At 54.9% G+C, this 57,671-nt stretch carries 55 protein-coding genes, 1 riboswitch and 2 other annotated features (2 of these 58 running past the window's edge); of the genes, 47 read left to right on the top strand and 8 right to left on the bottom strand.

The features are described 5' to 3' along the window. Positions 1–50 carry the 5' end (the start) of a YtpI family protein gene (locus GHH_RS13950; RefSeq protein WP_013144507.1) on the bottom strand. It extends 259 nt beyond the left edge of the window, so 50 of the gene's 309 nt are visible here — the first part of the coding sequence; it begins with the start codon at positions 48–50; its stop codon lies beyond the left edge, outside the window. A 100-nt stretch (positions 51–150) separates the two neighbouring features. Between GHH_RS13950 and GHH_RS13945 the strand changes: the two genes are divergently transcribed. Next, on the top strand, positions 151–1,098 hold the full coding sequence (locus tag GHH_RS13945; RefSeq protein ID WP_013524308.1) for a bifunctional oligoribonuclease/PAP phosphatase NrnA: 948 nt from the start codon (positions 151–153) through the stop codon (positions 1,096–1,098). Positions 1,099–1,419: 321 nt separating this feature from the next. Here GHH_RS13945 and ytrI read toward each other — a convergent pair whose 3' ends face one another. Together ytrI and GHH_RS13935 are read right to left on the bottom strand one after the other, a co-directional pair. Continuing rightward, complete coding sequence (ytrI, locus tag GHH_RS13940) at positions 1,420–1,923, bottom strand: sporulation membrane protein YtrI (RefSeq protein WP_015375594.1); 504 nt, start codon at positions 1,921–1,923, stop codon at positions 1,420–1,422. Continuing rightward, positions 1,920–2,261, bottom strand: a complete 342-nt coding sequence (locus tag GHH_RS13935; RefSeq protein WP_011232219.1) for a YtrH family sporulation protein — start codon at positions 2,259–2,261, stop codon at positions 1,920–1,922. Before GHH_RS13935 ends, ytrI begins: the two co-directional genes overlap by 4 nt. Positions 2,262–2,376: 115 nt before the next feature. Here GHH_RS13935 and dnaE point away from each other — a divergent pair, with 115 nt between their 5' ends. The 6 genes from dnaE to pyk all read left to right on the top strand — a co-directional run bounded on the left by dnaE (position 2,377) and on the right by pyk (position 11,205). Then, on the top strand, positions 2,377–5,658 hold the full coding sequence (gene dnaE, locus GHH_RS13930) for a DNA polymerase III subunit alpha (protein ID WP_015375593.1): 3,282 nt from the start codon (positions 2,377–2,379) through the stop codon (positions 5,656–5,658). A gap of 59 nt (positions 5,659–5,717) precedes the next feature. Continuing rightward, on the top strand, positions 5,718–6,401 hold the full coding sequence (locus tag GHH_RS13925; RefSeq protein ID WP_015375592.1) for a FadR/GntR family transcriptional regulator: 684 nt from the start codon (positions 5,718–5,720) through the stop codon (positions 6,399–6,401). Positions 6,402–6,440: 39 nt separating this feature from the next. After that, on the top strand, positions 6,441–7,313 hold the full coding sequence (accD, locus tag GHH_RS13920) for an acetyl-CoA carboxylase, carboxyltransferase subunit beta (protein WP_015375591.1): 873 nt from the start codon (positions 6,441–6,443) through the stop codon (positions 7,311–7,313). Further along, on the top strand, positions 7,298–8,275 hold the full coding sequence (gene accA / locus GHH_RS13915; RefSeq protein WP_011232215.1) for an acetyl-CoA carboxylase carboxyl transferase subunit alpha: 978 nt from the start codon (positions 7,298–7,300) through the stop codon (positions 8,273–8,275). Before accD ends, accA begins: the two co-directional genes overlap by 16 nt. A gap of 179 nt (positions 8,276–8,454) precedes the next feature. After that, positions 8,455–9,414 (top strand): 6-phosphofructokinase, encoded by a 960-nt coding sequence (gene pfkA / locus GHH_RS13910; protein WP_015375590.1) that lies wholly within the window; start codon positions 8,455–8,457, stop codon positions 9,412–9,414. A 27-nt stretch (positions 9,415–9,441) separates the two neighbouring features. Beyond that, positions 9,442–11,205, top strand: coding sequence for a pyruvate kinase (gene pyk / locus GHH_RS13905; RefSeq protein WP_015375589.1), 1,764 nt, complete (start codon positions 9,442–9,444; stop codon positions 11,203–11,205). Positions 11,206–11,347: 142 nt separating this feature from the next. On the opposite strand, the gene ytvI is transcribed toward pyk, so the two are convergent. Then, positions 11,348–12,466, bottom strand: a complete 1,119-nt coding sequence (gene ytvI / locus GHH_RS13900) for a sporulation integral membrane protein YtvI (RefSeq protein WP_015375588.1) — start codon at positions 12,464–12,466, stop codon at positions 11,348–11,350. Positions 12,467–12,559: 93 nt separating this feature from the next. Here ytvI and GHH_RS13895 point away from each other — a divergent pair, with 93 nt between their 5' ends. The 24 genes from GHH_RS13895 to GHH_RS13775 all read left to right on the top strand — a co-directional run bounded on the left by GHH_RS13895 (position 12,560) and on the right by GHH_RS13775 (position 37,484). Then, positions 12,560–13,015, top strand: a complete 456-nt coding sequence (locus GHH_RS13895) for a DUF441 domain-containing protein (protein ID WP_015375587.1) — start codon at positions 12,560–12,562, stop codon at positions 13,013–13,015. A 441-nt stretch (positions 13,016–13,456) separates the two neighbouring features. After that, positions 13,457–14,575, top strand: coding sequence for a citrate synthase (citZ, locus tag GHH_RS13890; protein WP_015375586.1), 1,119 nt, complete (start codon positions 13,457–13,459; stop codon positions 14,573–14,575). 72 nt (positions 14,576–14,647) lie between these two features. Next, a complete protein-coding gene (gene icd, locus GHH_RS13885; protein ID WP_011232209.1) occupies positions 14,648–15,919 on the top strand; it encodes an NADP-dependent isocitrate dehydrogenase in 1,272 nt (423 codons plus the stop codon). A gap of 26 nt (positions 15,920–15,945) precedes the next feature. After that, positions 15,946–16,884, top strand: coding sequence for a malate dehydrogenase (mdh, locus tag GHH_RS13880; protein ID WP_011232208.1), 939 nt, complete (start codon positions 15,946–15,948; stop codon positions 16,882–16,884). Between the two features lie 84 nt (positions 16,885–16,968). Further along, positions 16,969–17,436, top strand: coding sequence for a MaoC/PaaZ C-terminal domain-containing protein (locus GHH_RS13875; RefSeq protein ID WP_011232207.1), 468 nt, complete (start codon positions 16,969–16,971; stop codon positions 17,434–17,436). Between the two features lie 208 nt (positions 17,437–17,644). Further along, entirely contained in the window at positions 17,645–18,352 is a 708-nt protein-coding gene (locus tag GHH_RS13865) for a response regulator transcription factor (protein WP_015375585.1), read from the top strand. Continuing rightward, positions 18,345–20,093 carry a two-component system histidine kinase PnpS gene (gene pnpS / locus GHH_RS13860; protein WP_011232205.1) on the top strand — a complete coding sequence of 583 codons (1,749 nt, stop codon included), beginning with the start codon at positions 18,345–18,347 and terminating at the stop codon, positions 20,091–20,093. The genes GHH_RS13865 and pnpS overlap by 8 nt, the downstream gene beginning before the upstream one ends. Positions 20,094–20,246: 153 nt before the next feature. Then, positions 20,247–22,883 (top strand): DNA polymerase I, encoded by a 2,637-nt coding sequence (gene polA, locus GHH_RS13855; protein WP_041469283.1) that lies wholly within the window; start codon positions 20,247–20,249, stop codon positions 22,881–22,883. A gap of 329 nt (positions 22,884–23,212) precedes the next feature. Then, on the top strand, positions 23,213–24,037 hold the full coding sequence (gene mutM / locus GHH_RS13850; RefSeq protein ID WP_015375584.1) for a DNA-formamidopyrimidine glycosylase: 825 nt from the start codon (positions 23,213–23,215) through the stop codon (positions 24,035–24,037). Between the two features lie 27 nt (positions 24,038–24,064). After that, positions 24,065–24,670 (top strand): dephospho-CoA kinase, encoded by a 606-nt coding sequence (gene coaE, locus GHH_RS13845; RefSeq protein WP_014196518.1) that lies wholly within the window; start codon positions 24,065–24,067, stop codon positions 24,668–24,670. A 116-nt stretch (positions 24,671–24,786) separates the two neighbouring features. Then, positions 24,787–25,815: a glyceraldehyde-3-phosphate dehydrogenase gene (locus GHH_RS13840; protein WP_014196517.1), complete on the top strand. Its 1,029-nt coding sequence runs from the start codon at positions 24,787–24,789 to the stop codon at positions 25,813–25,815. Positions 25,816–26,129: 314 nt separating this feature from the next. Beyond that, entirely contained in the window at positions 26,130–26,504 is a 375-nt protein-coding gene (gene speD, locus GHH_RS13835) for an adenosylmethionine decarboxylase (RefSeq protein WP_011232199.1), read from the top strand. Between the two features lie 123 nt (positions 26,505–26,627). Next, positions 26,628–27,026 carry a hypothetical protein gene (locus GHH_RS13830; RefSeq protein ID WP_011232198.1) on the top strand — a complete coding sequence of 133 codons (399 nt, stop codon included), beginning with the start codon at positions 26,628–26,630 and terminating at the stop codon, positions 27,024–27,026. Between the two features lie 67 nt (positions 27,027–27,093). After that, positions 27,094–27,555 (top strand): transcriptional regulator NrdR, encoded by a 462-nt coding sequence (nrdR, locus tag GHH_RS13825; protein WP_013144522.1) that lies wholly within the window; start codon positions 27,094–27,096, stop codon positions 27,553–27,555. A 105-nt stretch (positions 27,556–27,660) separates the two neighbouring features. Next, on the top strand, positions 27,661–29,046 hold the full coding sequence (locus GHH_RS13820; RefSeq protein ID WP_011232196.1) for a replication initiation and membrane attachment family protein: 1,386 nt from the start codon (positions 27,661–27,663) through the stop codon (positions 29,044–29,046). Between the two features lie 11 nt (positions 29,047–29,057). Further along, entirely contained in the window at positions 29,058–29,999 is a 942-nt protein-coding gene (gene dnaI, locus GHH_RS13815) for a primosomal protein DnaI (protein ID WP_013144524.1), read from the top strand. A gap of 333 nt (positions 30,000–30,332) precedes the next feature. Continuing rightward, a complete protein-coding gene (ytxC, locus tag GHH_RS13810) occupies positions 30,333–31,208 on the top strand; it encodes a putative sporulation protein YtxC (RefSeq protein ID WP_011232194.1) in 876 nt (291 codons plus the stop codon). A 335-nt stretch (positions 31,209–31,543) separates the two neighbouring features. Beyond that, positions 31,544–33,502: a threonine--tRNA ligase gene (gene thrS, locus GHH_RS13805; protein WP_015375583.1), complete on the top strand. Its 1,959-nt coding sequence runs from the start codon at positions 31,544–31,546 to the stop codon at positions 33,500–33,502. A gap of 226 nt (positions 33,503–33,728) precedes the next feature. Then, positions 33,729–33,862, top strand: a sequence feature (ribosomal protein L20 leader region). 56 nt (positions 33,863–33,918) lie between these two features. After that, positions 33,919–34,440 (top strand): translation initiation factor IF-3, encoded by a 522-nt coding sequence (gene infC, locus GHH_RS13800; RefSeq protein WP_074044349.1) that lies wholly within the window; start codon positions 33,919–33,921, stop codon positions 34,438–34,440. Between the two features lie 13 nt (positions 34,441–34,453). Further along, complete coding sequence (gene rpmI / locus GHH_RS13795) at positions 34,454–34,654, top strand: 50S ribosomal protein L35 (RefSeq protein WP_011232191.1); 201 nt, start codon at positions 34,454–34,456, stop codon at positions 34,652–34,654. A gap of 25 nt (positions 34,655–34,679) precedes the next feature. Next, positions 34,680–35,039 (top strand): 50S ribosomal protein L20, encoded by a 360-nt coding sequence (rplT, locus tag GHH_RS13790; protein WP_011232190.1) that lies wholly within the window; start codon positions 34,680–34,682, stop codon positions 35,037–35,039. A 108-nt stretch (positions 35,040–35,147) separates the two neighbouring features. Then, a complete protein-coding gene (locus GHH_RS13785) occupies positions 35,148–35,399 on the top strand; it encodes a DUF1294 domain-containing protein (protein WP_041470570.1) in 252 nt (83 codons plus the stop codon). Between the two features lie 418 nt (positions 35,400–35,817). Further along, on the top strand, positions 35,818–36,303 hold the full coding sequence (locus tag GHH_RS13780) for a dUTP diphosphatase (protein WP_025039320.1): 486 nt from the start codon (positions 35,818–35,820) through the stop codon (positions 36,301–36,303). 92 nt (positions 36,304–36,395) lie between these two features. Further along, positions 36,396–37,484 carry a M42 family metallopeptidase gene (locus GHH_RS13775; protein WP_015375580.1) on the top strand — a complete coding sequence of 363 codons (1,089 nt, stop codon included), beginning with the start codon at positions 36,396–36,398 and terminating at the stop codon, positions 37,482–37,484. 28 nt (positions 37,485–37,512) lie between these two features. On the opposite strand, the gene sspI is transcribed toward GHH_RS13775, so the two are convergent. Further along, on the bottom strand, positions 37,513–37,722 hold the full coding sequence (gene sspI / locus GHH_RS13770; protein ID WP_015375579.1) for a small acid-soluble spore protein SspI: 210 nt from the start codon (positions 37,720–37,722) through the stop codon (positions 37,513–37,515). 127 nt (positions 37,723–37,849) lie between these two features. Between sspI and GHH_RS13765 the strand changes: the two genes are divergently transcribed. The 5 genes from GHH_RS13765 (at position 37,850) to pheT (ending at position 43,831) form a co-directional block, all read left to right on the top strand. Further along, a complete protein-coding gene (locus GHH_RS13765; RefSeq protein ID WP_015375578.1) occupies positions 37,850–38,593 on the top strand; it encodes an HI0074 family nucleotidyltransferase substrate-binding subunit in 744 nt (247 codons plus the stop codon). 128 nt (positions 38,594–38,721) lie between these two features. Further along, entirely contained in the window at positions 38,722–39,246 is a 525-nt protein-coding gene (msrA, locus tag GHH_RS13760) for a peptide-methionine (S)-S-oxide reductase MsrA (protein WP_013144533.1), read from the top strand. Further along, positions 39,243–39,995 (top strand): RNA methyltransferase, encoded by a 753-nt coding sequence (locus GHH_RS13755; RefSeq protein WP_015375577.1) that lies wholly within the window; start codon positions 39,243–39,245, stop codon positions 39,993–39,995. Before msrA ends, GHH_RS13755 begins: the two co-directional genes overlap by 4 nt. 87 nt (positions 39,996–40,082) lie before the next feature. Beyond that, positions 40,083–40,318: a binding site (T-box leader), on the top strand. A 42-nt stretch (positions 40,319–40,360) separates the two neighbouring features. Further along, positions 40,361–41,395 (top strand): phenylalanine--tRNA ligase subunit alpha, encoded by a 1,035-nt coding sequence (gene pheS / locus GHH_RS13750; protein WP_015375576.1) that lies wholly within the window; start codon positions 40,361–40,363, stop codon positions 41,393–41,395. A 21-nt stretch (positions 41,396–41,416) separates the two neighbouring features. After that, positions 41,417–43,831: a phenylalanine--tRNA ligase subunit beta gene (gene pheT / locus GHH_RS13745; RefSeq protein WP_015375575.1), complete on the top strand. Its 2,415-nt coding sequence runs from the start codon at positions 41,417–41,419 to the stop codon at positions 43,829–43,831. Positions 43,832–43,943: 112 nt separating this feature from the next. Here the strand turns inward: pheT and GHH_RS13740 are convergent, their stop codons facing one another. Further along, on the bottom strand, positions 43,944–44,867 hold the full coding sequence (locus GHH_RS13740) for a helix-turn-helix transcriptional regulator (protein WP_015375574.1): 924 nt from the start codon (positions 44,865–44,867) through the stop codon (positions 43,944–43,946). 240 nt (positions 44,868–45,107) lie between these two features. Between GHH_RS13740 and modA the strand changes: the two genes are divergently transcribed. From modA to GHH_RS13720, 4 genes are all read left to right on the top strand, one after another. Beyond that, positions 45,108–45,899 carry a molybdate ABC transporter substrate-binding protein gene (gene modA, locus GHH_RS13735; RefSeq protein WP_015375573.1) on the top strand — a complete coding sequence of 264 codons (792 nt, stop codon included), beginning with the start codon at positions 45,108–45,110 and terminating at the stop codon, positions 45,897–45,899. 150 nt (positions 45,900–46,049) lie between these two features. After that, a riboswitch (Fluoride riboswitch) is annotated at positions 46,050–46,112 on the top strand. 46 nt (positions 46,113–46,158) lie between these two features. Then, positions 46,159–46,548 (top strand): CrcB family protein, encoded by a 390-nt coding sequence (locus GHH_RS13730; protein WP_015375572.1) that lies wholly within the window; start codon positions 46,159–46,161, stop codon positions 46,546–46,548. Further along, on the top strand, positions 46,548–46,898 hold the full coding sequence (gene crcB / locus GHH_RS13725; RefSeq protein ID WP_015375571.1) for a fluoride efflux transporter CrcB: 351 nt from the start codon (positions 46,548–46,550) through the stop codon (positions 46,896–46,898). Before GHH_RS13730 ends, crcB begins: the two co-directional genes overlap by 1 nt. A gap of 82 nt (positions 46,899–46,980) precedes the next feature. Next, a complete protein-coding gene (locus GHH_RS13720) occupies positions 46,981–47,289 on the top strand; it encodes a contact-dependent growth inhibition system immunity protein (RefSeq protein WP_015375570.1) in 309 nt (102 codons plus the stop codon). Between the two features lie 133 nt (positions 47,290–47,422). Here GHH_RS13720 and GHH_RS13715 read toward each other — a convergent pair whose 3' ends face one another. Continuing rightward, positions 47,423–48,703, bottom strand: coding sequence for an alkaline phosphatase (locus GHH_RS13715; RefSeq protein ID WP_015375569.1), 1,281 nt, complete (start codon positions 48,701–48,703; stop codon positions 47,423–47,425). 279 nt (positions 48,704–48,982) lie between these two features. Between GHH_RS13715 and GHH_RS13710 the strand changes: the two genes are divergently transcribed. The 3 genes from GHH_RS13710 (at position 48,983) to GHH_RS13700 (ending at position 53,490) form a co-directional block, all read left to right on the top strand. Then, positions 48,983–49,435: a MarR family winged helix-turn-helix transcriptional regulator gene (locus tag GHH_RS13710; protein ID WP_015375568.1), complete on the top strand. Its 453-nt coding sequence runs from the start codon at positions 48,983–48,985 to the stop codon at positions 49,433–49,435. Further along, positions 49,432–52,596, top strand: a complete 3,165-nt coding sequence (locus GHH_RS13705; RefSeq protein WP_015375567.1) for an MMPL family transporter — start codon at positions 49,432–49,434, stop codon at positions 52,594–52,596. Before GHH_RS13710 ends, GHH_RS13705 begins: the two co-directional genes overlap by 4 nt. 228 nt (positions 52,597–52,824) lie before the next feature. Continuing rightward, positions 52,825–53,490, top strand: coding sequence for a type 1 glutamine amidotransferase domain-containing protein (locus tag GHH_RS13700; protein WP_015375566.1), 666 nt, complete (start codon positions 52,825–52,827; stop codon positions 53,488–53,490). 142 nt (positions 53,491–53,632) lie between these two features. On the opposite strand, the gene rnhC is transcribed toward GHH_RS13700, so the two are convergent. Then, positions 53,633–54,565, bottom strand: a complete 933-nt coding sequence (rnhC, locus tag GHH_RS13695; protein ID WP_015375565.1) for a ribonuclease HIII — start codon at positions 54,563–54,565, stop codon at positions 53,633–53,635. Positions 54,566–54,676: 111 nt separating this feature from the next. On the opposite strand from rnhC, the gene zapA reads away from it, so the two are divergent. The 4 genes in view from zapA to GHH_RS13675 are tightly spaced (at most 42 nt apart) and all read left to right on the top strand, a layout consistent with a single transcriptional unit that may run on beyond the window. Next, complete coding sequence (gene zapA / locus GHH_RS13690; protein ID WP_015375564.1) at positions 54,677–54,952, top strand: cell division protein ZapA; 276 nt, start codon at positions 54,677–54,679, stop codon at positions 54,950–54,952. After that, a complete protein-coding gene (locus GHH_RS13685) occupies positions 54,945–55,484 on the top strand; it encodes a CvpA family protein (RefSeq protein ID WP_015375563.1) in 540 nt (179 codons plus the stop codon). The genes zapA and GHH_RS13685 overlap by 8 nt, the downstream gene beginning before the upstream one ends. Before the next feature lie 42 nt (positions 55,485–55,526). Further along, positions 55,527–57,251: a DNA polymerase/3'-5' exonuclease PolX gene (gene polX, locus GHH_RS13680; RefSeq protein WP_015375562.1), complete on the top strand. Its 1,725-nt coding sequence runs from the start codon at positions 55,527–55,529 to the stop codon at positions 57,249–57,251. A gap of 20 nt (positions 57,252–57,271) precedes the next feature. Beyond that, positions 57,272–57,671: the start of an endonuclease MutS2 gene (locus GHH_RS13675; RefSeq protein WP_371198452.1), read on the top strand. Its footprint extends 1,955 nt past the window's final position; the window shows 400 of its 2,355 coding nt (coding positions 1–400); it begins with the start codon at positions 57,272–57,274; its stop codon lies off the right edge, out of view.

Below are 57,671 nucleotides of genomic sequence, written 5' to 3'. Positions count from 1 at the left end.
TAGACGTAAAACGAAAAGGAAAATATAATGAAAATAACCAAGGCTGGCATGGTTGGGTCCCTCCGTTGTTCATTTCTTTTTTCATTGTACATAGAAGCAGGGAAAAATGCCAGCGGTTGAATATGACAGGTGACTAAAGGGGAAGAACGAATGAAACCGGTTCATCAACAAATTCTTGATGCGATTCGTGAATTTGACACGATCATCATCCACCGCCACGTTCGCCCGGACCCGGACGCGTACGGGTCGCAAGGCGGGTTGGCGGCGTTGCTTCGGGCGTCGTTTCCGAAAAAAAGGGTGTACGCGGTCGGAACGGACGATCCGTCGCTGTCGTTTTTGCGGAACATGGATGTCATTGATGATTCTGTGTACGCGCAGGCGCTCGTGATCGTCTGCGATACAGCTAATGAGGAGCGGATTTGCGACAGCCGCTATCGGCTCGGGCGAAAGCTCATTAAAATTGACCATCACCCGAACGACACGCCGTATGGCGACATTATGTGGGTCGATACCGCCGCCAGTTCGACAAGCGAGATGATTTATGAGTTTTATTTGGCGGGGAAAGAGGAAGGGTTGACGATGACCGTTGAGGCGGCGCGTCTCATTTACGCCGGCATTGTCGGCGATACGGGCCGCTTTTTGTTTCCGCGCACAAGTGAAAAAACGTTCCGCTACGCTGGGGAGCTCATTTCGTACGGCTTTTCGCTGACGGAATTGTACGACGGATTGTATCGGACGAGCTTGCCGCTCGCCCGCTTAAGCGGTTATGTGTTGTCGAACTTTATGATCGAGGAAGGGGTGGCGGCTGTGAAAATGCCGCGGGCGCTGCTTGAGGAATACGGCGTCACCCCGCTTGAGGCGTCGCAGCTCGTCAGTTTGCTCGGCAATATTGACGGCATTGTCGCCTGGGTGTTTTTCATTGAGGAAGAACGGGAAATCCGCGTCCGCTTCCGTTCCAAAGGGCCGGTCATCAATGTGGTCGCCAAACGCTACGGCGGCGGCGGCCATCCGCTCGCAGCCGGTGCGTCCATTGCTTCTTGGGAGGAAGCGGATCGCGTGATTGAAGACGTAAAAGCGGTCTGTCGGGCTGAGCGGTGACGGAAACGGGTGGTTTTAACATCTTTCCGAAAGAAGTCTCCCACTTCTAAACGAAGTGAAAGTGGGAGGTGAATTTCAGTAAAACCGTGGGGCACACGGGGATCGCTCGGTCAACTTCCCATCATGAGATGGGATTACCCGAGAAGCCCCCACCTCTAAGCGAAGCGTAGGTGGTGGGAGTATGTCACAAAGTTGTTGTTTCAAATGAAGCGTCATGTTGATAGGAGAAGGCGTCCCGAAGGCTTTCGGGACACCCTCTTTTCCCGCAAGACGCGCTTGTTTGGCACTCCACCGCGGCGGAATGGGGCGGCAAGGCGCGCTCTACGAAAGCGGCGTCAGTTTCACTTCGACGGCCAACAAGGTAAAGATCGTGAGTGTGTGAAGTTCAAGCCGGTATGTCTTCTCGTGGATCGTATACGTTTTGTTTTCAATTGCCCGCTCAATCAGTTCGCGGCTGTTGTACACTGTTTCGATATCTTTCGCAATCAAATGGGACAAATCTTCTTTGACGCTGTCTTCAATGCGAAACGTCGTGTATGAATCAAGTTTATATTGCTCGGCGTTGGCGAGATGGACGGAAACGTCCTGCACGGTCAGCTTTTTTTTCATTTCCTTATTGTAATGAATATAGTCTTCCTGCCAAATGCGAATTTCGTTTTGCAAATCGGCGATCTGTTCGTTGAGCTCATTGACGTGTTGCACTTGTTTTTCCTGCAAGACGCCGAAAATATACAAAAAGACAAACCAACTGATGAGCGCTCCGATCGCCGCACCGGCGAAAAAGCGCTGCCATGACGGGTATTGGTAATACGGAGGAATTCTCATGGCGAAATGTGCTCCTGCGTCAGCCACGTGATGATCGCCACTCCGGTCTGTGCTCCGCCCATGGCGGACAAAATGAGCAAAAATTGCCGCACGATGTCTTTCGTTTCCCCTAAAAACAGCCCTCGCTCAACGACGTAAAACGTGTCAAACGTCCCGCCGATGGCGGCGACGACCGCCCAAATGCGCAAATCGCCGGCAAATCGGTACATGGCCGTCAGCGGCTGGCCGCCGCTCAAAAACGCGCCGAGCGCGCCGATGATGGCGCCGCCAAGCAGCACGCCGACGGCGATAAAATAGCTTTGAATAAACGCCGGCAAGAAGGCCGCTTTTTCGTTCATGCGTTTCCCCGCCCTTTCTTTCTCTCTTATCTATGTATATCAATAGGGTGGACGGAGTATGTAGCCGAAAGAAAAGTTTTCGCCCGTCAAGCGCACGGATGAGGGAGGGATGGTCATGATGTTCGTCCACTTGCATGTGTTGAGCGGATACAGTTTGTTTCAAAGTGCGGCGGCGGTGGAGGCGCTTGCAGCGAGGGCGAAACAGCTCAGCTATCAAGCGCTCGCGCTTACGGACCGGAATGTGTTGTATGGCGCTATTCCGTTTTACCGGGAATGCAAGCAGAACGGCATTCGCCCGATTATCGGCGTGACGGCTGATGTCGCTCTTTCTGGGGAGGAAGCGTTCCCGCTCGTGCTGTTGGCCGCCAATGAAGAGGGGTATCGCCATTTGCTTGAAATCAGCACCATGATACAAATGGGGGAAACAAAGCATATGGAGGAAGCCGCTCTTGTGCGCTTAAGCGGCGGCATCATCGCCATCACTCCCGGAAGCGAGGGACGCGTCGAGTCGCTTGTGGCCGCCGACGAATGGGAGCGGGCGAAAGAGGCGCTTGGCCGCTATCATCAGCTGTTTCCAGGACGGCTGTATGTCGCCGTTCAGCGCGGCGAGCAAACGCGAGCCCCATATGAAGCCGGGTTGTTGCAGCTGGCGGAGGAAACCGGCGTCCCAATCGTGGCGACGAACGACGTCCGTTACGTGGAGCGCAGCGATGCCGTGGCGTGGCGTTGCTTGCAGGCCATCGGCCGCGGCGCGCTGCTCGCTGACATTGAGGACGATAACGGCCGCTATTTGGCGGGGCCAGAGGAGATGGCGCGCCGGTTTGCGGACTTGCCGGAGGCGCTCGAGAACAGCCTGGCGATCGCCGATCAATGCGAGTTGCAGATCGAGTTTGGCGGCTGGCGGCTGCCGGCGTATCCCGTTCCGGACGGAGAGACGGCCGACAGTTATTTGCGCCGCTTATCGGAACAAGGGCTCGCCCGACGCGTGCCGTCGGCCGATGAGCGCTACTGGCGTCGGCTTTCGCATGAGCTGGATGTGATTCAGTCGCTTCATTTCAGCGACTATTTTTTGATCGTCGCCGATGTGCTCGCCTACGCCCGCCGGCGCGGCATCTTAACCGGCCCGGGCCGCGGTTCGGCGGCCGGGTCGCTTGTCGCCTACGCATTGTCGATCACCGATGTCGATCCGATCAAGTATGGGCTTTTGTTTGAACGGTTTTTAAATCCGGAGCGGGCGTCGGTGCCGGATATTGACTTGGATTTTCCTGATGACCGGCGCGAAGAAGTGATTCGCTATGTGGCGGATAAATACGGGCGCGACCGCGTTGCGCAAATCATTACGTTCGGCACGTTCGGCGCCAAAGCGGCGCTGCGCGAGACGGCCAAAGCGCTTGGCGTCCCTGGGCGGGAGGCGGAACAGGTTGCGGCGCTCTTGCCGAGCAAACAAAGTGTGACGCTCCGCCAATGGCATGCCGAGTCCGCCGCTTTTCGGCGCGCGGTGGCAGCGGTTCCGCAAGGGAGAGAGTGGCTGGCTGTTGCGCAAAAACTGGAAGGGCTGCCGCGCCATACGTCGATCCACGCTGCTGGTGTCATCATCAGCCCGGAGCCGCTCGTTCGCTTCGTGCCGCTGCAGCCAAGCCATGGCGAATGGCCGCTGACGCAATACGCGATGGGGGCGCTTGAAGCGCTTGGATTGCTGAAAATTGATTTTCTCGGTTTGCGCACGCTCACGTTGATCGAGCAGATCGTGCGTTTGATCGAGCGGCAGACCGGAAAGCCGTTTGACATCCGCACGTTGCCGCTTGATGATGAAAAAACGTACGCGCTGCTTGGCGCTGGAGATACAAACGGCATTTTTCAGCTCGAATCAAGCGGGATGAAGCGCGTGCTCGCCGAGCTGCGGCCGTCTGAGTTTGAAGATGTCGTCGCCGTCAATGCCTTGTATCGGCCGGGGCCGATGCAAATGATCCCCGTTTACATCCGGCGCAAGCGCGGCGAGGAGCCGATTGAATACATCCATCCTGACCTTGCGCCGATTTTAGCGCCGACATACGGGGTATTGATCTATCAAGAGCAAATTATGCAAATCGCCGCCCGGCTTGCCGGATTTTCGCTCGGACAAGCGGACGTGCTTCGCCGGGCGGTGGCGAAAAAAGAGAAAGCGCTGCTTGCTGAGCAGCGTCAGGCGTTTGTCGCCGGCTGCGTGGCGAACGGCTATCCGAAAGCAGTCGCCGAGGAACTGTACCGACACATCGTCCGCTTTGCCGATTACGGCTTCAACCGAAGCCACGCGGTCAGCTATGCGCTGTTGTCGTATGCGATGGCGTATATGAAAGCTCATTACCCGCTTTGTTTTTATGCGGTCATGCTCACCAATGCTTCCGGCGACCGAGAAAAAGCGGCGGTGTACTATTGGGAGGCGGCGCGAAAAGGGATCAACGTCCTTTTGCCGTCGGTCAACAAAAGCGGTTTTCGCTCTTTTGTGGAGGGGAGCGCCATTCGCCTTGGGCTCGCGATGGTGAAGCAAGTCGGCTCGGCGGCGAAGCTGATTGTCGAGGAGCGGAAAGCGAACGGACCGTTTGCCGACTTCTTTGATTTCGCTGCTCGCTTGCTGCCAAAAGGGCTCGGGCGCCCGGCGCTCGAGGCGCTCATTTCCGTTGGGGCGTTTGACGAGTTCGGTGCAGATCGGGCTTCGCTTCTTGCCAGCATTGACATTGCGATCGAACATGCGCAATGGGTTCAGGCGCTGCAAGCCGGAGGGCTGTCGTTAAAACCGAAATATGCTGCCGCACATTCGTGGCCTTTGTCCGAACGGCGGCGGCGGGAAGCGGAGTTTCTTGGCTTCGCCGTCACCCCGCATCCGGCGGCGGTGTGCCGCCCGTTGCTGCAAGCGGCGGGGGCGGTGTGTGTTGCCGATGTGCAAGGTCCGTCAACTGTAGTCGGGGGAGCGGTCGTCCGCATACGGAAAACGAGAACAAAGCAGGGTGAAGAAATGGCGTTTTTCACCGTCGGCGATGAGAGCGGGGAATTGGAGGCGGTGGCGTTTCCGAACGTTTACCGCCGCGCGGCGGACGTATTGAAAGAAGGACAGTTTGTATTGCTTGCCGGAACGATTGAGGTGCGCGGCGGACGGCGTCAGCTCATCATTCGCCGCGCCGAGCGCCTGCTCGTGTCAGCGCTGTATATTAACGCAGGCCATGCGCTATCGGATGGACCGCGGCTTGCGGCGTTGAAGCAGCTGCTCGAACAACACCACGGAAGCATTCCGGTTTATTTATACGACGAAGCGAAGCGGAAGCTTCTCCGCCTGCCGGAACGGTATGCGGTTGACTTCACCGCGCCGCTTGTCGACGAATTGCTCTCTCTATTCGGTGCTGGGCGCGTCGCTGTCAAATAAGTCACCCTTTACTATTTCGCTATTTTGTTATATCGTATAACCATTAGGTGGTCAGACCAGTGGATGAAGCGAGGGAGAGGGGTCATTGTATCAAAGAGGAGAACGTGTATGCCGAGACGTTGAAACATATCCACCGCATGATGGCGGAAGACAACTTAGCCCCTGGCGACAAGCTGCCGTCGGAGCGCGAGCTGGCCGAACGGCTCGGCGTCGGGCGTTCATCGGTGCGCGAGGCGTTGCGGGCGCTTGAATTTCTCGGCTTGATTGAAACGCGGCGCGGTGAGGGGAGGTATAGGCGTGAGGTTGGCAGCCACCAGCTGATCGACCTGTTGGCGATGTTTTTGTTGGAAAACGAACGGGCGAAGGCCGATTTGGCGGAAACAAAATGGCTCATCGAGCGCCTGTTGCTTGCCCTTGCGTGTCGGCGCCGGAGCGCGGAGGACGTAGACGAGTTGAAAAAAATCGTTCGTCAAAAACCGATTGATTTCGCGCGGTTTTTCGAGACGGTGGTGGAAGCGGCTGGCAATGTTTTGCTCGCCCGCATTTGGCGGGTGCTGTCGGGGTTTGCCGCTTCATTTGCGCCCGAGCCGCCCCTTGCCGACGCCAGCTATGAACAGCTGCTTGCCGCTTTGGAAAGGCAAGATCCGGCGGAGACTGTCGCCGTTTGGGAGGCGCAACGGCCTTCGCCGTTGTCGAAACAGGCCGGACATCGTTTGACAAACAATGATGTCCATTTTCGATAAAGTAGTAGAGAGGCGAAAACGCAAAGGAGGGGCTCCCTCGTGTGGAAAGACTTGTTTGTGAAAAAGAAAAAGTATGCACCGCTGCCTTCAGAACAAGCGAGGCATGAAGTGCCGGAAGGCGTGATGACGAAATGTCCGCAATGCAAGAAAATTATGTATACAAAAGAGTTGATCAAAAACTTGCGCGTTTGCCTAAGCTGCGGCTACCATCATCCGATGCCGGCGCGTGAACGGATTGCAAGCCTTCTTGATGACGGCAGCTTCCGCGAGTATGACGCCGATATGATCTCGGTCAATCCGCTCGGCTTTCCGGGCTACATCGAAAAACTGGAAGAAGACCGGCGCAAGTCAGGGCTGAACGAGGCGGTCGTCACCGGCGAAGGAGCGCTTTATGGCCATCCGCTCGTCATTGCTGTCATGGATTCATCGTTTCGCATGGGCAGCATGGGCTCGGTCGTCGGCGAAAAAATCACCCGCGCCGTCGAACGAGCGCGCGAACAGCAGATGCCGTTTCTCATTTTCACCGCTTCCGGCGGCGCCCGCATGCAGGAAGGGGTGTTGAGCCTCATGCAAATGGCGAAAACAAGCGCGGCGCTCAAACGGTTCAGCAACGACGGCGGCTTGTTCATCTCCGTCATGACCCACCCGACGACCGGCGGTGTATCGGCGAGTTTCGCCTCGCTTGGGGATTATAACTTTGCCGAGCCGGGGGCGCTCATTGGTTTTGCCGGCCGCCGCGTCATCGAGCAGACGGTGCGCGAAGAGCTGCCGAACGATTTCCAGACGGCGGAGTTTTTGCTGAAGCACGGGCAGCTTGATGCCGTCATTCACCGCCACGAGCTGAAAGAAACGCTTGCGGTCGTCTTGGATCTTCATCAAAAAGGAGGGGAAGAGGGATGGTGGCGGAATTAGAATTCGAAAAGCCGCTTGTCGAGCTGCGCCGCAAAATTCAAGAGTTGAAAGAGTTCATGAAAACGGCGGATGTCGATTTATCGGCGGAAATCGAAAAGCTTGAGGCGCGCCTCGCCAAGCTGGAAAACGAGATTTATGCGAATTTGACGCCGTGGGACCGCGTGCAAATCGCCCGCCACCCGCAGCGGCCGACGACGCTCGATTACATCGAGCGGTTGTTTACGAACTTTCTTGAGTGCCACGGCGACCGCTGCTTTGGCGATGACGAGGCGATCGTCGGCGGCATCGCCAAATACGACGGACTCCCCGTGACGGTCATCGGCCACCAGCGCGGCAAAGATACGAAAGAAAACTTGCGCCGCAACTTTGGCATGCCGCATCCGGAAGGATACCGGAAGGCGCTGCGGCTCATGAAGCAGGCAGAAAAGTTTTCGCGGCCGATCATCTGCTTTATCGACACGAAAGGCGCCTACCCGGGCAAAGCGGCCGAAGAGCGCGGGCAAAGCGAGGCGATCGCCCGCAACTTGTTTGAAATGGCTGGGCTCACGGTGCCTGTCGTCTGCATCGTCATCGGAGAGGGCGGAAGCGGCGGGGCGCTTGCCCTTGGCGTCGGCAATCATATCCATATGCTGGAAAATTCGACGTACTCGGTCATCTCGCCGGAAGGGGCGGCGGCGATTTTGTGGAAAGACGCCTCATTGGCGCAGCGGGCGGCGGAAACGATGAAAATCACCGCTCATGACTTAAAGGCGCTCGGCGTCATCGATGAAATCATTCCAGAAGTCAAAGGCGGCGCTCATCGCAACGCCGACGAGCAGGCAAAAGAAATTGACCGCGTGCTGCGCCGTTCGCTCAAACAGCTGTTGGCGCTTGACGGCGAAGAGCTCGTCCGGCAGCGCTATGAAAAATTTAAACAAATGGGCCAAGTGTCGTTTTTGCCGGAAACGATTCGGGCAAGATAAGGAAAAAGCTGTCTCCGTCGCGGGACAGCTTTGTTCTATCGTGAAAAAATCCACTTTTGTAAGCCGTTTCATCGATCGCTTCTGTATTGTGTTCCGCTGTTGTTCATGGTACATTAGGGATGTTCAAGAAGACGTATGAGGTCGGACGTGTGCAATTCAATGCAAACGAGGTGGAAATGATGAAACGGATTGGTGTGTTGACAAGCGGCGGCGACTCGCCGGGCATGAATGCGGCCATTCGCGCTGTCGTCCGCAAAGCGATTTACCATGGGGTGGAAGTGTACGGAATCTACCACGGGTATGCCGGGTTGATCGCCGGCAATATCAAAAAGCTGGAAGTCGGGGACGTCGGGGACATCATCCATCGCGGCGGCACCATCCTTTATACCGCGCGCTGCCCGGAGTTTAAGACGGAAGAAGGACAGAAAAAGGGGATCGAGCAGCTGAAAAAGCACGGCATTGAAGGGCTGGTCGTCATCGGCGGCGACGGGTCGTATCAAGGGGCGAAAAAATTGACGGAGCACGGCTTCCCGTGCGTCGGCGTGCCCGGGACGATCGACAACGACATTCCAGGCACCGATTTTACGATCGGTTTTGACACCGCGCTCAATACGGTCATTGACGCCATTGACAAAATCCGCGACACGGCGACGTCGCATGAGCGGACGTACGTCGTCGAAGTGATGGGCCGCCATGCCGGCGATATTGCGCTATGGTCGGGGCTTGCCGGAGGGGCGGAGACGATTTTGATTCCGGAAGCGGACTACGACATGGACGACATCATCGCTCGCTTGAAGCGCGGCCATGAACGCGGCAAAAAACACAGCATCATCATCGTCGCCGAGGGAGTCGGCAGCGGCGTCGACTTCGGACGGCAAATTCAAGAGGCGACCGGCTTTGAGACGCGCGTGACGGTGCTTGGCCATGTGCAGCGCGGCGGATCGCCGACGGCGTTTGACCGCGTGTTAGCGAGCCGCCTCGGCGCCCATGCGGTCGAGCTGCTCCTTGAAGGCAAAGGCGGCCGCTGCGTTGGCATTCAAAACAACCAAATCGTGGACCATGACATTGCCGAAGCGTTGGCGAAAACACATACGGTCGATCAGCGGATGTATACCTTGTCGAAAGAGCTGTCGATTTAATTCCCGAGGGGAAAGGAAGAAGAAGTGATGAAGCGGAAAACGAAAATCGTCTGTACGATCGGGCCGGCCAGCGAGAGCGTAGACAAGCTCGTGCAATTGATCGAAGCGGGGATGAACGTGGCGCGCCTCAACTTTTCGCACGGAGATCATGAGGAACACGGGCGGCGCATCGCCAACATTCGCGAGGCGGCGAGGCAGACGGGCCAAACGGTCGCCATTTTGCTCGATACGAAAGGTCCGGAAATCCGCACGCACAATATGGAGAACGGCGCCATCGAACTGAAGGAAGGGGCAAAGCTCATCATTTCGATGAGCGAAGTGCTCGGCACGCCGGAAAAAATTTCTGTCACCTATCCGGGGCTGATCGATGATGTGTCCGTTGGTTCGAAAATTTTGCTGGACGACGGGTTGATCGGCCTTGAAGTCAACGCAGTCGACAAGCAAGCTGGAGAAATTGTCACGACCGTCTTAAACAGCGGTGTGCTCAAAAACAAAAAAGGGGTCAATGTCCCCGGCGTGCGTGTCAATTTGCCGGGCATCACCGAGAAGGACCGAGCCGATATTTTATTTGGCATCCGCCAAGGCATCGACTTCATCGCCGCCTCGTTTGTGCGCCGGGCGTCTGATGTGCTCGAAATCCGCGAGCTGCTCGAGGCGAATGACGCCTTACATATCCAAATTATCGCGAAAATTGAAAATGAAGAAGGCGTCGCCAACATCGATGAAATTTTGGAAGCCGCCGATGGCCTCATGGTGGCGCGCGGCGACCTTGGCGTTGAGATTCCGGCTGAGGAAGTGCCTCTCATTCAAAAAATGCTCATTAAAAAGTGCAACATGCTTGGCAAGCCGGTCATCACGGCGACGCAAATGCTCGACTCGATGCAGCGCAATCCGCGGCCGACGCGGGCTGAGGCGAGCGATGTCGCCAACGCCATTTTTGACGGCACCGACGCCGTCATGCTTTCCGGAGAAACCGCAGCCGGCCAGTATCCGGTCGAAGCGGTAAGGACGATGCACCAAATCGCGCTCCGCACCGAGCAGGCGCTGGAGCATCGCGACATTTTGTCCCAGCGCACGAAAGAGAGCCGAACGACGATCACCGATGCCATCGGCCAATCGGTCGCCCACACGGCGCTCAATTTGGATGTCGCGGCGATCGTGACGCCGACGGTGAGCGGAAAAACGCCGCAGATGGTGGCGAAATACCGCCCGAAAGCCCCGATCATCGCGGTGACATCAAACGAAGCGGTCTCGCGGCGGCTGGCGCTCATTTGGGGCGTGTATACGAAAGAAGCACCGCATGTCAATACAACCGATGAAATGCTCGATGTGGCGGTCGACGCGGCAGTGCGCTCCGGCTTGGTGAAGCACGGCGACTTGGTCGTCATCACGGCCGGCGTGCCGGTCGGCGAAACGGGATCGACGAACTTAATGAAAGTGCACGTCATCAGCGACTTGCTTGCCAAAGGGCAAGGCATCGGTCGCAAGTCGGCATTCGGCAAGGCGGTCGTCGCCAAAACGGCGGAAGAGGCGTGCCAAAAAATGGTAGAGGGCGGCATTTTAGTCACCATCAGCACCGATGCCGATATGATGCCGGCTCTCGAAAAAGCAGCGGCGATCATTACTGAGGAAGGCGGGTTGACGAGCCATGCGGCGGTCGTCGGCTTAAGCCTTGGCATTCCGGTCGTCGTCGGGGTGGAAAATGCCACAAGCTTGTTTAAAGATGGGCAAGAGATCACGGTCGATGGCGGCTTTGGCGCCGTCTACCGCGGCCATGCGAGCGTGTTGTAACGGACGTTGCAGCAAAACAGGGTGTCCCAAAAGCAGCGGGACACCCTTTCGCATCGTCCTGTATACCCATTAAACATCTTTGTGAAACGAAAGATTGTATTCCTATTATAGAAAGCCGAGCTTTTGAGACAGCTCCCTTCGATTACGTGGTCGGCTTGCCGATAATAAAGCGCCAAAGATCACGAAAAACATTGGCGCTATGGAGCGTGCGGATGATGACAAGCGCGACGGGGCCGGCAATCAAGCCGAGAAAGCCGAGCAGCTTGAAGCCGACGAACAAGGCGATGAGCGTGGCGAGCGGATCGAGGCCGATCGTTGAAGAAAGCACTTTCGGCTCCATGATTTGCCGTTGGACGAGGACGACGACATACAGCACGCCCAATCCGATGGCAAACGGAATGTCGCCGCTAGCCATGGTGTAAATGATCCAAGGAACAAATACAATCCCCGTTCCCAAATATGGCAAAAGATCGACGAACCCGATGATCAATGCGATCGTAATGGCGTAATCGACGCGCAAAATAAGCAAGCCGATCAACACGATGACCGTCGTAATCGAAATGAGCGTCGCCTGCGCTTTGATAAAGCCAAACAGCGCCCGCTTTAAATCAAGAAACACCGTTTTTCCGCTTGTGCGGGCTTTCGTCGGCAGCCATTGCTGCGCCATGCGCACGAGACGCCGCCAGTCTTTGCTGATAAAAAACGTCGCCAACAGCGAAAAAATAAACACGGTCGCGGCATTCGGCAGCCAGGCGAGAAGCTGCGGAATGTTTTGCAGGATGCTTTGGACAAATTCACCAACCGTCGTCCCCATTTTTTTTCCGACGGCTTGAATGTTTTGCATAATCGTATCCTGTTGGGTGGCGCTTAAACTTTTAAACATCCCGGCCAAATCTTTGTAAATCGGGATGATTTGGTCGGCGACGAACGTCTCCATATACGTGATCAATGCTTGAAATTTTTCCGGCACGACGCGGGCTAAATATTGCGTTCCCGAAACGATTTCGGCAACAAGAAGCGTGACCAAGCCGGCGACCGCGGCAAACAACATGATGAGCGTGACGCTGACCGCTAGCCAGCGCGGCATTTTCGCTTTCCGCTCCAAAGCATCGACGAGCGGGTTGATGATCATCGCGATGAAAAAGGCGATGATGAACGGATACGTCACCGTCGCGATGTAGTACGCAGCGATGGCGCCGAGCGCGACAGCGGCGATGACAAGAAAAAAGCGCAAAAAGCGATCAACATAAACTCGGGACAATGTTTCACCTCCAACGACGTTCCATATTGATATATTACACGTTTTCTTACGGGGAAGCAAAAAGACAAGTTTCATAGGAAAGGACGGACGACCGTGAACGAACCGGTGTTGTTTTTATTGTTGTTGCTTGCGCTCGGCTTTCTTGCGAAAAACAAGTCGCTTATTGTCGCCGTCGTTGTGCTGTTGGCCATCAAACTTGTCAGCTTGGATCAAAAAGTGCTGCCGATCATTCAGTCCAAAGGGATCAACTGGGGAGTGACGGTCATTACGATCGCCGTGCTCGCTCCCATCGCCTCTGGGGAGATCGGCTTTCGGCAGCTTGTCGGCTCTTTGCAGTCGTTGTCGGCCTGGGTGGCGCTCGCATCTGGCATTTTTGTCGCCTTGATCGCCAAAAATGGAGTAACGCTCCTTGCCCATGACCCGCATATGACAGCGGCGCTTGTGCTCGGAACCATCCTCGCGGTTTCACTGTTTCATGGGGTGGCGGTTGGTCCATTGATCGGCGCTGGCATTGCCTATACGGTCATCAAAATGGTAGAATATTTTTGATCACCAGGCGGCGTGTGGGATCCTCCGTTTTAAGATGAATGGATTTCTATTTTATTCCTGATCATCATTTCTTTGGCTCTTCACCAAAAGTTGTACTTGATTTTTTCTGAACTCTATTTACGCTTGTAAGGGAAAATCAACAAATCAGTGATTTTTTCAAATCTTTGTGCAGGAAGCTGTATTGCTTGTCAAGTACATGTTGTGGTGAAGAGCCATTTCTTTTGACGTGTGACAGCTGACAAAAGTCTGATAATTGTTTATAATAATAAACGTGAGTGAGTTTTCGGCCAAGCATTGTACAGCTGTTGCGACGGGGCGGTTGCCGCCGGCGTCATGTAAGCACTTTCGCGCGCGCGTTTGTTTTTGCCTCCATTTCGAGCAAGCGCTCATCGGCCATCGGTCGTTATGGCCGGAACTTATGAAGAGAAGGGGAGATTGAACATGACAGTAACCCGTGGGTTAGAGGGAGTTGTGGCCACAACTTCAAGCATCAGTTCGATCATCGATGACACGTTGACGTATGTCGGTTATGACATTGACGATTTAGCCGAAAACGCTTCCTTCGAAGAAGTCGTTTATTTGCTTTGGCATCGCGAACTGCCGACGAAAGAGCAGCTTGAGGAATTAAAGAAACAGTTGGCGGAAAACGCTGAAATTCCAAATGAAATCATTGAACACTTCAAGCTGTATCCGATTGACAAGGTGCATCCGATGGCGGCTTTGCGCACCGCGGTATCGCTTCTCGGCTTGTATGATGAAGAGGCGGATGTGATGACGAAAGAGGCGAATTATCGGAAAGCCATTCGCCTGCAGGCGAAAATCCCGACGATTGTCACCGCCTTCGCCCGCGTGCGCAAAGGGTTGGAACCGGTTGCGCCGCGCAAAGATTTGAGCTTTGCCGCCAATTTCTTGTACATGCTGACCGGCAAAGAACCAGACGACATCGCCACGGAAGCGTTCAACAAGGCGCTCGTGCTGCATGCCGACCACGAGTTGAACGCGTCGACGTTCACGGCGCGCGTCTGCGTAGCCACGCTGTCCGATATGTATTCCGGCATCACGGCGGCGATCGGAGCCTTGAAAGGGCCGCTTCACGGCGGGGCGAACGAAGCGGTGATGAAAATGTTGACGGAAATCGGCACGGTCGACAACGTCGAGCCATACATCCGCAGAAAGCTCGCCAACAAAGAAAAAATTATGGGCTTTGGCCATCGCGTTTACCGAAAAGGCGACCCGCGCGCCAAACATTTGAAAAAAATGTCGGAAAAACTGACGAAGCTCGTCGGCGAGCCGCATTGGTATGAAATGTCGACGAAGATTGAAGAAATCGTCACATCGGAAAAAGCGCTGCCGCCAAACGTTGACTTTTATTCCGCCTCGGTTTACCATTGTTTAGGAATCGATCATGATTTGTTTACGCCGATTTTTGCCGTCAGCCGCACCTCGGGATGGTTGGCTCACATCTTGGAACAATACGACAACAACCGTCTCATCCGTCCGCGCGCTGAGTACACCGGCCCAGGCAAGCGGGCGTACGTGCCGATCGACGAGCGCGGCTAAAACAAGTGGACAAGGCGGTGAAGGCGCGCCTTCACGCCTTTTTATAAAAAAACTGCATTGGGGGTTTTGCTCGTGACGCAAGGAGAAAAAATTACAGTCCAAAATGGTGTGCTCAACGTTCCGAACAACCCGATCATTCCGTTCATCGAGGGGGATGGAACCGGCCCGGACATTTGGGCGGCCGCTTCGCGCGTGCTCGAAGCAGCGGTGGAAAAAGCGTACAAAGGTGAGAAAAAAATCGTTTGGAAGGAAGTGCTCGCTGGTGAAAAAGCGTACAAGCTGACGGGCAGCTGGCTTCCGGATGAAACGCTTGAGACGATCCGCGAATACATAATCGCCATTAAAGGGCCGTTGACGACGCCGGTCGGCGGCGGCATCCGCTCGCTGAACGTCGCGCTCCGCCAAGAGCTCGACCTGTTTGTCTGCTTGCGCCCGGTTCGCTACTTCCCAGGCGTTCCGTCGCCGGTGAAACGCCCGGAAGACACCGATATGGTCATTTTCCGGGAAAACACGGAAGACATCTACGCTGGCATTGAATATGCCAAAGGCACGCCGGAAGTGAAAAAAGTCATCGACTTTTTGCAAAACGAAATGGGCGTGCGCAAAATCCGCTTCCCGGAAACGTCCGGCATCGGCATTAAACCGATTTCCGAACAAGGGACGAAACGGCTTGTGCGCGCGGCGATCAACTACGCGATCGAACACGGCCGCAAGTCGGTGACGCTCGTTCATAAAGGAAACATTATGAAATTCACCGAAGGCGCGTTTAAAAACTGGGGTTATGAACTGGCGGAGGAAGAATTCGCCGACAAAGTGTTCACGTGGGCGCAATACGACCGAATCGTTGAAACGGAAGGCAAGGAAGCGGCGAACAAAGCGCTTGCTGATGCGGAAGCGTCCGGCAAAATCATTATCAAAGATGTCATCGCCGACATCTTCCTGCAACAAATTTTGACGCGTCCGCGCGAATTTGACGTCATCGCGACGATGAACTTAAACGGCGACTACATTTCCGACGCGCTGGCCGCTCAAGTCGGCGGCATCGGCATCGCGCCGGGGGCAAACATCAACTACGAAACCGGCCACGCGATTTTCGAAGCGACGCACGGCACGGCGCCGAAATACGCAGGGCTTGACAAAGTCAACCCATCGTCCGTCATTCTCTCGGGCGTCATGATGTTTGAGCATCTTGGTTGGAACGAAGCAGCGAAATTGATCATCAAAGCGATGGAGAAAACGATCGCTGCGAAAATCGTCACGTATGACTTCGCCCGCCTGATGGAAGGGGCGACGGAAGTGAAATGCTCCGAATTTGCTGATGCGCTCATCCGCAATATGGACTAACCTTTGAAGGAAAGGGATGGCAAACGATGGCGATGAAACGGAAAAAAATCTCGGTGATCGGCGCCGGATTCACGGGGGCGACGACGGCGTTCCTTTTGGCGCAAAAAGAGCTCGGCGACGTCGTGTTGGTCGATATTCCGCAGCTTGAGAACCCAACGAAAGGGAAGGCGCTCGATATGCTCGAGGCAAGCCCGGTGCTCGGCTTTGACGCGAATATCATCGGCACATCGGATTACGCTGACACAGCCGATTCCGACATCGTCGTCATCACAGCAGGCATCGCCCGCAAGCCGGGCATGAGCCGCGACGATTTGGTGACGACGAACCAAAAAATTATGAAGCAAGTGACGAAGGAAGTCGTCAAATACTCGCCGAACTGCTACATCATCGTCTTGACGAACCCGGTCGATGCCATGACATACACGGTGTTTCAAGAGTCCGGGTTTCCGAAAAACCGCGTCATCGGCCAGTCGGGCGTCTTGGATACGGCGCGCTTCCGCACGTTCGTCGCCGAGGAGCTGAACATTTCGGTAAAAGATGTCACTGGGTTTGTTTTAGGCGGCCATGGCGATGACATGGTGCCGCTCGTCCGCTACTCGTACGCCGGCGGCATTCCGCTCGAAAAACTCATTCCGAAAGATCGTTTGGACGCCATCGTTGAGCGGACGCGCAAAGGCGGCGGTGAAATCGTCAACCTGCTCGGCAACGGCAGCGCCTACTACGCACCGGCCGCCTCGCTTGTCGAAATGGTCGAAGCGATTTTGAAAGACCAGCGCCGCATTTTGCCGGCGATCGCCTACCTTGAAGGCGAATACGGCTATGAAGGCATTTATTTGGGCGTGCCGACGATCCTCGGCGGCAACGGCATCGAGAAAGTGATCGAGCTCGAGCTGACCGAAGAGGAAAAAGCGGCGCTCGCCAAATCCGTCGAATCCGTTAAAAATGTCATGCGCATGCTGGAATAGCGGCGAGGCAAAAATTCGGGCATTGCCCCGGATTTTTGCCCACAGTCAATGAAAGCGCTTTCTAGACAACGAAGGGGTGGGAACATGTTGAAAAAACGAAAGCTCGGGAGACGGATCGGGGAAATTCAAGCGGGGGAAAAGCTCGTGTTCCAAGCCGCCATCGAAGACAAAGACTTGCTTCTTTATCTTGGGCTGACGGATGATGCCAATCCGCTCTATATCCAGCATGATTATGCTTCACAGACGCCGTTTGGAAAACCGGTCGTGCCGCCGGTCATGTTGACGGGGATGATCACGTCCGCGGTCTCCAAATATTTGCCAGGCCCGGGCAGCTACATTACGCGGCAGGATCTTCGCTTTCTCCGCCCCGTTTATCATTATGAAACGCTCGAATTTTTGCTCGAAGTCGCCGATGTCGATGAGGCGGGCCATTGCGTGACGTTGTCCGTCATGGCGACGCGCGGTGCGGAGACGGTGCTTGACGGAACGCTGTCTGTCTGCCCGCCGCATACGTTGCCGCGCCTAGACGGGCGGGTGCTCGAGAACTTTTGACCTCATGTTGAAAGCAGTCCCCCACTTCGAAACAAAGGGGGAGTTTCATGCCGCTTTCCGCCAAAGGAAGCCAGCCAAACGCGAGGGGCAGTTTTCCGCGGGCAACCTGTCCGCAGGAAAACGCCCTTTTTTCTTTTTTTTGTCCGAATCAAGGCGTCAATTGTGGTATCATAAAGGCAGAAACCATTGGACGGGATGGAGGAGCGGCATGGGACGAAAAATTTTAGTTGTCGATGACGAACAGCCGATTGTGACTCTGTTGTCGTACAATTTGGAGAAAGCCGGATTTCACGTCGTGACCGCTCACGATGGCGAAGAGGCGCTCGTGAAAGTAGCGTCCGAGCAGCCGGCGCTCATTATTTTGGACTTGATGCTGCCGAAGCTTGACGGCGTTGATGTGTGCAAGCGGCTTCGCCAGCAGCAAATCATGACGCCGATTTTAATGTTGACGGCTCGCGATGATGAATTTGACAAAGTGCTTGGTCTTGAGCTTGGCGCCGACGACTATATGACAAAGCCGTTCAGCCCGCGCGAAGTCATTGCCCGCGTCAAGGCGATTTTGCGCCGCACGGAGATCGTTCAGCCGGCGGCTGAATCGAGCGAGCGGCTTGTTGTTGGCGAGCTGGAAATTTTTCCGGAACGCTATGAAGCAACGATCGATGGCAAGCCGCTTGAGCTGACGCCGAAAGAGTTTGAGTTGCTCCTTTATTTGGCTCGCCATAAAGGGCGGGTGTTGACGCGCGACCAGCTGCTCAGCGCCGTGTGGAACTACGAGTTTGCCGGCGATACACGCATTGTCGACGTCCATATCAGCCACTTGCGCGAGAAGATCGAAACCGATACGAAAAAACCGATGTACATTAAAACGGTGCGCGGCCTTGGCTACAAGTTGGAGGAACCGAAGCGGCATGAATAGCTTCCGCACCCGCCTTTTGTTTTGGCTCGTGACGCTCATCGCCACGGTGTTGATCGCCCTCGGGCTTTTGCTCGGGCAATTGCTGAAAGATTTTTACGCCGAGACGATGAACAAACGGATGGAAAAAGAGGCCCAAGCGCTTGCGATTTTGCTTGAAAATGAACCGCTCGAGCAAATCCGCGCCGATTTGCAGGAAATGGGGAATGAGCTGTCGTCCCGCATCACCGTGCTCGATAAAGAAGAACGGGTGCGGTTTGATAGCGGTCGCGTCGCAGCGATCAGCGACAAAGACCATGAGCGCATCGTCCGCGCGATTTTGCGCAAAAAGCAGTTTCCCCGTTTTTCCGTGATTGAAAAAACAAACGACGTCTATTACTACATCGTCCCGTACGAGCGCGGTGAGCGGAGCGGGTACGTCGTTTTAAGCACACCGACGAGCTCACTCCAAAAAGTAAACGAGCAAATTTGGGGCGTGCTCACGAGCAGCCTCGGGATGGCGCTCGTTGTCATCATCGCCCTCGTCTGGAAAATCGCCAATCAATATATGAAGCCAATTGAAGAAGCGACGAAAGTGGCGTTTGAGCTGGAAAAAGGCAATTACGCCGCCCGTGTGCCCGATGGTGAATATAACGAGGCCGGGATGCTTGTGCGCTCGATCAACCGGCTGGCCCGCCATTTGCAGGAGATGAGCAGGGCGCGGGAAATTCAGACCGATCGGCTTCACACGCTCATTGAAAACGTCGGCAGCGGCCTGTTGTTTATTGACCACCGCGGACATATTTCTCTCATCAATCGGGCGTTCCAGACTCAGTTTCATCTCGATCCGTCGGATTGTTTGCACCGTCCATACGCCGATGTGCTGCCGCATGGCGACATCGTCCGGTTTATCGATGATATTTTCATCACCGAAACGACGATGCGCCGGCATATGCGGCTGACGATTGGCATCGAGCGGAAACATTTCGATGTATACGGGGCTCCCATCATTGGCACGAACGCCGAATGGAAAGGGATTGTCGTCGTGTTTCACGACATTACGGAGCTGAAGCGTCTTGAGCAAATCCGCAAAGACTTTGTCGCCAACGTTTCGCACGAGTTGAAAACGCCGGTGACGTCCATCAAAGGATTCGCCGAAACGCTATTGGATGGCGCTATGAAGGATGAAGCGGCGCTCGAACATTTTTTGACCATCATCTTAAAAGAAAGCGAACGGCTGCAAACGCTCGTTGAGGAACTGTTGGACTTGTCGAAAATCGAGCAGCACGGATTTCAGCTGCAACTCGAAGACGTGGATATCGCTCAAGTCATCGCCGAAGCGGCTGCTGTGTTTCGCCAAAAAGCGGCGGAAAAACAAATTGATTTGCATATCGAATCGCCATCCGGGCTTGTCATCCGCGGTGACAGAAATCGGATGAAGCAAATTTTGCTGAACTTGCTCGCCAACGCCATCACGTATACGCCGGAGCACGGACGGGTCGCTGTCGAGGCGGAAGAGACGGAGAAAGAAGTGCTGATCCATGTGAAAGACACCGGAATCGGCATTGAGGAAAAGGAAATCCCGCGCATTTTTGAGCGTTTTTACCGCGTCGACAAGGCGCGCAGCCGCGATTCCGGCGGAACGGGGTTGGGCCTTTCGATTGTGAAACATTTGGTTGAGGCTCACCATGGATATATTACCGTAGCGAGCAAAGTGGGGCGCGGCACCGTGTTCACGATCCATTTTCCAAAGCCGGGGCGGTAGCCGGCTTCTTTTGATCATCTCCAACTGAGAAGCCTCCCATTTTTCAGCGTGAGCGTAAGCACGGGATGAATCGGCGCCTCCCATCATGGTGGGAGAGCGTTCAAGGCAAGCCGCAGGCATGGTACAATAGGACAAGGAAGCATCCGAGGAGGGATGAGATTGAAAAAAAAGCTTGTTTTAATCGACGGCAGCAGCGTGGCGTACCGCGCCTTTTTCGCCTTGCCGCTTTTGCATAACGACAAAGGCATCCATACGAACGCCGTCTACGGGTTTACGATGATGTTGAATAAAATTTTGGCGGAAGAAGAGCCAACTCATATGCTTGTCGCGTTTGACGCCGGGAAAACGACGTTCCGGCATGAAGCGTTTCAAGAGTATAAAGGTGGGCGCCAGCAGACGCCACCGGAGCTGTCGGAGCAGTTTCCGCTGTTGCGCGAGCTGCTGAGGGCGTATCGCATCCCCGCCTATGAACTCGAGAACTACGAAGCGGACGATATTATCGGAACGCTTGCCGCCCGCGCTGAGCAGGAAGGGTTTGAGGTGAAAGTCATTTCCGGCGACCGCGATCTGACCCAGCTCGCCTCCCCCCATGTGACGGTGGACATTACGAAAAAAGGGATTACCGATATCGAACCGTACACGCCGGAGACGGTCCGCGAAAAATACGGCTTAACTCCGGAACAAATCGTTGATTTGAAAGGATTGATGGGCGACAAATCGGACAACATCCCCGGAGTGCCGGGCATCGGGGAAAAGACGGCGGTCAAGCTGCTCAGGCAATTCGGCACGGTCGAAAATGTGCTTGCCTCCATTGACGAGATCAAAGGCGAAAAGTTGAAAGAAACGCTGCGCCAACACCGGGAGATGGCGCTGTTAAGCAAAAAGCTCGCCGCCATTCGCCGCGACGCCCCGGTCGAGCTCTCGCTTGATGACATCGCCTATCAAGGGGAAGACCGGGAGAAAGTGGTCGCTTTATTTAAAGAGCTTGGGTTTCAATCGTTTTTAGAGAAAATGGAATCGCCGTCATCAGAAGAGGAAAAACCGCTTGCCAAGATGGCATTTACGCTTGCTGACCGCGTGACGGAGGAGATGCTTGCCGACAAGGCGGCGCTTGTCGTTGAAGTGGTCGAGGAAAATTATCATGATGCGCCGATCGTCGGCATCGCTGTGGTCAACGAACATGGACGGTTTTTCCTGCGCCCGGAGACGGCGCTTGCCGATCCGCAGTTTGTCGCCTGGCTTGGTGATGAAACGAAGAAAAAAAGCATGTTTGACTCAAAGCGCGCGGCAGTCGCCTTGAAATGGAAAGGAATTGAGCTATGCGGCGTTTCCTTTGATTTATTGCTGGCCGCCTATTTGCTTGATCCGGCGCAAGGTGTTGATGATGTAGCTGCCGCAGCCAAAATGAAGCAATACGAAGCGGTGCGCCCGGATGAAGCGGTGTATGGCAAAGGGGCGAAGCGGGCCGTGCCGGATGAGCCAGTGCTCGCCGAGCATCTCGTCCGCAAGGCGGCGGCGATTTGGGCGCTCGAACGGCCGTTTTTGGATGAGCTGCGCCGCAACGAACAAGATCGGTTGCTCGTCGAGCTCGAGCAGCCGTTGTCTTCGATTTTGGCGGAAATGGAATTTGCCGGAGTGAAAGTGGATACGAAGCGGCTCGAACAGATGGGCGAAGAGCTCGCCGAGCAGCTAGGCACGGTCGAGCAGCGCATTTATGAGCTCGCCGGCCAAGAATTCAACATCAATTCACCGAAACAGCTCGGCGTCATTTTATTTGAAAAACTGCAGCTGCCCGTCTTGAAAAAAACGAAAACCGGCTACTCCACTTCGGCGGATGTGCTTGAAAAACTTGCGCCTTATCACGAGATCGTGGAAAACATTTTGCATTACCGCCAGCTTGGCAAGTTGCAGTCGACGTATATTGAAGGATTGCTGAAAGTCGTGCGACCCGATACAAAGAAGGTGCATACGATTTTCAATCAGGCGTTGACGCAAACCGGACGGCTCAGCTCGACGGAGCCGAACTTGCAAAACATTCCGATTCGGCTTGAGGAAGGACGGAAAATCCGCCAAGCGTTCGTGCCGTCGGAGTCTGATTGGCTCATTTTCGCCGCCGACTACTCACAAATTGAGTTGCGCGTCCTCGCCCATATTGCGGAAGATGACAATTTAATGGAAGCGTTCCGCCGCGATTTGGATATCCATACGAAAACAGCGATGGACATTTTCCAAGTGAGCGAGGACGAAGTGACGCCCAACATGCGCCGTCAGGCGAAGGCGGTCAACTTTGGGATCGTTTACGGGATCAGTGATTACGGCTTGGCGCAAAACTTAAATATTTCGCGCAAAGAGGCGGCTGAATTCATCGAGCGCTACTTCGAAAGCTTCCCTGGCGTGAAGCGGTATATGGAAAACATTGTGCAAGAAGCAAAACAGAAAGGGTATGTGACGACGCTGCTGCATCGGCGCCGCTATTTGCCGGATATCACGAGCCGCAACTTCAACGTCCGCAGCTTTGCTGAACGGATGGCGATGAACACGCCGATTCAAGGGAGCGCCGCTGACATTATTAAAAAGGCGATGATCGATCTGAACGCCAGACTGAAGGAAGAGCGGCTGCAAGCGCGCCTTTTGCTGCAGGTGCATGACGAGCTCATTTTGGAGGCGCCGAAAGAAGAGATGGAGCGGCTGTGCCGGCTCGTTCCGGAAGTGATGGAGCAAGCGGTCACACTTCGCGTGCCGCTCAAAGTCGATTACCATTATGGCTCGACGTGGTATGATGCGAAATAAAGAGAAGTCTTGGTGTGGAGCGCCGGCATCCCTAAGAAGGCCTGTGATGGAATGAAAAAGCAGTTTCACAACGACTCTTCTCCAGTTGGGAAGCCTTGAACATCGAGCCGTCCTTCTCAACCAACATGACCGATTTTGTGAAAATCAGCGTTTCTCACCGGCCTTTTAGGCAGAATCTTTCGGTGCGACGATTCTCGGCTGCAACTCGATGAATTGGAGCGAAACAGCTGCCGCCCCATGGAGAATCTTTCTCTCGGCGGATGAACCGGCGTCAATGCGAAAGCGTCGGCGGGAACGATGCAGGAAAACGGAGGAAAGGGGGGATCGCCATGCCGGAATTGCCGGAGGTGGAAACGATCCGTCGTACGCTTTTGCCGCTTATTGTCGGAAAAACGATTGAGGATGTGCGCATCTTTTGGCCGAACATCATCCGCCATCCGCGAGACCCCGAGGAGTTTGCGGCAAGAATGATCGGACAGACGGTGCGTGGTTTGGAACGGAGAGGGAAGTTTTTGAAATTCCTGCTCGACCGCGATGCACTCATTTCCCATTTGCGCATGGAAGGGCGCTACGCCGTTGCTTCTGCCCTCGAGCCGCTCGAACCGCATACGCACGTCGTGTTTTGCTTCACGGACGGCAGCGAACTCCGTTACCGCGACGTGCGCAAGTTCGGAACGATGCACGTTTATGCCAAAGAAGAAGCTGACCGTCGGCCGCCGCTTGCTGAGCTTGGGCCGGAGCCGCTTTCCCCGGCGTTTTCCCCAGCTGTATTGGCGGAGCGGGCGGTGAAAACGAAACGGTCGGTCAAAGCGTTGCTCCTTGATCAGACGGTCGTGGCTGGGTTTGGCAATATTTATGTCGACGAATCGCTGTTTCGCGCCGGCATTCTTCCCGGCCGGCCGGCCGCCTCTCTCTCCAGCAAAGAGATCGAGCGCCTGCATGAGGAAATGGTGGCGACGATCGGCGAGGCGGTCATGAAAGGGGGAAGCACGGTGCGCACGTATGTGAACACGCAAGGCGAGGCCGGCACGTTTCAACATCATTTGTACGTGTATGGCCGCCAAGGCAATCCGTGCAAACGATGCGGCACGCCGATTGAAAAAACGGTCGTCGCCGGCCGCGGCACGCATTATTGCCCGCGCTGCCAGCGCTAGGCGGCGTGTAAAAAGGAGAGAGGTTCCATGACGTTGACGATCGGATTGACCGGCGGGATCGCCAGCGGCAAAAGCACGGTGAGCGCGATGATGCGCGAGCTCGGCCTTCCGGTCATTGATGCTGACGAAGCGGCGCGCGCCGTCGTCCGACCGGGGGAAGACGCCTACCGTCAGATTGTCGCCGCCTTCGGTCCGGGCATTTTGCAGACAAATGGAGAGATCGATCGGGCGAAACTCGGGGCGATCGTGTTCAACGACGAAGAAGAACGGAAAAAGCTAAACGCCATCGTTCACCCGGCGGTGCGTCAGAAAATGCTCGCGGAGAAAGAAGCGCTCGTCCGTTCCGGGGCGAAAACGGTCGTATTGGACATTCCGCTTTTATTTGAAAGCGGATTGACATCCTGGGTCGATAAAGTACTTGTCGTGTATGTTGACGATGACATCCAGCTTCGCCGGCTGATGGAGCGGAACGGGTTCACTGAGGAAGAAGCGCGCGCCCGCATTCGCGCTCAATGGCCGCTGGCGGAAAAAATGAAGCGGGCCGACGCGGTCATCAACAATAACGGAACGAGGGAAGAGACACGCCGTCAGCTGTTGGCTATTTTGAAACAATGGGACGCCTTGGAAAAATAGGCGTCTTTTTTGTTCGCTTTCAGTCATTTTGTTCTCCACATTTCCTAAAAATATGATATACTATTTATACGAATATAAGAAAATAGTATAACATATATGAGAGGAGAACAAAGTGAATGAAGGCGAAAGTGGCGATTAACGGTTTCGGACGAATCGGACGGATGGTGTTCCGGCGCGCCATCAATTCCTCTGACCTCGACATTGTGGCGGTGAACGCCAGCTATCCGCCGGAAACGTTAGCCCATTTAGTGAAATATGACTCAAACCACGGTAAATTTGACGGTGAGGTCATCGCCTTGGAAGACGGCCTGCTCGTCAACGGCAAAAAAGTGAGGCTGTTAAACTCGCGCGACCCGAAACAGCTGCCGTGGAAAGAGCTTGATATCGATATTGTGATTGAAGCGACCGGAAAATTCAACGACCGCGAAAAGGCGAGCCTTCACCTTGAGGCAGGGGCGAAGCGCGTCATTTTAACCGCCCCGGGCAAAAATGAAGATGTGACGATCGTTGTTGGCGTCAACGAGCATATGCTTGACATCGACCGCCATTTCATCATTTCGAACGCCTCGTGTACGACAAACTGTTTGGCTCCGGTCGTCAAAGTGCTCGATGAAGCGTTTGGGATTGAAAACGGCCTGATGACGACGGTTCACGCGTATACGAACGACCAAAAAAACATCGATAACCCGCATAAAGATTTGCGCCGCGCCCGCTCATGCGCGCAGTCGATCATCCCGACGACAACGGGAGCGGCGAAAGCGCTTGGCCTAGTGCTGCCGCATTTAAAAGGGAAGCTTCATGGCATGGCGCTCCGCGTCCCGACGCCGAACGTCTCGCTCGTCGACTTGGTCGTCGACTTGAAGCGCGATGTGACGGTTGATGAGGTGAACGAGGCGCTGATCCGCGCTGCCGACGGCCCATTGAAAGGCATCTTGGATTTCACGATGGAGCCGCTTGTCTCGATCGATTTCAATACGAATCCGCATTCTGCGATTATCGACGGCCTGTCGACGATGGTGATGGAAGGGCGAAAAGTGAAAGTGCTCGCTTGGTATGACAATGAATGGGGCTATTCGTGCCGCGTCGTTGATTTAGCCCATCTTGTCGCGGCCAAAATGAATGAGCGTCTCAGCGTCAATGCGTAACAGCGGTTCGATGTGAAGCGCGCCGCCTGCGCTATGGCTTTTGCGATCCGCACAAACGGATCGGGCCACGGTGCGGGCGTGGGCGCTTTTTCTCTTTTTTATGCAAAAAAATTAAAAAAGCCTGTTGCAAAAACCCCCTAAACAAAGTATACTATGTCTCGTGAACTTCTTAACGGCAAGGGTAATGTGACTACTTAAAGGGTTAGGACCTCTTAGGACTAACTTTCCCCCGTGGTAGTTATACATGCCATTTTGCAACTCACCTTCTGTTTTTTTATTTGTTTGAGAAAATTGGTTAAAGGGGGATTCTTTTCATGGACACGATGGGTCGTCACGTTATCTCGGAACTTTGGGGATGCGACTTTGACAAACTGAATGATATTGATTTTATTGAAAAAACGTTCGTTGACGCCGCGTTAAAGTCGGGAGCGGAGATTCGCGAAGTGGCGTTCCATAAATTCGCTCCGCAAGGCGTAAGCGGGGTCGTCATTATTTCGGAATCGCATTTGACGATTCACACGTTTCCCGAACACGGCTATGCGAGCATTGATGTGTATACATGCGGCCATTTAGACCCGACGATTGCCGCCGATTACATTGCCGAAATGCTGGGCGCGCAAACGCGGGAAACGATTGAACTTCCGCGCGGCATGCGCCCAATCGAAGTGAAAAAGGCGCAGGCGCTGTAATTGGATCATGATAAACCGAAAGGAGCGTAAGCGAAACGCTCCTTTTTTTGCGCCCTCGGCGGTACAACAGCGGCGAAAATCATGGTATGATGGAAGAAAAAGAATGACTAGGGAGACGTGGCAATGAGCATGTGGAAAACACTCAAATACGCCTTCACAAACCATTGTGAAACGCGGGAAAATCATGAAGATGAAGAGCTAAGAAGCCATTATTACAAAGCGACGAACCGCGCTGTGATCGATGCGGTCAAGGAGCTGCTCTCGTCGCTGCCTGGCGCCGAGCTCGTTTCTGTTTCCGAAGAGCGCGGCGAAATTTGTGCACAAACAAGGCGCGGCAAAAAGTTGTTTATCGTCGCTACCGTCATTTCCGTGCGGCCGTTTGAAACGGCGGTCGACTTTTCCGCGACGACGGAGACGAAGCTATTGCCGTTTGATTTTGGGCATAGCCGGGCGGTCATTCTCGATTTGTATCGGAAGCTCGACGCCCGCCTGCCCTATATCGGTTCCGGACTGAACAGCTAACTATATCTTGTCTGCTTTCGTCCATTCCGGTATGATAGAAAATAAGAAGATCAACGGAGTGGATGTTATGCGATGTCCTTCATGCCATCATCAAGGCACGCGCGTGCTTGACTCGCGCCCGGTTGAAGAGGGTCGTTCGATCCGCCGCCGGCGGGAGTGCGAACAGTGCCATTATCGGTTTACGACGTTTGAGCGGATCGAGGAGCCGCCGCTGATTGTTGTGAAAAAAGAGGGGACGCGCGAAGAATTTAGCCGGGAGAAAATTTTGCGCGGCTTGATCAAAGCGTGCGAGAAGCGGCCGGTGGCGCTCGAGGAGCTTGAAAAAGTGACGCAGGAAATTGAGCGCGAACTGCGCAATCAAGGCGTCTCGGAAGTGAAAAGCGAAACGATCGGCGAAATGGTGATGGAGCGCCTGTCACACATCGATGAGGTCGCCTATGTCCGCTTCGCTTCCGTCTATCGGCAGTTTAAAGATATTAATGTGTTCATTGAAGAACTGAAAGAGCTGATCAAAAAAGGGCAACGGTAAAAAGGGCTTTGGCGTTAGGCGGCAAGCCCTTTTTTTCAACGTCTTTTCGGCAGGAAAGGGGAGAGCCGGTTTGAAACGAATACGGCGAAATGGAAGGTCGGAGCGATGCAACACCATTGGAAAGAGCTGATTGCTGTCGACCGTTATACCGTGCAAAGCCGTGGGGTGTTGCAAGAGGTGGACCGTAAAGTGCTGACGCTGCTTTACCAGCCGCTCATCGGCTGCCGGGCGTTGGCGCTTTATATGACGCTTTGGGGGGAGCTTGAGCTGCTTGACGGCCAGGAAGCGACCCATCATCGGCTTATGGCGCTCATGCAGTGCGGACTGCCGGACATTTACAGCGAACGGTTGAAACTCGAAGGAATCGGGCTGCTCGACACATACGTCCACGCTAAAGAGGCGGATGAACCGAAGCTGTTTCTTTATGAGCTGCGCCCGCCGTTGGCGCCAGACCAGTTTTTCCGCGACGAGATGTTGAGCGTTTTTTTGCACCGGCAAGTCGGCCGCCACTTGTTTATCCAGCTGAGCAACTTTTTTGCCCGTCCGTCCATTGATGAAACGAAATTCACCCAGGTGACGCGGTCGTTTTCCGACGTGTTTTCGGCCGTGCCCGCTGAACAAATCGTCGCCGGCCTCAGCGAAGAAGCCGGGCCCGAGCTGCTTGAAGGGAAGGATCACATCAGGCGGGATGAGGCGTCGTATGTGCTTGATGATGATGTATTCGACTTTGAGCTGTTTTTTGCCGGCCTGTCCAAGCAGCTTGTGCCGCGCCGAGCGGTGACAGCGAAAGTGAAGGAAGCGATTAAAAAGCTGGCGTTTTTATACGGCATTCCGCCGCTTGAGATGCAAAAACTGGTCCTTGGCGTCATCGATCCGGCCTATCATATCGATATTGACGCGTTGCGCCGGGCGGCGCGCGAATGGTATGAGCTCGAACATGGCGGTGTCGAGCCGCGCCTCGTCGAACGAGTGCAGCCGCTCGCCTACCGGACGATGGAAAACATCGAACCGCGCACAAAAGAGGAGCAACTAATGAAACAGCTGGAAACAATTTCCCCGCGCCAGCTGCTGAAAGAGATTTCAGGCGGCGCTGAGCCGTCGCTGGCTGATTTGCAGCTGATCGAAGATGTGATGTTTAAGCAACAGCTGCTCCCCGGAGTTGTCAACGTGCTCATTTATTATGTCATGCTCCGGACGAATATGAAGCTGTCGAAAAAATATGTAGAAAAAATCGCCAGCCATTGGGCGCGCAAAAAGGTGAAAACCGTGAAGGAAGCCATGGAGCTGGCGAAAGAAGAGGCGAAAACATACCAAAACTGGGCGAACGAAAAGGAAAAAGGGACGCGGACGGTGCGCAAAGTCGTGCGCACGGAAATCGTCCCGGACTGGCTGAACATGGATTACAGCCAGCCGGATGATGATGATTTTGACGTCGAACAGGCGCGCAAAGAGCTTGAGGAACGGCTGAAAAAATACCGTGATGAATCATAGAGGGAAAAGCCATGGAACGAGTAAACCACCTGTTGCAGCGGTTGCTTGGCAATCAACGGTTTAAACAACGCTACGAACAAATGAAACGCTACATTTTGGAGCATCCGGACGTGCAGCCGTTTTTGCGGGCGCACGAACGGCAATTGTCGGCCGATGCGGTTGACCGCAGCTTGATGAAGCTGTATGAGTTCATCGAGCAGCACGGGAATTGCCGCCAATGTCCGGGCCTTGAGCGATGCAACAACATGCTGCCGGGGTACCATCCAAATTTGGTGGTCAACGGTGGAAGGATCGACGTTGAGTACGACCGCTGCCCAAAAAAAGTGCAGCATGACGAGCGAAAACGGCAAGAGTCGCTCATTCAAAGCATGTTCATGCCGCGCGAAATCTTGCGTGCTTCGCTCTCTGACGTCGATCTCAATGACGATGGGCGGATCAAAGCGATCCGATTTGCCGAGCGGTTTGTGGCGGAATACGAGCCAGGGAAAAAAATGAAAGGCTTGTATTTGCACGGATCGTTTGGGGTGGGCAAAACGTATTTGCTCGCCGCGATCGCCAACGAGCTGGCGAAGCGAAACGTTTCGTCGCTGATCGTCTACGTGCCCGAGCTGTTTCGTGAGATGAAACATTCGCTTCAAGACCAGACGATGAACGAAAAGCTTGATTATATCAAAAAAGTGCCGGTGCTGATGCTCGATGATCTTGGGGCGGAGGCGATGTCAAGCTGGGTGCGCGATGATGTGTTTGGCCCGATCTTGCAATACCGGATGTTTGAAAACTTGCCGACGTTTTTCACGTCGAACTTTGATATGCAGCAGCTCGCCCATCATTTGACGTATTCGCAGCGCGGCGAAGAAGAGAAGGTGAAGGCGGCGCGCATTATGGAGCGAATCCGCTATTTGGCCTATCCGATTGAAATCACTGGACCGAACCGCCGCGAGCAAAATATATAAAGGCGATTTGAAACGTTGCCGTTTGCACAGGCATGTTGATTAACCCATAAAAACTAGTTGAGCAGGTTCTGTTTCTAGCTTTTCTGCCGTAGTCGGCAAGCGGTTCGTTTGCCGACTGGGGCTGACCCAAAAGGGTAATTTCCCTTAAACAAAACACAACATATTTGTTTTATGCCTGTATACGGTAATAAGAAAGGGTGTCCCGATCCTTTTGGGGCACCCTCTCCTCGAACAATGAACGCCGCTAAGCTTTGTGGTTTTTTAGTCTAAACAGCCCGTTGTCCCCATATATATAAACCAAGCATGCCTTTCGGGCTAAAGGGGGGACAGCGGGTGATCGAAATCCATTTTGACGAGGCAAGCGAGGCGGAAAAATTGGTTGGGCTGCTAGATCACCGGCAACCGGATGACGGTCCGCTGTTTCATGCCGCTTATGACGGGAACAAAACCGTGGCGGTTTACATACAGGGCGAGGAGAAGCGTGTGCTTGAGGAGCATATCATCCCAGCGATGACGGCGTTTATGCAGGAGGTGATGGAAGACCGGCTGCTGCTATCCATCATTGCCAATGTTTTTTATTTCCGCGACGTCGAAGAACAGCAGCAAATTTTGGCCCTCGCTCATTCATTTTTGGACGGCGAGCGGCGCGATTACCGGAAAAGCGCGGCGTTTGCCGCCTCGCGCACCGTGATGTTGCGCGACGCTTTTGCCTCCTTTTTGCGCGACGGCTTGTCATTTTCGTTTTCTTCGTTCGTTACGTTCCGGTTAAAGCCGTATATGGAGCGCCTCCAACATTATGTCGAGCTGGCGATTGATGAATACAAGCTGGAGCAGGAGTATCAAAATTTTGTGCAAATGCTGCGCGACTGCCTGGCTGGCCGGACGCCGCAATGGCCGCGCCTGTATTTGGTGCACGATCCGCCGCACTTCGTATTTTACGACAGCGAGCGGCGGGAGCTGTCGGCGGCGGAAGTGAGACAGTTGATCGACCGCCATCTCGTCTTCAGCCAGCCGATGTATATTGATGCATCGGTGCTCGCTCCGCTTGTCTCGCTCGCTCCGGCGGAAATTGAGCTGTACACCGATCATCCGGATGACGGCATGGTGCAGACACTGCAAAACGTGTTTCAAGAACGGCTGATCGTCTGCCGCCGCGCCGATTTTTCCCGCTTGTTTGCCGCCAACGCTGGAAATGGGGGAGAAGCTTGATTTTTCCTGCTGTTTTCGCTATAATGACGTCATGAATATGGATGAATACAAGCGATGACGAGGACATGGGCGCATTTTTACGGTTTCCAGAGAGGGAAGGCAGCGGCTGGAACCTTCCTAACACGAAAAATGCGCTTACCCCCTCAGAGCTGCGGCAGCGAACGCAACGCCCAGTAGTTGCCGCCGGTGGACGACCGTTATTCTTGTTGAGCCATGGCATGGCGAGGCGTTGCCATGGGAAGAAGGGTGGAACCACGATGAAAACTCGTCCCTTTAGGAGGGAGGAGTTTTTTTATTTTTCCATTTTCATCATCATGACAAAGGAGTGATTGCCAATGCCAGACGTCATTCGCATCACGTTCCCAGATGGGGCGGAAAAGGAGTTTCCGAAGGGGACGACGACGGAAGACATCGCTGCCTCGATCAGCCCGGGGCTGAAGAAAAAAGCGATCGCCGGCAAACTGAACGGCCGGTTCGTTGATTTGCGCACGCCGCTTCACGAAGATGGCGAGCTTGTCATCATTACCCAAGACATGCCGGAGGCGCTTGACATTTTGCGCCATAGCACCGCCCACTTAATGGCGCAGGCGATCAAGCGGCTGTATGGCAACGTCAAGCTCGGCGTCGGTCCGGTCATTGAAAACGGCTTTTACTATGATATCGACATGGAGCATAAGCTGACGCCAGACGACCTCCCGAAAATCGAAGCGGAAATGCGCAAGATTGTCAAAGAAAATTTGGACATCGTCCGCAAAGAAGTGAGCCGCGAAGAAGCCATCCGGCTGTATGAAGAAATCGGCGATGAGTTGAAGCTCGAGTTGATCGCCGATATTCCGGAAGGCGAGCCGATTTCGATTTATGAGCAAGGCGAGTTTTTCGACCTTTGCCGCGGCGTGCACGTGCCGTCGACTGGAAAAATCAAAGAGTTCAAGCTGCTCAGCATCTCGGGGGCCTACTGGCGCGGCGACAGCAACAACAAAATGCTGCAGCGCATCTACGGCACGGCCTTTTTCAAAAAGGAAGACTTGGATCGTTATTTGCGCCTGCTTGAAGAAGCGAAAGAGCGCGATCACCGCAAATTAGGCAAAGAGCTTGAGCTGTTTACGACATCGCAACAAGTCGGACAAGGCTTGCCGCTATGGCTGCCGAAAGGAGCGACGATCCGCCGCATTATCGAACGGTACATCGTCGACAAAGAAGTGGCGCTCGGATACGATCATGTCTACACACCGGTGCTCGGCAGCGTCGAGCTGTACAAGACATCGGGCCATTGGGACCATTACAAAGAAAACATGTTCCCGCCGATGGAGATGGACAACGAAGAACTTGTGCTTCGTCCGATGAACTGCCCGCACCATATGATGATTTACAAAAGCAAGCTGCACAGCTACCGCGAGCTGCCGATCCGCATCGCCGAGCTCGGCACGATGCACCGCTATGAAATGTCTGGAGCGCTTACCGGCCTGCAGCGCGTCCGCGGCATGACGCTCAACGACGCCCACATTTTCGTGCGCCCGGACCAAATCAAAGACGAGTTCAAGCGCGTCGTCAACTTGATTTTGGAAGTCTATAAGGATTTCGGCATTGAGGAATACTCGTTCCGCTTGTCTTACCGCGATCCGCATGACAAAGAAAAATATTACGATGACGATGAAATGTGGGAAAAAGCCCAACGCATGCTGCGGGAAGCCATGGACGAGCTCGACCTCGATTACTACGAAGCGGAAGGGGAAGCGGCGTTTTACGGGCCGAAGCTCGATGTGCAAGTGCGCACGGCGCTTGGCAAAGACGAGACGCTCTCGACGGTGCAGCTTGACTTCCTGTTGCCCGAGCGCTTTGATTTGACATACATTGGCGAGGATGGGAAGCCGCATCGTCCGGTCGTCATCCATCGCGGCGTCGTCTCGACGATGGAGCGGTTTGTCGCGTTCCTCATCGAGGAGTATAAAGGCGCGTTTCCGACATGGCTCGCCCCGGTTCAAGTCAAAGTGATCCCCGTGTCGCCGGAGGCGCATCTCGATTACGCGTATGACGTGCAACGGACGCTGAAAGAACGCGGCTTCCGCGTCGAAGTCGACGAGCGCGACGAAAAAATCGGCTATAAAATCCGCGAAGCGCAAATGCAAAAAATCCCGTACATGCTCGTTGTCGGCGATAAAGAAGTGTCTGAGCGAGCGGTCAACGTCCGCCGCTATGGCGAAAAAGAAAGCCGGACGATGGGGCTTGACGAGTTTATGGCCTTGCTCGCTGACGATGTGCGGGAAAAAAGGACAAGATTAGGGAAAGCGCAATAAACCGTTGACAGGCGACATAAACGTTCAAGCGCCACAAGGAAGCAACGGTGGCGATGGCCCATGTCATGGGCGGTTTTTCAAAGAAATGGCGGCGTGAACAAGATTTTCTCTTGCCAATTGAATGTTGATCCGCTATAATAAAGGGCGTTGTGTTTATCAAGATCCGCTCCTTGACATGCCATCGCCAAGGTGGTATAGTGTATAAAGTGGAATGATGGCTTGTTTGTAACAAAAGCAGAAGCACCCCGCTTCTCACCTGACCGACGCCAAGACGGCTGTTGGCAGGTTGTTACGGTTCGTCAATGCGAGTGTAAGGACGTACTGCGCGGGTGCTTTGTGCATCTGCGCTTTTTTTTGGCTGGAAGTGGGGCTCTGCTGGCAAACAAGCCAGTCGGAAAAAACCTTGGAGGTGGCTCATTATTAGCAAAGATTTTATTATCAACGAACAAATTCGTGCCCGTGAAGTGCGCTTGATCGACCAAAACGGCGAACAGCTTGGCATCAAGTCGAAGCAGGAGGCGCTTGAGATTGCGGCAAGACGCAACTTGGATCTTGTGCTTGTCGCGCCGAACGCCAAACCGCCCGTTTGCCGCATCATGGACTACGGCAAATTCCGCTTCGAGCAGCAGAAGAAAGAGAAAGAAGCGCGCAAAAAACAAAAAGTGATCAACGTCAAAGAGGTGCGCCTCAGCCCGACGATCGAGGAGCATGACTTCAACACGAAGCTGCGCAATGCGCGCAAGTTTTTGGAAAAAGGCGATAAAGTGAAGGCGACGATCCGCTTTAAAGGTCGGGCGATCACCCATAAAGAAATTGGGCAGCGCGTCCTTGACCGCTTCTCGGAAGCGTGCGCCGACATTGCCGTTGTCGAAACGGCGCCGAAAATGGACGGGCGCAACATGTTTTTAGTGCTCGCACCGAAAAACGACAACAAGTAAGGAGGAACCTGCGATGCCAAAAATGAAAACTCACCGCGGCTCGGCGAAACGGTTCAAAAAAACGGCCAGCGGCAAATTAAAACGCGGCCACGCGTACACGAGCCACTTGTTTGCCAATAAAACGAAAAAACAAAAGCGTCATCTCCGCAAAGCGACGCTTGTCTCGCCTGGCGATTTCAAACGCATCCGCCAAATGCTTGACAACTTGAAATAACGACCGACTATAGGAGGGAACGATTATGCCACGCGTAAAAGGTGGACCAGTGACGCGCAGACGTCGCAAAAAAGTGTTAAAACTCGCAAAAGGCTATTTCGGCGCGAAACACGCATTATATAGAGTCGCGAACCAACAAGTGATGAAATCGCTCATGTATGCGTATCGCGACCGCCGTCAACGGAAGCGCGACTTCCGCAAACTGTGGATTGTCCGCATCAACGCAGCGGCTCGCCAAAATGGCTTGTCCTACAGCCGTTTGATGCACGGCTTGAAGCTGGCCGGCGTGGAAGTGAACCGGAAAATGCTCGCCGACTTGGCGGTGAACGACCAAGCGGCATTTGCTCAACTCGCCGATTTGGCGAAAGCGAACTTGAATAAGTAACCATGACGGCCATCCTAACAAAGGGTGGCCGTTTTTTTTTCGGCAACGAAATGGGGGGCTTGAAAGCCGATCAGCGCTGCTGTTTTTCTGTCAAGGAAAGGGATGGATATGGTACAATACGGAATAGCGATCAATCTTCTTGCCTTTTTTATGATGGGGCTCGACAAACAAAAAGCGAAACGCCGCCGCTTTCGCATCGCCGAGCGGACGCTTTGGCTGCTGGCGTTTGCGGGCGGGGCCATCGGTGCGGCAGCTGGAATGTACACGTTTCGCCATAAAACGCGCCATCGGGCTTTTGGCTATGGCTTGCCGCTGTTGGCAGCGGTGGAGCTGTTTCTCTATTGGCGATGGATGAGGTAGAAAGGGGAGGAGAGAGTCAACTACTCCCACTTAGCTAACGCTTGAAGTGGGGGCTTGCAACTCCCCAGAAGTGCAAACGGACTTCGTCCTCCTTCCTTGACTTGGGGTTGCATCAGGGGGCAGGTTGACGACTACCCAACGACGCAGGTCATGCCTGCATCGTTACCGATTCTCTCGGTGTGTCTGTTGGCAGTACTTGGCTTCCACACACAACAGACGGACCTACGCTCGATGTTTTACGGTTACAACGTTTCCTGTAACCAACTCCATACATCGAGTAGCAGTTATTGGAGTGCCTTTATTGAACGGTTTTCTCCACGCCTTTATTATATCATACACAAAAGAAAGGGGGAACGCGCATTCCTCTCCCACTTACTCCCTTTGGTCGTTGAAGTGGGAGTCTCCTGCGCGAAATAGGATGAATTGGCCTTTGCTTTACGATATGCAGCGCATGTTGGATGAGCGGATTGAAACAGAGCACGGCCTTATGCATGAGGACTTGTTCAATCGGAAAATGCTTGCGTTTCTCGTCGAACTTGGGGAGCTGGCCAATGAGACGCGCTGTTTTAAATTTTGGAGCGTGAAACCGTCGGCGCCGGCGGAACGGGTGCTGGAGGAATATGTCGACGGTTTGCATTTTTTGCTGTCGCTCGGGCTGGATTGCGGGCTGTTTTATGAAAGCCGGGAGCTTCCGGCTGTCGAGCGGCCGCTTGTTGAGCAGTTTTTGGCCATCTTTCGCGCCGCCGAGCGGTTCGGGGAGACGAGAGCGCGAGGGGAATATGATGCGCTGTTTGCGGAGTATTGGCGGCTTGGCGTGGCGCTCGGTTTTTCTTCCGACGACATCGAGGCGGCGTATCGGCGGAAAAATGAAGTGAACCACAAGCGGCAAAACGAGCGCTACTGATCTTTTTTCGGGTGGCGAATGATTCATTTTGCCAATCGTCAGCCTTTTCAAGTATAATAAAAAAGTGGACAAAACCGGAAAGGGGTGCCAAGATGGCGAAGTTGGACGAAACGTTGACGATGCTGAAAGCGCTGACCGATGCGAAAGGCGTCCCGGGCAATGAGCGGGAAGCGCGCGATGTGATGAAGACATACATAGCTCCGTATGCGGATGAAGTGACAACGGATGGCCTCGGCAGCTTGATCGCCAAAAAAGAAGGGAAATCGGGCGGGCCGAAAGTGATGATCGCCGGCCATTTGGATGAAGTCGGCTTTATGGTGACGCAAATCGACGACAAAGGATTCATCCGCTTCCAAACGCTTGGCGGATGGTGGAGCCAAGTAATGCTCGCCCAGCGCGTGACGATCGTGACGAAAAAAGGCGACATCACCGGCGTCATCGGTTCGAAGCCGCCGCACATTCTGCCGCCGGAGGCGCGCAAAAAACCGGTGGAAATCAAAGATATGTTCATCGACATCGGCGCGACAAGCCGCGAGGAAGCGATGGAGTGGGGCGTCCGCCCGGGCGATATGATCGTGCCGTATTTTGAATTTACGGTATTGAACAATGAAAAAATGCTGCTCGCGAAAGCATGGGACAACCGGATCGGCTGTGCGGTCGCCATCGATGTGCTCAAGCAGCTGAAAGGCGTCGACCATCCAAACACGGTATACGGCGTCGGCACGGTGCAGGAAGAAGTCGGCTTGCGCGGCGCGCGCACGGCCGCCCAATTCATTCAGCCGGATATCGCCTTTGCGGTGGATGTCGGCATTGCCGGCGATACACCGGGCGTGTCGGAAAAAGAAGCGATGGGCAAACTCGGCGCCGGCCCGCACATCGTCCTGTACGACGCGACGATGGTGTCGCACCGCGGCTTGCGCGAATTCGTCATCGAAGTGGCGGAAGAGCTGAACATTCCGTACCATTTTGATGCCATGCCGGGCGGCGGTACGGATGCGGGAGCGATTCATTTAACGGGCAGCGGCGTTCCGTCGCTCACGATCGCCATCCCGACGCGCTACATCCACTCGCACGCCGCCATTTTGCATCGCGACGACTACGAGAACACGGTCAAGCTGCTTGTCGAAGTGATCAAACGGCTTGACGCCGACAAAGTGAAACAACTGACGTTTGACGAATAAAAACACCGGCCAATTCGGCCGGTGTTCGTCATTGTTTAACCGCCTGCTCGAGCGTGGTGAGCATCATGTCTTTTTGCTGTTCATTGGCGTGCGTCCAAATGGCTTCAAAGAGGACGCCGAGGCCGGGCAAATATTTTTCCTCGCCACGCTGGATCGCGTCCTCGATTGTATTCTCGAGCTGTTCTTTCGAGTTGTTGGCGACGTTGTGCATAATGGCTTTCCGCAAGTTCAAATCCATTTGTCTCACCTCATTGGCCGTATTGTACACCGTTATCGTTTGCCAATGGCGGCGGATTTATACATGGAGCGGCTCTCGTATATGGTATAATAGAGGAAAAACTAGACCGAAATGAGTGATGGCGACGATGGACGAGAAACCGCTCTATGGATTGGAACGAACGGTATTTCGCCAACTGCTCCATCTATTTTCCCGTTATGCTGATGTCATTGAAAAAGTCATTTTGTTCGGCTCAAGAGCACGAGGCGATTACAAGGAAGGATCGGATATCGATTTGGCGATCCAATTTCGAAAACCGGGAGGCCCGCTGTACCTCCTGCAATCGGACTTGGATGAACTTCCGATCATTTATCCGATCGATGTTGTTGATTACAATCAAATTCACAACGAACAGCTAAAAATGAATATTGACCAAGAAGGAAAGACGATTTTTCAAACGAACGAGCACGGGAAGGTGATGGTCACCATGAGCCGGCTGATGGATCGATTTTACGATTTCGAACGGGCGCTCTCCAAACTCCGGCAAAGTGCCGCAAGAGACGCTCAAACGGATGACCTTGTTGTTGATGCGACCATTCAACGCTTTGAATTCACGTACGAACTAGCATGGAAATGGATGAAACTTTATTTGGAGCATCAGGGATACGCTGAAGTGACGAGTCCGAGGAAAACGATTCGCGAGGCGTTTCGGGAAGGGTTGATTCAAGACGGAGAGACATGGCTTCGCATGCTCGAAGACCGCAACCGGACGTCCCATACGTATGACGAAGAAACGGCGATGGACATTTACGAACGCATCCGTACACACTATATCCCGCTGTTTGACCGTTTGCTTGACGAAATGAAACGACAGCTTGACTCAGTGACATGAGCGGCCGGCGTGCGGAACGGAACGAGCCTGGCTTTGTGAAGGAACTTGGCTTTGGTCGTGAAAGATGACAACGGCACACATTTTGTTATAATCAAATGAAGAAACTTGACGAATGAGGTGACGACACAATGGAAAAAGCGACATTCGCCGGCGGCTGCTTTTGGTGCATGGTGACGCCGTTTGAGGAGCTTGACGGCATTTACGGCATCGTCTCCGGCTATACGGGCGGGCATGTCGAAAACCCAACATACGAGCAAGTGAAAACCGGCACGACCGGCCATTACGAAGCGGTGCAAATCACGTTTGACCCGGACGTCTTTCCGTATGAGCGGCTGTTGGAGCTGTATTGGTGTCAAATCGACCCGACCGATGACGGCGGCCAGTTTCACGACCGCGGGCCGCAATACCGGACGGCGATTTTTTACCATAACGAAAAACAGCGCCAGCTCGCCGAGCAGTCAAAGCGGGCGCTCGAGGAAAGCGGGCGCTTCTCGAAGCCGATTGTAACGAAAATTTTGCCGGCGACGACGTTTTACCCGGCGGAAGAGTATCATCAAAACTACCATAAGAAAAATCCGGAGCATTACAAACAAGACCGCGCCGCGTCCGGGCGCGACGAGTTTATCGCCAAACATTGGGGGACGAAACGGTGAAGCGGATCGAATCGCCGAAAAATGCGCGCGTCAAACAATGGAAAAAGCTGCTGACCAAAAAAGGGCGCGATGAGACCGGATTGTTTTTGCTTGAAGGGTTTCATCTTGTCGAAGAGGCTGTAAAAAGCAACGCGCCGCTTGTTGAGCTGATGGTGGACGAGCGGACAGCCATCCCGCCCGGCTGGGACGTCAGCGTCCCGGTTGTGATCGTGACCGAAGCGGTGATGAAGGCGATCAGCAGCACGGAGACGCCGCAAGGCATCGCCGCGGTGTGCCGAAAGTTGCCAGCCGAGCTTGAAGGTGTGAAGACCGCCTTGCTCATTGACGCCGTGCAAGACCCGGGCAATCTCGGGACGATGATTCGCACCGCCGATGCCGCCGGGATCGATGCTGTCATCCTTGGCGAAGGGTGCGCCGATGTGTACAATCCGAAAGTCGTGCGGGCGACGCAAGGGTCGCTGTTTCATCTTCCGGTTGTCAAAGGCGATTTGGTGCAATGGATCGCGCGTTTCAAGGAGCAGGGCATTCCGGTGTACGGAACGGCCTTGGAGAATGCCGTCGATTACCGCACCGTTCCGCCTTCGTCTTCCTTCGCCTTGCTCGTCGGCAATGAAGGAAGCGGCGTCCGGCGCGAATGGCTCGAGATGACGACGGAAACCATCTACATCCCGATTTACGGCCAAGCCGAGTCGCTGAATGTCGCCGTCGCGGCCGGAATTTTGCTTTATTCCTTGCAGGCGGTGCGGTAAACGATGAGCTGCGCAAAGAAATTTCGGCCTGACCTTGCCTTTGCCCACTCATTTGCGTATAATGAATAGCGACAATTTCCCATACGGACAACAACGATGACGGAGAAAAGTAGCTTGCTGCTCGCCATCCAGGGAGAAAACGCCGGAGACTGGGAGCGTTTTTATGGCTGACGCAAGTGAAGTTCACCTCCCGAGTTGACACCGGGACCATCCCAAAAGGGGATGTAAAGGTGTTCCGGCTTTCGGCCGTTATCGCAATGAAGCGAACAGCACATTTGTGCTGTTAACAAGGGTGGTACCGCGAGCAACAACTCGTCCCTTACCGGGGGGGCGGGTTTTTTATTTTGGATAGAGGAGGGACTCAAGTGAAAGAACGGCTGTACGAGCTGAAGCAAGAAGCGCTTCGCCGAATCGATGAGGCGAAAGACGTCAAAGCACTGAATGACGTGCGCGTCGCTTACTTGGGCAAAAAAGGGCCGATCACCGAAGTGCTGCGCGGCATGGGGGCATTGCCGCCGGAAGAGCGCCCGAAACTCGGCGCGCTGGCCAATGAAGTGAGAGCGGCGATTCAGCAGGCGCTCGAGGCGAAACAAGCGAAACTGGAACAGGAGGAAGTCGAGCGGAAGCTGGCCGCCGAAGCGATCGATGTGACGCTGCCGGGACGACCTGTGAGTCTTGGCAATCCCCATCCGCTGACGCGCGTCATTGAAGAAATTGAAGATTTGTTTATCGGCATGGGCTATACGGTCGCCGAAGGGCCGGAAGTCGAGACCGACTATTACAACTTTGAGGCGCTCAATTTGCCGAAAGGCCACCCGGCCCGCGATATGCAAGATTCGTTTTACATCACGGAGGAGATTTTGCTTCGCACCCACACATCGCCGATGCAGGCGCGGACGATGGAAAAACACCGCGGGCGCGGCCCGGTGAAAATCATTTGTCCGGGCAAAGTGTACCGCCGCGATACGGACGATGCGACGCATTCGCACCAGTTTACGCAAATTGAAGGATTGGTTGTGGATCGGAACATCCGGATGAGCGATTTGAAAGGGACGCTGCGCGAATTTGCCCGCAAGCTGTTCGGGGAAGGGCGCGACATCCGCTTCCGGCCGAGCTTTTTCCCGTTCACCGAGCCGTCGGTCGAAGTCGATGTGTCCTGCTTCCGATGCGAAGGGCGGGGCTGCGGCGTCTGCAAAGGCACCGGCTGGATCGAAATTTTAGGAGCCGGCATGGTGCATCCGAACGTGCTTGAGATGGCCGGCTTTGATTCGAAAACGTACACCGGCTTTGCGTTCGGCATGGGGCCGGAGCGGATCGCGATGCTGAAGTACGGCATTGACGACATCCGTCATTTCTATCAAAACGATCTACGTTTCTTGCGGCAATTTTTGCGTGTGTAACAGAAAAAGGAGGGGTTTTCCATGCTCGTGTCTTACCGTTGGCTGAGCGAGTACGTCGATTTGACGGGGGTCACCGCCGCGGAACTCGCTGATCGCATCACGAAAAGCGGCATTGAAGTCGAGCGGGTTGAGGCGCTCGACCGCGGGATGAACGGCGTCGTCATCGGCCATGTGCTCGAGTGCGAGCCGCACCCGAACGCGGATAAACTGCGGAAATGCCTCGTTGACCTTGGCGAAGGCGAGCCGGTGCAAATCATTTGCGGCGCCCCGAACGTCGCCAAAGGGCAAAAGGTCGCCGTCGCCAAAGTCGGGGCGGTGCTGCCGGGCAATTTCAAAATCAAACGGGCGAAGCTGCGCGGGGAAGAATCGAACGGAATGATTTGTTCGCTCCAAGAGCTCGGCGTCGAAACGAAAGTCGTGCCGAAAGAGTATGCAGACGGCATTTTCGTCTTTCCGAGCGATGCGCCGGTCGGCGCCGATGCACTGGAATGGCTCGGCTTGCACGATGAAGTGCTCGAACTGTCTTTGACGCCCAATCGCGCCGACTGTTTAAGCATGATCGGCGTCGCCTATGAAGTCGCGGCCATTCTCGGACGTGAAGTAAAGCTGCCGAAAGCGGCGGTCAAAGAAACGAACGAAAACGTTCACGACTACATTTCCGTCCGCGTCGAGGCGCCGGAAGACAACCCGCTGTACGCCGGGCGGATCGTGAAAAACGTCCGGATCGGCCCGTCGCCGCTTTGGATGCAAGCGCGCTTGATGGCAGCCGGCATTCGCCCGCACAACAACGTCGTCGACATTACGAACTACATTTTGCTTGAGTATGGCCAACCGCTTCATGCGTTTGACTACGACCGCCTCGGTTCGCAGGAAATTGTCGTCCGCCGCGCAAAGGCAGGCGAAACGATTGTCACGCTCGATGATGTCGAACGGAAGCTGACCGAAGACCACCTTGTCATCACGAACGGCCGCGAGCCGGTCGCCTTAGCCGGGGTGATGGGCGGGGCGAATTCGGAAGTGCGCGATGACACGAAAACCGTGTTTATTGAAGCGGCGTACTTTACAAGCCCGGTCATCCGCCAGGCGGTAAAAGACCACGGGCTGCGCAGCGAAGCGAGCACTCGGTTTGAAAAAGGCATCGATCCGGCGCGGACGAAAGAAGCGCTCGAGCGCGCCGCCGCCCTGATGGCCGAATACGCCGGCGGCGAGGTCGTCGGCGGCGTCGTGGAAGCGAGCGTGTGGCGTGAGGAGCCGGTGGCGGTGACGGTCACGCTCGAACGCATCAACGGTGTCCTCGGCACGGCGATGTCGAAAGAGGAAGTGGCCGTGATTCTTTCGAATTTGCAATTTCCGTTCACAGAAGACAACGGAACGTTTACGATCGATGTCCCGTCGCGTCGGCGCGACATTGCGATTGAAGAAGACATCATCGAGGAAGTGGCGCGCCTGTATGGCTACGACCGTCTGCCGGCGACGCTGCCGGTGGCGGAGGCGAAGCCGGGCGGACTCACGCCGCATCAGGCGAAGCGCCGCCGCGTCCGCCGCTATTTGGAAGGGGCGGGCTTGTTCCAAGCCATCACGTATTCGTTGACGAGCCCGGACAAAGCGGCGCGCTTTGCGCTTGAGACGGCCGAATTGGTCCGCTTGGCGCTGCCGATGAGCGAAGAGCGGAGCGTTTTGCGGCAAAGCTTAATTCCGCATCTGCTTGAAGCGGCGAGCTACAACCGCGCCCGCCAAGTCGAGAACGTCGCCTTGTACGAAATCGGCTCTGTCTACTTGTCCAAAGGAGAAGGCGTCCAACCAGCGGAAAAAGAGCGCCTCGCCGGCGTTCTCACCGGCTTATGGCACGCCCATTTGTGGCAAGGCGAGAAAAAGGCCGTTGATTTTTACGTTGCCAAAGGGATTTTGGATGGCCTGTTTGACTTGCTTGGACTTGCCGCCCGCATCGAATACAAACCGGCCAAGCGCGCCGATTTGCATCCGGGACGGACGGCGGACATTGTGCTTGACGGCCGGGTCATCGGCTTTGTCGGCCAGCTCCATCCGGCCGTGCAAAAAGAGTACGATTTGAAAGAAACGTACGTGTTCGAGCTCGCCTTGGCCGAGCTGTTGAACGCCGAAAGTGAAGCGATCCGCTACGAGCCGATTCCGCGCTTCCCGTCGGTCGTGCGCGACATCGCCTTGGTCGTTGACGAAATGGTCGAAGCCGGCGCCTTGAAGCAGGCGATCGCCGAAGCCGGGAAACCGCTTGTCAAAGACGTCTCCCTCTTTGACGTCTACCAAGGCGAGCGCCTGCCGGACGGGAAAAAATCGCTCGCCTTCTCGCTCCGCTTCTATGATCCGGAGCGGACGCTCACGGATGAAGAAGTCGCCGCCGTCCACGAGCGGGTGCTCGCCGCAGTCGAGAAACAATTTGGCGCGGTGCTGCGCGGGTAAAACGAAAAGCTGTTCCAAAAAGCGACTCGCTTTTGGAACAGCTTTTTTTGATGAGAGCTCGTTTTCAAACAGATTCAGAAAACGAAGGATGCCAACAAAGGCGGATGCCCTGTCAGCCGCGTTCAGCCATAATGCGCCCGGTTTGCGACACATCGTACCCGCCGAGCGCTTCGAGTTCGGCGCGGAACGAATCGGAGCGGAGCACGTCGAGCACGGAAGCGATGAGCGATTCATTCTCCGGCGTCCGCAGCATGACGACATCATACTGTTCGTTCATTAGCGGAATGAACTCGACGCCGGCCATTCGCGCCACCTTTTCCGTGCCGATGCCGACATCGGCGAGACCTGACGCCACCGCGGAGGCGACGCTCAAATGGCTTGTTTCCTCGCGTTCATAGCCGCGAATGGCGGACGGCGACAATCCATGCAGGCGCAGCTGTTCATCTAACAGGACGCGCGCCCCGGCCCCTTTCTCCCGATTGACGATCACGACGTCGCTCCTTCCTAAGTCGTGCCACGTTTGAATGCTGCGAGGATTGCCTTTTGACACATAAAATCCAATCGGCCGGCGCATGACGTTCACCATGATGTACGCATGGCCTGTCAACAGCTTTTCCACATACGGACGGTTGTACTCGCCTGTCTGCCCGTCAAACAAATGCACGCTGACGATGTCGCATTGCCCTTTATACAGGGCGATCAGCCCATTGAGGCTGCTCGTGTAGGTGCGGAGCGATTGATAAGGGCCGTTTTTTTCCAGATGGACGCCAAGCAAATCGAGCGCCGCATCTTGGCCGCTGATGATGATGGGGCGAACGGCGGCTTCGACCGGCCGTGAAACGGCGGAAGAAACGGGACTTGTCTCCCCTTTTTGCCCGTCGATGTACCGGCGAAGATCATCCGCGGTAATCCGCATTTGCCGCCCGACGCGAAAGGCGGGCAGCTTCCCTTTTTTCACTAAATCGTACACCGTTAGTTTGGACACTTTTAATAAGGAAGCGATTTCTTCAATCGTGTATGACTGCGGCTCCGTCATCATGCCATCCTCCTTTCTTTCATTGTAGCGCAAAGAACGCATGGGGAAAAATTTTTCTTTCCTAACTATATAAGTTGAAACTTTGTTTTACATCCAGTAGAGCGCCCGCCGCATTCTACCAAACTGACTTGTATGAAGGAAAACAGAATCGAGCAATCGGAAAATCTTTATTACAACTTATATACTTATTATTATTTATAATTAGATATCATTACATATAAAAAGATAAGGGGGAGACAGATGCGAAAAATCGCATGGCTTGCCGCATTGCTCTTGCTGTTCGGCTTGTATGGCTGCGACAGCGGCTCAAAAGAGGGGAAGGGGCAAACGAAACCGGCGGATAAAGTGGAGCTCACCGTCTCCGCCGCCGCCAGTCTGCAAGAAGCGCTGGAAGAAGCGAAAACGGCGTTTGAACGAAAGCATCCGAACATCCGCATCCAATACAATTTCGGTGCGTCGGGCGCGTTGCAAAAGCAAATTTCCGAAGGGGCGCCGGTCGATCTTTTCTTTTCGGCGGCCGCTGAGCCGTTTGAAAAATTGAAAGCAGAAGGGTTGATCGATTCCAAACACGAAAAAACAGTGCTGGCGAACGAACTCGTCCTCATTGCGCCAAAACAAGGGGAAGGAGCGGTTCAGTCGCTCGATGACATCATCCGCGCCAAACGGATCGCCATCGGCATCCCCGAATCGGTGCCGGCCGGTATGTACGCGAAACAAACATTGGAGAAGGCGGGGCTGTGGGAGAAGGTGGCACCGAAGCTCGTGTACGCGAAAGACGTTCGCCAAGTGTTGACGTATGTGGAAACCGGCAACGTCGACGCCGGATTTGTGTACCGGACGGACGCGCTCGCCTCGGAGAACGTCAATATCGTCGCCGCCGTGCCAAGCGGCATGCACGACCCGATCGTCTATCCGCTTGGTGTTGTCAAGACGAGCAAACATCTCAAGGAGGCGCAACAGTTTTACTCGTATTTGACAAGCGGTCCAGCGTTGCAAATGTTCGAAGAGCACGGATTTCGCCGCGCCCGCTAGAAGACTGGTGGGCGAGTAAAAATACCGCTGAATCCTGTCTTTTCTCAACTAGAGAAGCCTAGCACAATCAGCCTTCTTTTTTGGCAAAATGCCGCCTGTTTGCTGTCCTTCACATGGGAAGGGGACATATGGTAAAATAACAAACAAGAAAACGTTATAGGCGATGGAGTTCGCCATAACCGCCGGCTTCCGGCTGATGACTCCTGCTGCAAATGAAAAGCGGCAGGAGTCTGTTTATTTTACGAAGGAGGGATGGTTATTGGTCTATCTCGCCGTCGGCGCAGCCGGCATGATCGGCGCGCTTGTCCGCTATGTCGTTGGTCTTGTCGTGCCCGCTGCCTGGTTGGGAGGGGTTCCGCTCGGAACGCTTTTGGTGAACTGGACCGGCTCGTTTTTGCTCAGCTGGCTTACGGTGGTGTTCACCCGCCGCCCGTCTTGGCCGCCGTGGCTGAAAACAGCGGCGACGACCGGGTTCATCGGCTCGTATACGACGTTTTCGACGCTCAGTGTTGAATGTGTGGAATTGATGGAACAAGGGCGCTTTGGCATGGCGGCCGTGTATATCGCCGCCAGCCTGTTTGGCGGGTTGCTCGCCTCATGGGCTGGATATGCCGCCGCTCAACCGGAACGGAAGGAAGGGATTGGATAATGTACGCACCGCTGTTTGTGGCGATCGGCGGTTTTTTCGGCGCCATGGCCCGCTATCTCATCAGCCGCTGGGCGGCTCGGCGTTCGCCGCGTTTTCCCATAGGGACGCTCATTGTCAACTTGCTTGGGTCCTTTTTGCTCGGCTGGCTCGCCGGAAGCGGCGCCGCCGATACTGAAAAACTGCTTGTCGGCACCGGCTTTATGGGGGCGTTCACCACGTTTTCGACCTTCAACTGGGAAAGCGTGCAAATGATGCAGCAACGCCAGTGGGCGAAGGTTGTCGTTTATTTGGCGGCTACGTATTTGTGTGGCGTGTGGCTCGCGTGGTTTGGCTATCGCGTGGGGCGGTGATGAGCGGCAACGAAAAATGGGCTTGATTTCTGATCGGGGAGAAAAGAGATTGCGATTCGTTGAGCCAGGGGAGGCGACGAAAATGGCAAGAGTGGAAGAGAGATTCAAGACATTGCGATATTTTGTCGATGGCTACTATAACCAATCGATCGATGATGATGAGTTTGATGATCGGGTTCGTGATTTTCGCGATTATGAACCGGAATGTTTGGTCAACGCATTGCGGAGAGAGTTGGCTGATTTGCGAACAGTCATCGCCCAAGCCGACAGGGAAACCTTTAAAAAAGTTGAAGTCTTTTTGCATGATAATCGTTTACGGTATATTGAATTCGAGGATGGCGAAGCGTTCATTGAACGTGTCTTGTGCATTCTTGATGAAACGTCTTCTTGATGATGAAAAACCATTTTTCACTTGTCTTTGGGCAGTCCGCGCGGGTCAATGGATCAAAACCGTTTCCCCGCAACCGATTCGTTCGCGGGGAAACGGAGGTCGGTGAAGGACAACGACCGAAGCACGGATGGCGTTATCTTTTGCTTTTTCCAAACAATAATTCTTCAAGAATATCATGAATGCGTGTATTTTCGTACACGCCGGCGAATCGCTCCGCTCCCGGGCCCATGGCCGTCAGCGGCACATCGGCGGCGGTGTGGCCCGTTGTCGTCCAGTCGAGGGCGAACGTTTGCGTAGAGCGGGCGATTGGAAACGGGCCGTCTTCGCCGGAGATCGTTTTGCCGTCTCCCGACTCATCCGTGCCGCCCGGCGTTTCGATCGTCAAGCCGCCGCATTCATGGTCGGCGAGCACGAGGACGAGCGTATCCCGATGGCGCTTGGCGTACTGTTTCGCTGCGGCGACCGCTTCGTCAAGCTGCTGGCCCGCTTTGATCATAAGCGATCCGTTGTTTTCATGGCTCATTTCATCAATGGCTTCTTCTTCGACAACGAGGAAAAAGCCTTTTTTATTTTGCGACAGCACGTCAAGCGCTTTTTTTGTCATATCGGGCAGCGACACGACGGGATTGTACACATCCCCTTCCCCTTCCGGTCGCTGCTGGAACATTTCTTCGTTGGCAAACAGTCCAAGCAGCTTGCGGCCGGACGCTTGTTTCAGCTCATCGGCGGTGCGGACGTACGTGTAGCCGAGCTGCTTGGCGCGTTCAACCAAGTTTCCTTGCGTGCCTTTGCTTGCTTCTTCCGGATCTTCGGCTGGATGGTCGGGGTAATAGCCAGGATTTCCATTAGGATACCAGTAATCTTCCCCGCCGCCCAAAATGACGTCCACTTTCGTTTGTTCAATGTATTGCTTGGCGATGTCGCTTTGCGCCGAACGACTGGCGGTGTGGGCGGCAAACGCGGCCGGTGTGGCGTCCGTCACTTGGGCGGTCGTGACAAGCCCTGTTGCCTTGCCGGCTTTTTTCGCTTGTTCCAAAATCGTTTCCACTGGTTTCCCTTGTCGATCAACGGAAATGGCGCCGTTGTATGTTTTCACGCCTGAGGCGATGGCAGTCGCCGCCGCGGCGGAGTCGGTAATGAATGATTTCGCGTCGGCAGAGTTCGTATGGACGAGGCCGCTGTACGGCATGCTGTCCATTTCCAATTCCCCGCTCAATCCTTTTGTAGCGAGGCGAATGGCGTTGCGATGCGCGGTGCCCATGCCATCGCCGACAAAAAGGATGACATTTTTCACTTCAGGCGGCTTCGATTGTTTCGTTGGGGCGGCCCATGCAGCTTGACTAGCATGATAAAGCGTCAGTCCGGCGCTCAGCCCGGCAATGAGCAAAGCGGTGCGGCGTTTCGATCGGAACATCGTTCTCCTCTCCTTTTTCAGATGATTTGGTCACTTTTATCGTACAAGCTGGATGTTAAGCGTTCGTGAAGGCCGTGTAATCATTTTGAAAACATTTCCTTTGTTTCGGAATGGGAGGACAGACTCGATGTTCTTTTGCTCACATTTCTCGTTGACTTTTTCTTTTTTCCTTGGTATCGTTACTAACAGTTCAATCATTGAACTAAATAAAAAAAGCCGCCGTCCCGAGGGAGATGTTTGGACAAATTGTTCAATTGTTGAACAAATGGAGGTGAAGGAATGCCGGAACGAAACATCGACGAATGGATCGACCGCTATTTGTCCGTGTCGTTTCTCGTGATGAAACGCGGCGCGGCGCTTGTCAAAGACAGCCTTTGCGAAGAGATGACGCACGATCAATATTATTTGCTTCGCTACATCCGCCGGCGGGGGGCGTGCACGTCAACGGAGCTCGCGGCGATGTTTGGCGTGAACAAAAGCGCGGTGACGGCGATGACGAATCGCCTCGTCGACAAAGGCTGGCTGCGCCGCGACCGTGACAAGAACGACCGGCGCGTCATCGTCTTATCGCTGACAGAGCACGGGGAAGCATGGGTGAAGGAGATGGACCGGAGCGTCTATCGGCTCGTCGAAGAAGTGATCGCCCGCTTTCCAGAGGAGGAGATCGAAACATTCATCCGCACGTATGAACGGTTGGCCCGCGTGCTGCAGGAGGTGGAAGAAGCGACATGAGAGCGATCATCAAAGGAAAATGGCTCGTACTTGCGGCATGGATCGCCATCGCGGCCGTGCTCATGGCGACGGCGCCGAACATGGGCGAGCTTGTCAGGGAAAAAGGGCAGCTGAGCGTGCCGGACGGCTACTCGTCGTCATTAGCGGCAAAATTGATCAAAGAGGCGAACAGCCAGGAAAACAAACAAAACGAACGCTCCGCGGTGCTTGTCTTTTACCAAAAAGGCGGATTGACGGCGGATGACAAAAAAGAGATTGAACGGGCGGTAAACGCGCTCGAAAAGAAAAAAGAGGAACTTCATGTCACGGACATCGTCTCGCCGTTTGCCAACCGGGAGCTGGAAAAAGAACTCATCTCCAAAGATGGAACGACGATGCTCATTTCCGTCAGCATCGACCCGGCTGGGCGGACGGCGAAGCAATTGACCGACGCCCTGTATAAAGCAGTCGATGGCGTCAAGGTCGAGCATTATTTCACCGGCGGCTGGATGATCGATGAAGATGTCGTAGCGAGCTCGCAGGAAGGCGTGAAGAAAACGGAAGGGATCACGGTCGTCTTTATTTTAATTGTGTTGCTCGCCGTGTTCCGCTCGCCGGTGGCGCCACTCATTCCGCTGCTCGCGGTCGGGGCGACGTATGTCGTCTCGCAGTCGGTTGTTGCGTTTTTAGTAGATAAAGTGAATTTCCCCCTGTCGACGTTCACGCAAACGTTTTTAGTGGCGGTGTTGTTTGGCATTGGGACCGACTATTGCATTTTGCTGCTGAGCCGGTTTAAAGAAGAACTGGCGAAACGCGGCGATCGGGTGGAAGCGATTATCGCCACGTACCGGACGGCTGGGAAAACGGTGGCGGCAAGCGGCATTGCCGTCATGATCGGCTTTGCGGCGATCGGGTTGTCGACGTTTAAGCTGTACCAATCGGCGGCGGCCGTCGCCGTTGGGGTCGCGGTCTTGCTTGCCGCCTTGATGACGCTCGTGCCGTTTTTCATGGCAGTGCTTGGCGAGAAGCTGTTTTGGCCGGTGCGCGGGAAGCTTGAGCACGGGCAAAGCCGGCTTTGGCTCGCCGCCGGTCGCTTTGCCTTCGCCCGTCCGCTTCTGGCGCTGGCGATTGTTGGGATTGTGACGGTGCCGGTGCTCGCGACATACAACGGCAAGCTGTCGTTTGACTCCATGGAAGAGATTGGCGATCATTACCGTTCGGTCAAAGCATTTCGCATCATCGCCGATCATTTCAATCCGGGAGATGCCATGCCGACGCAGGTGGTGGTAAAAAGCAAAGAGCCACTTGATTCGGAAGAAGGGCTGGCGTTGATAGAGAAAATGAGCCGCGAGATCGAAAAAGTTGATGGCGTGGCAAGCGTCCGCTCGGCGACGCGTCCGACCGGAGAGCCGATTCAGGAGCTGTATGTCACCGAACAAGCGAAACAGCTCAAAGACGGCCTCGGCGCCGGCAAAGAGGGGATTGAGAAAATCGGCGCCGGACTTGAGACGGCAAGCGAAAAATTGTCCTCGTCCGCGCCGCAGCTCAAGCAGGCGTCATCCGGCATCGGCCAGCTCGTCTCTGGAACGGAGCGGCTTGAAGACGGTCTGCGCCAGCTGCAAAACGGCCTTAGTCAAATCGAACAAGGCGTGCGTCGTGGAGCGGTGGGCGCCGGCGAGCTGCAAAACGGCTTAGTGACGCTTCGCGACAATGCGAAAAAGTTGCAGGAAGGCGCCGCGCAGCTGCTTGACGGCTACAAGCAGACGGAACAAGGGCTGTCGGCATTAAGCGGCCAGTACCGGCAAATCGAAGCGGGATTAAAGGCCGTCGCCAATCAGCTCGCCGCCGTGCAGGCGATGCTTGCGCAAGTCGAACAGGCGCACCCGGAGCTCGCGCAAGACGCCCAATATCAACGAGCGAAAATGACGGTCGCCGCCTTGTCCGAAAAGACGAACGAAATGGCGGACGGCCTCGTACAGTTGAACGGGGCGCTTGAGCAGGCGCGCGCCGGCTTGGCGAAAGCGAACGACTCGTTCGCCCAGCTTGCGGCCGGCCAAGCGGCGGTCAACGGCGGCTTGGACCGGATCATCGCCGGGCTTTCGGAGCTCGAAGCCGGGTTGACGAAAGCGGCCGACGGCCAGAAACAGGCGGTCGACCAATTGCCGCAATTCTCCCGAGGGCTTGAGCAAGTGAACGGCGGCCAGCGCCAATTGCTTGAGCATTTCTCCGCCCTTGGCGGCCAGCTCGACCAGCTTGTAAACGGCTTGGACCAAAGCGCGTCCGGTCTGCATAAAGTGGCGGACGGCCTCGGAACGGCGGAAACGTATTTAGCCGATTTGTCATCGGCGCCGGAGAAAGACATGGCTGGCTGGCACATGCCGAAGGAAGCGCGCGAAAGCAAAGACTTTGCGCAGGCGAAAGACGCGTATATGTCGAAAGACCGGCGCATCGTGACGTTTGATGTCATTTTAAAAGAAAATCCGTATTCGACATCGGCGCTCAGCCGTGTGGATGACATTCACGCCGCCGCTGAGCGGGCGGTGAAAGGGACGAAGTGGGAAGACGCGACGATCGCTGTCGGCGGCGTCACAAGCACGTACGCCGATTTGCAGGCGATCTCAAACGCCGACTATAAACGGACGGCCGTGCTGATGTTGATCGGCATCGCCATCGTGCTCGCAGCGCTCCTTCGTTCGCTTATCATGCCGCTCTATTTGATCTTGTCGCTCGTCCTGACGTATTACACATCGATGGCCGTCACCGAACTCATTTTCGTCAACGGCCTCGGCTATGCCGGCTTGAACTGGGCGGTGTCGTTCTTCGCCTTTGTGTTGCTGTTGGCGCTTGGCATCGACTACAGCATCTTCCTCATGGATCGGTTCAACGAATACCGCGGCCGGCCGGTGAAGGAAGCGATGCTGTCGGCGATGGGCCATATGGGGACGGTCATCATCTCGGCCGCCGTCATTTTAGGCGGAACGTTCGCCGCGATGTATCCGTCCGGCGTCTTGTCGCTCTTGCAAATCGCGACGATTGTGCTGACGGGGCTTCTCCTTTACGCCCTCGTCGTTCTGCCGCTGTTTGTGCCGGTCATGGTCCGCACGTTCGGCCGCGCGAACTGGTGGCCGTTTCGGCAGCCAGTGAGCGAAGTGGATGGTCTGGAACAACAAAAAATCAGTTAGGAAGGCGAGTCAACGCCGCTCCCCGCATGCTGGGGGCGGCGTTCTTTTTCAGGAGAGCTGGCACGATGCCGCCTCTCCTCATCAACGAAATATAGGTGCTCGTTGCTTGATCGTCCGCCAGCGATTCATTCCTTTTCCATTTCACAAAGCATATTTTTTCCTCTTTTGCCCAACATAAAGTATGATGAGTAGTAGAGAACATTCCAAAACCTAAAGGAGGGCTGCCGCATGACGAAACGAGTGCTCATGGTGGTGACGAACCATACGACGATCACCGACGACCATAAAACCGGGCTTTGGCTTGAGGAGTTTGCCGTACCGTATTTGGTATTTAAAGAAAAAGGGTATGACGTGAAAGTGGCGAGCATTCAAGGCGGCGAGGTGCCGCTTGACCCGCGCAGCATCAATGAAAAAGACCCGTCTTGGGCGGAGGCGGAAGCAGTGCTGAAGAACACAACACGTTTAAGCAAGGACGATGCACACGGGTTTGACGCCATTTTCCTTCCCGGTGGACACGGGACGATGTTCGATTTTCCCGACAATGAAACGCTGCAATACGTCTTGCAGCAGTTTGCCGAAGACGGGCGCATCATCGCCGCTGTCTGCCACGGTCCGTCAGGGCTGGTGAACGCCACATACAAAGACGGCACGCCGATTGTGAAAGGAAAAACGGTCACGTCATTTACGGATGAAGAAGAGCGTGAAGTCGGGCTTGATGTGCATATGCCGTTTTTGCTCGAGTCGACGCTGCGCCTGCGCGGGGCGAATTTCGTCCACGGCGAGAAGTGGACCGATTTCTCCGTGCGCGACGGCAACTTGATCACTGGGCAAAACCCGCAATCGAGCCGAAGCACGGCGGAGAAAGTCGTCGCCGCGCTGGAAGAGCGGGCGTGAGCGATAAAGGCTGAATGTGCGGCAAGGGGGTGTCCCAAGAGAACGGGGCACCCTTTCTTCATGACGGGATGCAGGGACACACATATTACCCGTGGTGCTAGATAAACTCAAACAAACATCATTGTTCATCAATTCCACTCCTTCACTTCCGGCGCTTGGCGATGGCAAGCGCCTTTTTCGTATTGGCGAAATGAAGCTTGGCGCACGCCGCGAGCGCTTCTTCCCCCCGCGCGCGGATGATCCGGGCGGCGGCTTCGTCAACGATGGCGCCGGCACCTTTTGGAAGCGGGAGGCCGACGGCGCGGGATAATTGCTCCATCTCCTCTAAAAACACATAGCGGGCGATGATCGAGGCGGCGGCGACTGATACGTGGACACTTTCCGCCTTGGGAAGGCAGTGCACCCGCTCGCGGATAATGCGATCTTCATCGGAAAGGTAACGGAAATACGAATCCCGTTTTAAAAATTCGTCGATGATGATTGCTTCTGGTTCGGCGGGCGCGATGGCGTCAACGAGTTTCACGAGCGTCCGGTTGTGAAGGAGCGCTTTCATTTTCGTCTGCGGCATGCCGCTTCGCTGCCAGCGGTTGTATTCGGCATTGTCCAACACGGTGACCGCATGCGGCACGGTTTCCATGATGGCGGGGGCGATCCGTTTGATTGCCTCATCGTTCAATTGTTTCGAATCTTTCACGCCAAGCGCCGCGATTTTGGCGATATGCGGCCGATCCACGTAGGCGGCGGCGACGACGATCGGGCCGAAATAATCGCCGGTGCCGACTTCATCGGAACCGATGGCGGAAAGAGACCCGAGTTGATGAGCTGCCAAAGCGGACGGCTGGTGGTCAGCTGTTTCGTTTGAGGCGCTCGCCCCTGATATCCATTTCGCTGCTTCTTGCTCCGCCGCTTTCCCTTGAAACAGCACTTTGCCTGAGCGGTAGGCGGTGATGACGACATCCGGGCGCTTGACGGCAAACAACGCTCCAGCCGGAAGCCGGTCGGATAAGGCGTCTTGGTAGTGGGCGCGCAAGGCGTCAAGCAGCTGTTGGTCGGCTTGAATCACATAGTTTGACAACGTTCGATCGCTCCTTTATCTTCTCTATCGTTGCTGTGTGTCGCTTCTTTCCATTATACCAGCGTTCATGATATGATAAACAGTAGGATTTGGCGAAATGGGGGAGAAAGCTTGACAGAACAGCCAAAAACGCGGGTGAGCGTCCGCATCTATGGACAAGACTACACGATCGTCGGCGCGGAAAGCCCGGCCCACATCCGGCTCGTGGCGGCGTTCGTTGACGATAAAATGCATGAATTCAGTGAGAAAAATCCGCTCCTTGATGTGCCGAAGCTGGCCGTGTTGACGGCCGTCAACATCGCCAGTGAATATCTCAAACTAAAAGAAGAATATCAACGGCTGGCGGAACAGCTGAAACAGGAAAAGGACGGGAAACAGGATGATTGATGTCGTGCTGTTGTTTGTCCTGTTGCTGGGGGCGATGATCGGGCTGAAGCGCGGCTTTATTCTCCAATTCATTCATATGGCCGGGTTTTTCATTGCCTTTTACGTCGCCTATCGCTATTATGAACGGTTGGTGCCGACATTGCGCCTTTGGATTCCGTATCCGACGTTCGGTGATCCGGAGACGATGAAGCTGCTGTTTCAGAGCACCCATTTAGACGATGCCTATTATCGGGCGATTTCCTTTGCACTTTTATTTTTTGTGGTGAAAATCGTGCTTCAAATCGTTGGCTCGATGCTCGATTTCGTCGCCCAGTTGCCGCTGTTGCGCAGCGTCAACCGCTTGGCCGGGGCGGCGCTCGGATTTGCGGAAGTGTATTTGCTTGTCTTTTTGCTTTTGTATATCGGTGCGCTCGTGCCGATTGACAGCGTCCAAGAACAGCTGCAGCATTCGCTCATGGCGACCGTGATTGTGAAACATACGCCGGTGTTGTCGGAGATGCTTGGCAACTGGTGGATTCATGGCCGCGTCTGACCGAGCGCGGCCGTGGTTTTGCGGGAAAGGGAGGGAACGGGGATGAGCGTCCATAAAAAAGAGGTCATCCGCCTGCTTGAAACGATCGCACTGTATATGGAGATCAAAGGAGAAAATCCGTTTAAGGTCAACGCCTTCCGCAAAGCGGCGAACGCCTTGGAAACGGATGAGCGGAGCCTCGCGGAAATTGGCGATTTCACCGCCATTCCCGGCATCGGCAAAAGCACAGCGGCGATCATCACCGAGTTTGTCGAAACCGGTTCATCATCGGTGCTCGAGGAATTAAAGCGCGATATTCCGGAAACGCTTCTTTCCTTGCTTAAGATCCCGGGGCTTGGCGGCAAAAAAATCGCCAAGCTGCATCAGGAGCTTGGCATTGTCGATATGGACGGATTGAAAGAAGCGTGCTTGGCTGGAAAAGTGCGCGCGCTTGCCGGTTTTGGCGCGAAAACGGAAGAAAAGCTGCTTGCGGCCATTGAAAAGGCAGGCAAACGCCCCGAGCGGCTGCCGCTCGCTCGGGTGCTCGCGATCGCGGCGGACATGGAACGCCAGCTCGCTTGTTTGGATGGCGTGATTCGCTTCTCGCGGGCCGGCAGCTTGCGGCGCTTGAATGAAACGGTGAAAGATTTGGATTATGTCATCGCTACCGACCGTCCGGCTGCGGTGCGCGACGGGCTGCTCGGCTTTGAGCGCGTCCGCGGGGTGCTCGCCGCTGGGGAGACGAAAGTGTCGCTTCTTTTCCAGTATGAGGATGAAGTGGCCGTTGACTTTCGGCTGGTCAGCGAGGCGCAATTCGCGACCGCGCTTCATCATTTCACCGGATCGAAGGAGCATAACGTGCGCATGCGCCAACTCGCCAAAGAGCGCGGCGAGAAAATCAGCGAATACGGCGTGGAAGACGAAGCGACAGGCGAAGTGAAAACGTTCCCGAATGAAGCGGCGTTTTACGCCCATTTCGGGCTGCCGCACATTCCACCGGAGCTGCGTGAAGATGGCACGGAAATCGAGCGGTTTTCCGCTGATCGGCCGCTTGTGCGCCTTGAAGACATTCAAGGCGATTTGCATATGCATTCGGCGTGGAGCGACGGGTCGTGTTCGCTTGCGGAGCTCGCTGAGGCGTGCCGCCGCCGCGGCTACCGGTATATCGCCATCACCGACCATTCGCACTATTTGAAAGTGGCCAACGGCTTGACCCCGGATCGATTGCGGCGCCAGCGCGAGGAAATCGAACGGCTGAACGCGCGCTATTCGGATTTTACGATTTTGGCCGGCATTGAGATGGATATTTTGCCGGACGGGACGCTCGATTACGACGATGACGTGCTCAAGGAGCTTGATTTTGTCATCGCCGCCATTCACTCTGCGTTCAAACAGCCGCGCGAGACGATCATGAAACGGTTGGAGGCGGCGCTTCGCCACCCGTACGTCGATGTCATTGCCCACCCGACCGGGCGGCTGATCGGCCAGCGCGACGGCTATGACGTCGATATCGAGCGGCTCGTGGAGCTCGCGGCGGAGACGAACACGGTGCTTGAGTTAAACGCCAACCCAAACCGGCTCGACTTGTCGGCGGCCTACGTGAAAAAAGCCGAGGAAGCGGGGGCGTATATTGCCATTAACACGGACGCCCACCATTTGGACATGCTCGAGGATATGGCGATCGGCGTAGCGACGGCAAGAAAAGGTTGGATCCATAAGGAAACGGTCATCAACACATGGCCGCTTGAAAAGCTGCAACAGTTTTTGCGCGACAAACGAAAGAAATGAATCAGCTGGGGGTCAGATACGTGCAACGAAAAGTGCTTCACACCTTGGAGTTCGATAAAGTGAAAGAGCAGTTGGCAGAGCATGCGTCCTCGCCGCTCGGTTTGGAAAAAATCGACGCTCTCATACCGTCTTCTGACTTGGAGGAGGTGGCCGCCTGGCTTGACGAAACGGATGAAGCCGCCGCTGTTTTGCGGCTTGCTGGCTATGCGCCGCTTGACGGAGTAGTCGACATCCGTCCGCATCTCAAGCGGGCGGCGATCGGCGGCACGCTCAGCCCGCAAGAGCTGCTTGAAGTGGCGGCCACCTCGGCCGCAAGCCGGCAAATGAAGCGGCTGATTATGGATCTGCATGAAGAGCACGGGGGATTGGACCGTCTGTCCACTTATGCCGATGAGCTCGTGGAGGTGCCGGCGCTTGAAC

The sequence above is a fragment of the Geobacillus sp. GHH01 genome, assembly GCF_000336445.1.
In the GTDB taxonomy this organism is placed as follows: domain Bacteria; phylum Bacillota; class Bacilli; order Bacillales; family Anoxybacillaceae; genus Geobacillus; species Geobacillus zalihae.
Note: the sequence above shows the minus strand (reverse complement) of the source record. Positions and strands in the feature narration are given on the sequence as shown.

Excerpts from the sequence above, each read along its gene's own strand:
- GHH_RS13945 (WP_013524308.1), top strand. The coding sequence starts at position 151 with ATGAAACCGGTTCATCAACAAATTCTTGATGCGATTCGTGAATTTGAC.
- ytrI (WP_015375594.1), bottom strand. The coding sequence starts at position 1,923 with ATGAGAATTCCTCCGTATTACCAATACCCGTCATGGCAGCGCTTTTTC.
- GHH_RS13935 (WP_011232219.1), bottom strand. The coding sequence starts at position 2,261 with ATGAACGAAAAAGCGGCCTTCTTGCCGGCGTTTATTCAAAGCTATTTT.
- dnaE (WP_015375593.1), top strand. The coding sequence starts at position 2,377 with ATGATGTTCGTCCACTTGCATGTGTTGAGCGGATACAGTTTGTTTCAA.
- accA (WP_011232215.1), top strand. The coding sequence starts at position 7,298 with ATGGTGGCGGAATTAGAATTCGAAAAGCCGCTTGTCGAGCTGCGCCGC.
- pfkA (WP_015375590.1), top strand. The coding sequence starts at position 8,455 with ATGAAACGGATTGGTGTGTTGACAAGCGGCGGCGACTCGCCGGGCATG.
- pyk (WP_015375589.1), top strand. The coding sequence starts at position 9,442 with ATGAAGCGGAAAACGAAAATCGTCTGTACGATCGGGCCGGCCAGCGAG.
- citZ (WP_015375586.1), top strand. The coding sequence starts at position 13,457 with ATGACAGTAACCCGTGGGTTAGAGGGAGTTGTGGCCACAACTTCAAGC.
- mdh (WP_011232208.1), top strand. The coding sequence starts at position 15,946 with ATGGCGATGAAACGGAAAAAAATCTCGGTGATCGGCGCCGGATTCACG.
- GHH_RS13875 (WP_011232207.1), top strand. The coding sequence starts at position 16,969 with ATGTTGAAAAAACGAAAGCTCGGGAGACGGATCGGGGAAATTCAAGCG.
- GHH_RS13865 (WP_015375585.1), top strand. The coding sequence starts at position 17,645 with ATGGGACGAAAAATTTTAGTTGTCGATGACGAACAGCCGATTGTGACT.
- pnpS (WP_011232205.1), top strand. The coding sequence starts at position 18,345 with ATGAATAGCTTCCGCACCCGCCTTTTGTTTTGGCTCGTGACGCTCATC.
- polA (WP_041469283.1), top strand. The coding sequence starts at position 20,247 with ATGAGATTGAAAAAAAAGCTTGTTTTAATCGACGGCAGCAGCGTGGCG.
- mutM (WP_015375584.1), top strand. The coding sequence starts at position 23,213 with ATGCCGGAATTGCCGGAGGTGGAAACGATCCGTCGTACGCTTTTGCCG.
- coaE (WP_014196518.1), top strand. The coding sequence starts at position 24,065 with ATGACGTTGACGATCGGATTGACCGGCGGGATCGCCAGCGGCAAAAGC.
- GHH_RS13840 (WP_014196517.1), top strand. The coding sequence starts at position 24,787 with ATGAAGGCGAAAGTGGCGATTAACGGTTTCGGACGAATCGGACGGATG.
- speD (WP_011232199.1), top strand. The coding sequence starts at position 26,130 with ATGGACACGATGGGTCGTCACGTTATCTCGGAACTTTGGGGATGCGAC.
- GHH_RS13830 (WP_011232198.1), top strand. The coding sequence starts at position 26,628 with ATGAGCATGTGGAAAACACTCAAATACGCCTTCACAAACCATTGTGAA.
- nrdR (WP_013144522.1), top strand. The coding sequence starts at position 27,094 with ATGCGATGTCCTTCATGCCATCATCAAGGCACGCGCGTGCTTGACTCG.
- GHH_RS13820 (WP_011232196.1), top strand. The coding sequence starts at position 27,661 with ATGCAACACCATTGGAAAGAGCTGATTGCTGTCGACCGTTATACCGTG.
- dnaI (WP_013144524.1), top strand. The coding sequence starts at position 29,058 with ATGGAACGAGTAAACCACCTGTTGCAGCGGTTGCTTGGCAATCAACGG.
- thrS (WP_015375583.1), top strand. The coding sequence starts at position 31,544 with ATGCCAGACGTCATTCGCATCACGTTCCCAGATGGGGCGGAAAAGGAG.
- rpmI (WP_011232191.1), top strand. The coding sequence starts at position 34,454 with ATGCCAAAAATGAAAACTCACCGCGGCTCGGCGAAACGGTTCAAAAAA.
- rplT (WP_011232190.1), top strand. The coding sequence starts at position 34,680 with ATGCCACGCGTAAAAGGTGGACCAGTGACGCGCAGACGTCGCAAAAAA.
- GHH_RS13785 (WP_041470570.1), top strand. The coding sequence starts at position 35,148 with ATGGTACAATACGGAATAGCGATCAATCTTCTTGCCTTTTTTATGATG.
- GHH_RS13780 (WP_025039320.1), top strand. The coding sequence starts at position 35,818 with ATGAATTGGCCTTTGCTTTACGATATGCAGCGCATGTTGGATGAGCGG.
- GHH_RS13775 (WP_015375580.1), top strand. The coding sequence starts at position 36,396 with ATGGCGAAGTTGGACGAAACGTTGACGATGCTGAAAGCGCTGACCGAT.
- sspI (WP_015375579.1), bottom strand. The coding sequence starts at position 37,722 with ATGGATTTGAACTTGCGGAAAGCCATTATGCACAACGTCGCCAACAAC.
- GHH_RS13765 (WP_015375578.1), top strand. The coding sequence starts at position 37,850 with ATGGACGAGAAACCGCTCTATGGATTGGAACGAACGGTATTTCGCCAA.
- msrA (WP_013144533.1), top strand. The coding sequence starts at position 38,722 with ATGGAAAAAGCGACATTCGCCGGCGGCTGCTTTTGGTGCATGGTGACG.
- pheT (WP_015375575.1), top strand. The coding sequence starts at position 41,417 with ATGCTCGTGTCTTACCGTTGGCTGAGCGAGTACGTCGATTTGACGGGG.
- GHH_RS13740 (WP_015375574.1), bottom strand. The coding sequence starts at position 44,867 with ATGACGGAGCCGCAGTCATACACGATTGAAGAAATCGCTTCCTTATTA.
- modA (WP_015375573.1), top strand. The coding sequence starts at position 45,108 with ATGCGAAAAATCGCATGGCTTGCCGCATTGCTCTTGCTGTTCGGCTTG.
- crcB (WP_015375571.1), top strand. The coding sequence starts at position 46,548 with ATGTACGCACCGCTGTTTGTGGCGATCGGCGGTTTTTTCGGCGCCATG.
- GHH_RS13720 (WP_015375570.1), top strand. The coding sequence starts at position 46,981 with ATGGCAAGAGTGGAAGAGAGATTCAAGACATTGCGATATTTTGTCGAT.
- GHH_RS13715 (WP_015375569.1), bottom strand. The coding sequence starts at position 48,703 with ATGTTCCGATCGAAACGCCGCACCGCTTTGCTCATTGCCGGGCTGAGC.
- GHH_RS13710 (WP_015375568.1), top strand. The coding sequence starts at position 48,983 with ATGCCGGAACGAAACATCGACGAATGGATCGACCGCTATTTGTCCGTG.
- GHH_RS13705 (WP_015375567.1), top strand. The coding sequence starts at position 49,432 with ATGAGAGCGATCATCAAAGGAAAATGGCTCGTACTTGCGGCATGGATC.
- GHH_RS13700 (WP_015375566.1), top strand. The coding sequence starts at position 52,825 with ATGACGAAACGAGTGCTCATGGTGGTGACGAACCATACGACGATCACC.
- GHH_RS13685 (WP_015375563.1), top strand. The coding sequence starts at position 54,945 with ATGATTGATGTCGTGCTGTTGTTTGTCCTGTTGCTGGGGGCGATGATC.
- polX (WP_015375562.1), top strand. The coding sequence starts at position 55,527 with ATGAGCGTCCATAAAAAAGAGGTCATCCGCCTGCTTGAAACGATCGCA.